The 56137-nt window shown below is 67.7% G+C and carries 52 protein-coding genes (1 of these 52 cut by a window edge); 22 read left to right on the forward strand and 30 right to left on the reverse strand.

Translation table 11 applies throughout. The features are described 5' to 3' along the window. Positions 1-132 precede the first annotated feature (132 nt). The gene (locus tag FBT96_RS00910; protein ID WP_136904525.1) at positions 133-570 is read left to right on the forward strand and encodes a DUF1178 family protein; all 438 of its coding nucleotides are present in this window, start codon (positions 133-135) and stop codon (positions 568-570) included. A gap of 56 nt (positions 571-626) precedes the next feature. Beyond that, positions 627-1271 carry an SDR family oxidoreductase gene (locus FBT96_RS00915; protein WP_136904526.1) on the forward strand — a complete coding sequence of 215 codons (645 nt, stop codon included), beginning with the start codon at positions 627-629 and terminating at the stop codon, positions 1269-1271. An 11-nt stretch (positions 1272-1282) separates the two neighbouring features. On the opposite strand, the gene FBT96_RS00920 is transcribed toward FBT96_RS00915, so the two are convergent. Further along, on the reverse strand, positions 1283-2173 hold the full coding sequence (locus tag FBT96_RS00920) for a LysR family transcriptional regulator (protein ID WP_136904527.1): 891 nt from the start codon (positions 2171-2173) through the stop codon (positions 1283-1285). Between the two features lie 157 nt (positions 2174-2330). On the opposite strand from FBT96_RS00920, the gene FBT96_RS00925 reads away from it, so the two are divergent. Then, on the forward strand, positions 2331-3215 hold the full coding sequence (locus FBT96_RS00925) for a DMT family transporter (protein ID WP_136904528.1): 885 nt from the start codon (positions 2331-2333) through the stop codon (positions 3213-3215). An 18-nt stretch (positions 3216-3233) separates the two neighbouring features. Here the strand turns inward: FBT96_RS00925 and FBT96_RS00930 are convergent, their stop codons facing one another. Beyond that, positions 3234-3854 (reverse strand): TetR/AcrR family transcriptional regulator, encoded by a 621-nt coding sequence (locus FBT96_RS00930; RefSeq protein ID WP_136904529.1) that lies wholly within the window; start codon positions 3852-3854, stop codon positions 3234-3236. 115 nt (positions 3855-3969) lie between these two features. Between FBT96_RS00930 and FBT96_RS00935 the strand changes: the two genes are divergently transcribed. Further along, entirely contained in the window at positions 3970-6006 is a 2037-nt protein-coding gene (locus tag FBT96_RS00935) for an NADH:flavin oxidoreductase (protein ID WP_136904530.1), read from the forward strand. A gap of 233 nt (positions 6007-6239) precedes the next feature. Here FBT96_RS00935 and FBT96_RS00940 read toward each other — a convergent pair whose 3' ends face one another. Continuing rightward, positions 6240-7748 carry a pyruvate kinase gene (locus tag FBT96_RS00940; protein WP_136904531.1) on the reverse strand — a complete coding sequence of 503 codons (1509 nt, stop codon included), beginning with the start codon at positions 7746-7748 and terminating at the stop codon, positions 6240-6242. Between the two features lie 177 nt (positions 7749-7925). On the opposite strand from FBT96_RS00940, the gene FBT96_RS00945 reads away from it, so the two are divergent. Together FBT96_RS00945 and ptsP are read left to right on the forward strand one after the other, a co-directional pair. Next, complete coding sequence (locus FBT96_RS00945) at positions 7926-9185, forward strand: aspartate kinase (RefSeq protein ID WP_136904532.1); 1260 nt, start codon at positions 7926-7928, stop codon at positions 9183-9185. A gap of 39 nt (positions 9186-9224) precedes the next feature. After that, positions 9225-11471 (forward strand): phosphoenolpyruvate--protein phosphotransferase, encoded by a 2247-nt coding sequence (gene ptsP / locus FBT96_RS00950; RefSeq protein WP_136904533.1) that lies wholly within the window; start codon positions 9225-9227, stop codon positions 11469-11471. Positions 11472-11489: 18 nt separating this feature from the next. On the opposite strand, the gene FBT96_RS00955 is transcribed toward ptsP, so the two are convergent. The 3 genes from FBT96_RS00955 to FBT96_RS00965 all read right to left on the reverse strand — a co-directional run bounded on the left by FBT96_RS00955 (position 11490) and on the right by FBT96_RS00965 (position 12964). Beyond that, positions 11490-11750, reverse strand: a complete 261-nt coding sequence (locus FBT96_RS00955) for a DUF6455 family protein (RefSeq protein WP_136904534.1) — start codon at positions 11748-11750, stop codon at positions 11490-11492. Beyond that, on the reverse strand, positions 11750-12067 hold the full coding sequence (locus FBT96_RS00960) for a DUF6455 family protein (RefSeq protein WP_136904535.1): 318 nt from the start codon (positions 12065-12067) through the stop codon (positions 11750-11752). Before FBT96_RS00960 ends, FBT96_RS00955 begins: the two co-directional genes overlap by 1 nt. Positions 12068-12211: 144 nt before the next feature. Beyond that, positions 12212-12964 (reverse strand): M48 family metallopeptidase, encoded by a 753-nt coding sequence (locus FBT96_RS00965; RefSeq protein ID WP_136904536.1) that lies wholly within the window; start codon positions 12962-12964, stop codon positions 12212-12214. Between the two features lie 127 nt (positions 12965-13091). Here FBT96_RS00965 and FBT96_RS00970 point away from each other — a divergent pair, with 127 nt between their 5' ends. After that, the gene (locus FBT96_RS00970) at positions 13092-13343 is read left to right on the forward strand and encodes a hypothetical protein (protein WP_055211773.1); all 252 of its coding nucleotides are present in this window, start codon (positions 13092-13094) and stop codon (positions 13341-13343) included. A 106-nt stretch (positions 13344-13449) separates the two neighbouring features. On the opposite strand, the gene panC is transcribed toward FBT96_RS00970, so the two are convergent. The 6 genes from panC to FBT96_RS01000 form a co-directional block, all read right to left on the reverse strand. Continuing rightward, positions 13450-14289, reverse strand: coding sequence for a pantoate--beta-alanine ligase (gene panC / locus FBT96_RS00975; protein WP_136904537.1), 840 nt, complete (start codon positions 14287-14289; stop codon positions 13450-13452). Continuing rightward, entirely contained in the window at positions 14286-15110 is an 825-nt protein-coding gene (panB, locus tag FBT96_RS00980; protein ID WP_136904538.1) for a 3-methyl-2-oxobutanoate hydroxymethyltransferase, read from the reverse strand. Before panB ends, panC begins: the two co-directional genes overlap by 4 nt. 210 nt (positions 15111-15320) lie before the next feature. Next, a complete protein-coding gene (locus FBT96_RS00985; RefSeq protein WP_136904539.1) occupies positions 15321-16169 on the reverse strand; it encodes a L,D-transpeptidase in 849 nt (282 codons plus the stop codon). 172 nt (positions 16170-16341) lie between these two features. Next, positions 16342-17547 (reverse strand): aminopeptidase P family protein, encoded by a 1206-nt coding sequence (locus FBT96_RS00990; protein WP_136904540.1) that lies wholly within the window; start codon positions 17545-17547, stop codon positions 16342-16344. Between the two features lie 342 nt (positions 17548-17889). Beyond that, positions 17890-20961 carry an efflux RND transporter permease subunit gene (locus tag FBT96_RS00995; RefSeq protein ID WP_136904541.1) on the reverse strand — a complete coding sequence of 1024 codons (3072 nt, stop codon included), beginning with the start codon at positions 20959-20961 and terminating at the stop codon, positions 17890-17892. Positions 20962-20971: 10 nt separating this feature from the next. Further along, positions 20972-22084, reverse strand: coding sequence for an efflux RND transporter periplasmic adaptor subunit (locus FBT96_RS01000; RefSeq protein ID WP_136904542.1), 1113 nt, complete (start codon positions 22082-22084; stop codon positions 20972-20974). 298 nt (positions 22085-22382) lie between these two features. Here FBT96_RS01000 and FBT96_RS01005 point away from each other — a divergent pair, with 298 nt between their 5' ends. The 3 genes from FBT96_RS01005 to FBT96_RS01015 all read left to right on the forward strand — a co-directional run bounded on the left by FBT96_RS01005 (position 22383) and on the right by FBT96_RS01015 (position 23732). Then, positions 22383-22787 (forward strand): hypothetical protein, encoded by a 405-nt coding sequence (locus FBT96_RS01005; protein ID WP_249306191.1) that lies wholly within the window; start codon positions 22383-22385, stop codon positions 22785-22787. A gap of 135 nt (positions 22788-22922) precedes the next feature. Further along, positions 22923-23105 (forward strand): CTP synthetase, encoded by a 183-nt coding sequence (locus FBT96_RS01010; protein ID WP_136904543.1) that lies wholly within the window; start codon positions 22923-22925, stop codon positions 23103-23105. A gap of 138 nt (positions 23106-23243) precedes the next feature. Next, positions 23244-23732: a cytochrome b gene (locus tag FBT96_RS01015; protein WP_136904544.1), complete on the forward strand. Its 489-nt coding sequence runs from the start codon at positions 23244-23246 to the stop codon at positions 23730-23732. Between the two features lie 6 nt (positions 23733-23738). On the opposite strand, the gene FBT96_RS01020 is transcribed toward FBT96_RS01015, so the two are convergent. Continuing rightward, positions 23739-24521, reverse strand: coding sequence for an alpha/beta fold hydrolase (locus FBT96_RS01020; RefSeq protein ID WP_136904545.1), 783 nt, complete (start codon positions 24519-24521; stop codon positions 23739-23741). A gap of 82 nt (positions 24522-24603) precedes the next feature. Continuing rightward, the gene (glyA, locus tag FBT96_RS01025) at positions 24604-25896 is read right to left on the reverse strand and encodes a serine hydroxymethyltransferase (RefSeq protein ID WP_136904546.1); all 1293 of its coding nucleotides are present in this window, start codon (positions 25894-25896) and stop codon (positions 24604-24606) included. Between the two features lie 196 nt (positions 25897-26092). On the opposite strand from glyA, the gene FBT96_RS01030 reads away from it, so the two are divergent. Next, positions 26093-26854, forward strand: coding sequence for an NAD kinase (locus FBT96_RS01030; protein WP_136904547.1), 762 nt, complete (start codon positions 26093-26095; stop codon positions 26852-26854). Here FBT96_RS01030 and FBT96_RS01035 read toward each other — a convergent pair. The 4 genes from FBT96_RS01035 to FBT96_RS01050 all read right to left on the reverse strand — a co-directional run bounded on the left by FBT96_RS01035 (position 26851) and on the right by FBT96_RS01050 (position 34268). Next, positions 26851-28227 (reverse strand): sigma-54-dependent transcriptional regulator, encoded by a 1377-nt coding sequence (locus tag FBT96_RS01035; RefSeq protein ID WP_136904548.1) that lies wholly within the window; start codon positions 28225-28227, stop codon positions 26851-26853. The genes FBT96_RS01030 and FBT96_RS01035 overlap by 4 nt on opposite strands. Next, on the reverse strand, positions 28224-29744 hold the full coding sequence (locus FBT96_RS01040) for an ATP-binding protein (protein ID WP_136904549.1): 1521 nt from the start codon (positions 29742-29744) through the stop codon (positions 28224-28226). The genes FBT96_RS01035 and FBT96_RS01040 overlap by 4 nt, the downstream gene beginning before the upstream one ends. A 146-nt stretch (positions 29745-29890) precedes the next feature. Then, positions 29891-31786 carry a propionyl-CoA synthetase gene (locus FBT96_RS01045; RefSeq protein ID WP_136904550.1) on the reverse strand — a complete coding sequence of 632 codons (1896 nt, stop codon included), beginning with the start codon at positions 31784-31786 and terminating at the stop codon, positions 29891-29893. Between the two features lie 202 nt (positions 31787-31988). Beyond that, positions 31989-34268: an NADP-dependent malic enzyme gene (locus FBT96_RS01050; RefSeq protein WP_136904551.1), complete on the reverse strand. Its 2280-nt coding sequence runs from the start codon at positions 34266-34268 to the stop codon at positions 31989-31991. Positions 34269-34406: 138 nt separating this feature from the next. Between FBT96_RS01050 and FBT96_RS01055 the strand changes: the two genes are divergently transcribed. The 5 genes from FBT96_RS01055 to FBT96_RS01075 all read left to right on the forward strand — a co-directional run bounded on the left by FBT96_RS01055 (position 34407) and on the right by FBT96_RS01075 (position 39582). Continuing rightward, entirely contained in the window at positions 34407-34799 is a 393-nt protein-coding gene (locus FBT96_RS01055) for a cytidine deaminase (protein ID WP_136904552.1), read from the forward strand. Beyond that, a complete protein-coding gene (locus FBT96_RS01060; protein WP_136904553.1) occupies positions 34799-36118 on the forward strand; it encodes a thymidine phosphorylase in 1320 nt (439 codons plus the stop codon). The genes FBT96_RS01055 and FBT96_RS01060 overlap by 1 nt, the downstream gene beginning before the upstream one ends. Then, positions 36118-37329, forward strand: a complete 1212-nt coding sequence (locus FBT96_RS01065) for a phosphopentomutase (RefSeq protein ID WP_136904554.1) — start codon at positions 36118-36120, stop codon at positions 37327-37329. The genes FBT96_RS01060 and FBT96_RS01065 overlap by 1 nt, the downstream gene beginning before the upstream one ends. 11 nt (positions 37330-37340) lie before the next feature. Then, on the forward strand, positions 37341-37973 hold the full coding sequence (upp, locus tag FBT96_RS01070; protein WP_136904555.1) for a uracil phosphoribosyltransferase: 633 nt from the start codon (positions 37341-37343) through the stop codon (positions 37971-37973). A 79-nt stretch (positions 37974-38052) separates the two neighbouring features. After that, complete coding sequence (locus FBT96_RS01075) at positions 38053-39582, forward strand: SPOR domain-containing protein (protein ID WP_136904556.1); 1530 nt, start codon at positions 38053-38055, stop codon at positions 39580-39582. Between the two features lie 70 nt (positions 39583-39652). Here the strand turns inward: FBT96_RS01075 and FBT96_RS01080 are convergent, their stop codons facing one another. Beyond that, the gene (locus FBT96_RS01080) at positions 39653-40678 is read right to left on the reverse strand and encodes a hypothetical protein (RefSeq protein ID WP_023910900.1); all 1026 of its coding nucleotides are present in this window, start codon (positions 40676-40678) and stop codon (positions 39653-39655) included. 206 nt (positions 40679-40884) lie between these two features. On the opposite strand from FBT96_RS01080, the gene FBT96_RS01085 reads away from it, so the two are divergent. Both FBT96_RS01085 and FBT96_RS01090 read left to right on the forward strand, forming a co-directional pair. Next, positions 40885-41796 (forward strand): DMT family transporter, encoded by a 912-nt coding sequence (locus FBT96_RS01085; protein WP_136904557.1) that lies wholly within the window; start codon positions 40885-40887, stop codon positions 41794-41796. A 9-nt stretch (positions 41797-41805) separates the two neighbouring features. After that, positions 41806-42453, forward strand: coding sequence for a sulfotransferase family 2 domain-containing protein (locus FBT96_RS01090; RefSeq protein ID WP_136904558.1), 648 nt, complete (start codon positions 41806-41808; stop codon positions 42451-42453). A gap of 11 nt (positions 42454-42464) precedes the next feature. On the opposite strand, the gene FBT96_RS01095 is transcribed toward FBT96_RS01090, so the two are convergent. The 7 genes from FBT96_RS01095 to FBT96_RS01125 all read right to left on the reverse strand — a co-directional run bounded on the left by FBT96_RS01095 (position 42465) and on the right by FBT96_RS01125 (position 48607). After that, positions 42465-43253: an amino acid ABC transporter permease gene (locus FBT96_RS01095; protein WP_136904559.1), complete on the reverse strand. Its 789-nt coding sequence runs from the start codon at positions 43251-43253 to the stop codon at positions 42465-42467. After that, positions 43250-44026 carry a transporter substrate-binding domain-containing protein gene (locus FBT96_RS01100; RefSeq protein WP_136904560.1) on the reverse strand — a complete coding sequence of 259 codons (777 nt, stop codon included), beginning with the start codon at positions 44024-44026 and terminating at the stop codon, positions 43250-43252. Before FBT96_RS01100 ends, FBT96_RS01095 begins: the two co-directional genes overlap by 4 nt. 60 nt (positions 44027-44086) lie before the next feature. Then, positions 44087-45115 carry a HesA/MoeB/ThiF family protein gene (locus FBT96_RS01105; RefSeq protein ID WP_136904561.1) on the reverse strand — a complete coding sequence of 343 codons (1029 nt, stop codon included), beginning with the start codon at positions 45113-45115 and terminating at the stop codon, positions 44087-44089. 3 nt (positions 45116-45118) lie between these two features. Beyond that, positions 45119-45586, reverse strand: coding sequence for a dUTP diphosphatase (gene dut / locus FBT96_RS01110; RefSeq protein WP_136904562.1), 468 nt, complete (start codon positions 45584-45586; stop codon positions 45119-45121). Between the two features lie 88 nt (positions 45587-45674). Beyond that, positions 45675-46871: a bifunctional phosphopantothenoylcysteine decarboxylase/phosphopantothenate--cysteine ligase CoaBC gene (coaBC, locus tag FBT96_RS01115; protein WP_136904563.1), complete on the reverse strand. Its 1197-nt coding sequence runs from the start codon at positions 46869-46871 to the stop codon at positions 45675-45677. Positions 46872-46922: 51 nt separating this feature from the next. Beyond that, the gene (locus tag FBT96_RS01120) at positions 46923-47732 is read right to left on the reverse strand and encodes a ChaN family lipoprotein (RefSeq protein ID WP_136904564.1); all 810 of its coding nucleotides are present in this window, start codon (positions 47730-47732) and stop codon (positions 46923-46925) included. Next, positions 47729-48607, reverse strand: a complete 879-nt coding sequence (locus tag FBT96_RS01125; RefSeq protein ID WP_136904565.1) for an RNA polymerase factor sigma-32 — start codon at positions 48605-48607, stop codon at positions 47729-47731. The genes FBT96_RS01120 and FBT96_RS01125 overlap by 4 nt, the downstream gene beginning before the upstream one ends. 178 nt (positions 48608-48785) lie before the next feature. On the opposite strand from FBT96_RS01125, the gene FBT96_RS01130 reads away from it, so the two are divergent. Together FBT96_RS01130 and FBT96_RS01135 are read left to right on the forward strand one after the other, a co-directional pair. Then, the gene (locus FBT96_RS01130) at positions 48786-49472 is read left to right on the forward strand and encodes a glutathione S-transferase (RefSeq protein ID WP_136904566.1); all 687 of its coding nucleotides are present in this window, start codon (positions 48786-48788) and stop codon (positions 49470-49472) included. A gap of 57 nt (positions 49473-49529) precedes the next feature. Continuing rightward, positions 49530-51044, forward strand: a complete 1515-nt coding sequence (locus FBT96_RS01135; RefSeq protein ID WP_136904567.1) for a YifB family Mg chelatase-like AAA ATPase — start codon at positions 49530-49532, stop codon at positions 51042-51044. Here FBT96_RS01135 and FBT96_RS01140 read toward each other — a convergent pair. The 4 genes from FBT96_RS01140 to rsmI are packed head-to-tail and all read right to left on the reverse strand — an operon-like array spanning position 51010 to position 54201. Next, the gene (locus FBT96_RS01140; protein WP_136904568.1) at positions 51010-51933 is read right to left on the reverse strand and encodes an alpha/beta hydrolase; all 924 of its coding nucleotides are present in this window, start codon (positions 51931-51933) and stop codon (positions 51010-51012) included. The two genes, FBT96_RS01135 and FBT96_RS01140, sit on opposite strands and share 35 nt — an antisense overlap. Next, positions 51933-52877, reverse strand: a complete 945-nt coding sequence (gene gshB / locus FBT96_RS01145; protein WP_136904569.1) for a glutathione synthase — start codon at positions 52875-52877, stop codon at positions 51933-51935. Before gshB ends, FBT96_RS01140 begins: the two co-directional genes overlap by 1 nt. A gap of 56 nt (positions 52878-52933) precedes the next feature. Further along, positions 52934-53293 (reverse strand): YraN family protein, encoded by a 360-nt coding sequence (locus tag FBT96_RS01150; RefSeq protein ID WP_136904570.1) that lies wholly within the window; start codon positions 53291-53293, stop codon positions 52934-52936. Then, a complete protein-coding gene (gene rsmI, locus FBT96_RS01155) occupies positions 53293-54201 on the reverse strand; it encodes a 16S rRNA (cytidine(1402)-2'-O)-methyltransferase (RefSeq protein ID WP_136904571.1) in 909 nt (302 codons plus the stop codon). Before rsmI ends, FBT96_RS01150 begins: the two co-directional genes overlap by 1 nt. A 93-nt stretch (positions 54202-54294) precedes the next feature. Here rsmI and FBT96_RS01160 point away from each other — a divergent pair, with 93 nt between their 5' ends. Then, a complete protein-coding gene (locus tag FBT96_RS01160) occupies positions 54295-55470 on the forward strand; it encodes a penicillin-binding protein activator (protein ID WP_136904572.1) in 1176 nt (391 codons plus the stop codon). 60 nt (positions 55471-55530) lie between these two features. After that, positions 55531-56137, forward strand: partial view of a [protein-PII] uridylyltransferase gene (locus FBT96_RS01165; RefSeq protein ID WP_136904573.1) — the start only. 2156 nt of this gene lie beyond the right edge of the window; 607 of the gene's 2763 nt are visible here — the first part of the coding sequence; its start codon is at positions 55531-55533; its stop codon lies beyond the right edge, outside the window.

The following is a 56137-nucleotide window of genomic DNA, read 5'->3' on the forward strand; positions in this document are numbered from 1 at the left end:
CCCCCCGGTAAATTTTGGCCAACTACACGGGGGGGGGGGGGGCGAGTTTGCGGGACTCCGGAACCGCTGCGACGGCGCTTGCAATTTCCGGGCCGAGCCTGTCAGATGTGAGCCTTCGAAACGGGCCCGACGATGATCCGCTACACCCTGAAATGCGACAAGGAGCACAGCTTCGACAGCTGGTTCGCCTCGGCTGCGGCCTATGAGGCCCTGCAGGCGCGCGGCATGGTCAGCTGCACCATCTGCGGCTCGACCACGGTCGACAAGGCGCTGATGGCGCCCGCCGTGCGCCCGGCGCGCAAGGCCGCCGCCGCGCCCGCGGCCGAGGCGCCGCTGAGCGCGCCGCAGACCGGCCTCGAGGAAGCCTTTGCCGCGATGCGTCAGGCGGTCGAGGCGAATTCAGACTATGTGGGCGTCAATTTCGTCGCGGAAGCCCGCGCGATGCACGAGGGCGCCATGCCTGAACGGGCGATCCATGGCGAGGCCCGGCTTGAGGAGGCCAAGGCGCTTCTGGATGATGGTATCCCCGTGATGCCGCTGCCCTTTTTGCCCAAAAGGTCGCGGAATTGATTCAGGTCCTTGCGCTTGCCTGAAGGCTGGCCATGATGGCCGGACAGGAGGCGACCATGACAGTTCTCATCACCGGGGCGAACCGCGGCATCGGCGCCGCGCTTCTGGCCCATTACCGCCACACCGACACCGCGGCCTTCGGCACCGCGCGCAATCCCGAGGGCGATCTGCTGCCGCTCGACGTCACCCAGCCCGAGAGCGTCAAGGAATTGGCGCGGCGGCTGAACGGTCTGCCGATCGGGCTTCTGGTCTGCAATGCCGGGGTCTATGCCGATCTGGGGCAATCGCTGGAAAGCGGCTATGCGCCGATGCTTTGGGCGCGCAGTTTCTCGACCAACGTGATGGGCGTGTTCCTGACGATCCAGGCGCTGTTGCCGAACCTGCGCGCGGCGCATGGCAAGGTGGCGATCCTGTCTTCGGCGATGGGCTCGGATGCCCGCGCGCCGGGGGGCAGCTACATTTACCGGGCGTCCAAGGCGGCGGTGCTGAACCTGGGCCGCAATCTGGCCACCGATCTGCGCCCCGAGGGGATTGCGGTCGGCATCTATCACCCCGGCTGGGTCAAGACCGACATGGGCGGGCCGCAGGCCGAGATCACCGTGGCGCAATCGGTGGCCGGGCTGACGACGCGGTTCGACGCGCTCAACCTGACCAATTCGGGCTGTTTCGAAAGCTATGACGGGGCGGTGATTCCGTTCTGATCCGGCGGGGATCACCCCGCCAGCACCAGACGTCCGACCCGGCTGATCTCGGCCGCGATCTCGGCCACCAGCGTATCCAGCGCCGCGTTCCGCACCTTGCGGGCGCGGCGCACGACATAGCTCAGCCCGGGCGGCGGCGGCAGCGGCGGGCCGAGGATCTCCATTTCGGGGCGCAGATGCCGCGTCGACAGCAGCGCGACGCCCAGCCCCGCCGAGACCGCCGCGACGATCCCGGCGGCACTGGCGCATTCGAAGACGGTTTCCAGCGACACCCCGCCATCCTGCCCGATATCCTGCGCCCAGTGCCGGTAAAAGCAGTCGTCGTGAAAGGACAGGAACGGGATCGGCCCCGCCTCGGGCAGGGGCAGATCGCGGTGGCGGACCCACTGCAGATCCTCGCGCAGCAGCACCACATCGGTCGGCCGGACCTCGTGGTCGAAGACCTGCAGGATCGCCGCGTCGATCTCGCCCCGGTCCAGCAGCGCCCGCAGCGTCAGGCTCATCCGCACCTGGGCGCGCACGCTGACCTGCGGATGCAGGCGGCGGAACCGGCCGAGGATGCGGGCGAGATCGGTGCAGGTCGTGTCCTCGGTCAGGCCCAGCAGGATGCGGCCCGCAAGCGGCGTTTTCGACAGGCTCAGCAAAGCCTCGTCATGCAGGCCGAGGATGCGGGCGGCGTAATCGAGCAGCTCCGTGCCCGCGGCGGTGAACAGCGGCCCGCCGGGGCGGCGGGACAGCAGCGCGCTGCCCAGACTGGTTTCCAGCCGCCGGATCTTGTGGCTGACGGCCGATTGCGTCAGGCCGAGCGCCGCGGCGGCGCGGGTGACGGTGCCGTGATGGGCGATGGCGCGCAGCGCCCGCAGCGCGTCGATGTCAAGGCGGCGGGTGGAAAGGTCGGTCATGGCGGGCCTCATGGATCTGCGCCGATCCTGCCCCGGATGGCGGCGGCTGGCAAAGTCTTCTTTACAAACCGGCATGGAAATCATGTCGCCATCGAAATTTGTCATGTGCGTTTTGCCTGCGCTTCGCCGAGGAAGGGGAACCCGACACGAGGATACGATGACCGCAGCCGCGCTTTCCCTGCCCCGCCCCCTGCTTTGGCCGCTGATGGCGGCGGCGTTGGTGCTGAGCTGGAGTTCCGGGTTCATCGGCATCCGTTACGCCAGCGAAAGCGCCGGGGTGGGGCTGGTGCTGTTCTGGCGCACGCTGATGGCGGGGCTGATCCTGCTCCCCTTCGCGCTGACGCTGGGGCCGCGGATGAGCTGGCGCGGCATCGTTGCGCAATGCCTGTTCGGGGTGATGTCGGTGTTTCTGTATCTGGGCGGGTTCGCGCTGGCGATCGGCGCGCGGGTGCCGACGGGGACGGTGGCGCTGATTTCGGATCTGCTGCCGCTGGCCATCGCGGCGCTGTCGCAGCCGGTGCTGGGGGAACGCCTGTCGGCGCGGCAATGGCTGGGGACGGCGGTGGCGGTTCTGGGCGTGCTGATCGTCTCGGGCGACAGCCTGTCGGTGGGGACGGCGCCGCTCTGGGCCTATGGGCTCACGGTGGCCTCGATGCTGGTCTTTGCGCTGGCCTCGGTGGTGCTGAAGGCGCGCCCGGGGCTGCGGATGCCGCTGCACCAGAGCCTGTGTCTGCATTCGCTGACCGGGGCGGTGCTGTTCGGGCTTTGCACCGGCTGGCAGGGGTCGTTGAAACCGCCGCTGACGGTGCCTTTCGCGCTGGGCATCGGCTGGCTTGTCGTCTTCGGCACCTTTGCGGCTTACGGCATCTATTACACGATGTTGCGGCTTTACCCGGTCGCGCGGGTCTCGGCGGTGATCTATCTCAGCCCGCCGGTGACGATGCTCTGGGGCTGGGCGTTGTTCGGCGAGCCGCTGACGGCGACGATGGTCGCCGGGCTGGCGGTGACGCTCGCCGGGGTGATGCTGACGGTGCGGGGGTAGGGGCGCTGCGAGGCGGTCTTACCCGCCCGCCCGCAGCCCGGCTTCGAACCGCGCCAGTTCCGCCGCGCTTGGCCGCTTGCCGGTATAGACCTCGACATAATGCGCGATCCGCGCCAGCCGCGTGTCGAGCGTCTCATGCGTCTGCATCGAGATATAGCCGATCTGCACCAGATAGATCGTGCGCGCCCGGACGTCGGCATCCTCCGGCGCATGGCCCCAGCGCATCAGCAGCGCGGCCAAAGCCGCCAGCCGCTCGGCATCGGCCGCATGCAGATCCGCCGCCACCGCAGGATCGGCAAAGCCCCAGCTGCGCAGCGCGAATTCGAAACGCGCATCGAACCGGTCCGAGACGAACGCGGCCAGCAGGTTCAGCATCGCCTCGGTCTCGGTCTCGGCATAAGCCTTTGTCGCGGCAAGCAGAACCTCGGTCGTCACCGCCCGCCAACGGGCCCGCAGCGCGGCCAGCAGATCCTCGCGGTCGGGGAAGAACCAGTAAAACGAGGTCCGCGACAGGCCCAGTTTCTTCGCCAGGGCCAAGATCTTCACCGCCTCGACGCCGCCCGCGATCAGGGCGTCGCAGGCGGCCTCAAGCCACCCCTCGCGCGAGCCGCGCCAACCGCTGTCTTTTCCTTCCGTCATGCCGCAACCCTAGCCCGGGCCGCGACCGGGCTCAAGAAAATGTTCAGGGGTGATCCCAAACTTGACATGTGTGAACATTTCGCAAATCCTGCGCCCAGGAACCCCGGAGGCCTTGATGTCGAACGACCCGCTCTTGCAGCCCTTCACGCTGCGCCACCTGACTTTGCGCAACCGCATCCTGATCACCGCGCATGAGCCCGCCTATGCCGAGGACGGCATGCCGAAGGAACGCTACCGCGCCTATCATGTCGAACGGGCGCGGGCCGGGGTGGCGCTGACGATGACGGCGGGCTCGGCCTCGATTTCCCGCGACAGCCCGCCGGTCTTCAACAATATCCTGGCCTGGAAGGACGAGGTGGTGGGCTGGATGCGCCAGCTGGTTGACGAATGCCACGATCACGGCGCGGCGGTGATGATTCAACTCAGCCACCTTGGCCGTCGCACCCGCTGGGACAAGGCCGACTGGTTGCCGGTGGTGGCGCCCAGCCATGAGCGCGAGGCGGCGCATCGGGCCTTTCCGAAGCGGGCCGAGGACTGGGATCTCGACCGGATCAAGGGCGATTTCGCCGATGCGGCCGAGCGGATGAAGGCCGCGGGCGTCGACGGGATCGAGCTGGAGGCCTATGGCCATCTGCTCGAACAATTCTGGTCGCCGCTGACGAATGATCTGGAGGCCCCCTATGGCGGGTCACTGGAAAACCGGCTGCGCTTCACGATGGAGGTTCTGGGCGCGATCCGAGGCTGCTGCGGGCCGGATTTCATCGTCGGGCTGCGCTACACCGGCGATCAGGGCCTGCCCGGCGGCATGGACAAGGCCGAGGGGATGGTGCTGTCGAAACAGCTGCGCGATTCGGGGCTGGTGGATTTCCTCAACGTCGTGCGCGGCCATATCGACACCGACCCGGGGCTGACCGATCTGATCCCGATCCAGGGCATGCGCAACGCGCCGCATCTGGATTTCGCGGGCGAGATCCGGGCCGCGACCGGCTTTCCGACCTTTCATGCCGCGAAGATCCCCGATATCGCGACGGCGCGGCATGCGATCGCGTCGGGCAAGCTTGACATGGTGGGCATGACCCGGGCGCATCTGGCCGATCCGCATCTGGTTGCGAAGCTGATCGCGGGGCGCGAGGACGATATCCGCCCCTGTGTCGGCGCGAATTACTGCCTTGACCGGATCTATCAGGGCGGCATGGCGCTTTGCCTGCACAACCCGGCCACCGGGCGCGAATTGACCGAGCCGCAGGTGATCCTGCCTGCTTTGACGAAAAGGCGCGTCACCATTGTCGGCGCCGGGCCGGGGGGGCTGGAAGCCGCCCGCGTCGCAGCCGAGCGCGGCCATGCCGTCACCGTCTTCGAGGCCGCCGATCAGCCCGGCGGGCAGGTGCGGCTGACCGCGCTCGACCCGCGGCGGCGCGAGATGGCGGCGATCACCGACTGGCGCTATCAGCAATGCCTCAAGCGCGGGGTGACGTTTCATTTCAACAGCTTCGCCGAGGCTGAGGACGTGCTGGCCACCGATCCCGAGGAGGTGGTGATCGCCACCGGCGGCCTGCCGCATACCGAGGTTCTCAGCGCGGGCAATGATCTGGTGGTGTCGACCTGGGACATTCTCTCGGGCGCGGTGAAGCCCGGGCGCGAGGTGCTGGTCTTTGACGATGCGGGCGATCACGCCGGGCTGATGGCGGCCGATCTGCTCTCGGCCAGCGGTGCGAAGGTGGAGATCGTCACCCCCGACCGCGCCTTTGCGCCCGAGGTGATGGCGATGAACCTTGTGCCCTACATGCGGGCGCTGCAGGGGCGGGACACGACCTTCACCGTGACCTGGCGGCTGATCTCGGTCAGCCGCGCGGGCTACCGGCTGCAGGCGGTTCTGGGCAGCGATTACGGCCCGGTGACGCGGGGGCGCGAGGTCGATCAGGTGGTGGTGAACCACGGTACAAGGCCGCTCGACGCGCTGTATTTCGCGCTGAAGCCCTTGTCGTCGAACCTGGGCATCGTCGATTACGAGGCCTTGGCGACGGGCCGGCCGCAGACCGTGGCGGCGAACCCCGAGGGGCGGTTCCGGCTGCTGCGGATCGGCGATGCGGTGGCCGCGCGCAACACCCATGCGGCGATCTACGATGCGCTGCGGCTGATGAAGGACGTGTGAGCCGGTGGGGGCGGGCGGAGAAGGAAAGGCACTGCCTTTCCCCGCCCGCTTGCGGCCGCGCCGTGACGCGGGACCGGTGCGTCCTGCGCGACAGAGGCCAGCGTCCCGCCCCGGCGGGCGAGAAGCGCCCGCCGATGGCGGGGCGGGCGCTGGCCGAGGGCCTTTGGGCCCTCGGCGGTCAGGGGGCAAATGTCCCGCAGGGCCTCGGCGATGGCCTCGGCCAGATCAGGGGGTCACAGGTCGTGCCAAAGCCCCAGCGCCCCCAGCCGCGGCGATTTCTTCGACGTGTGCCGGTCCATCCGCATCAACACGTCGCGCAGGAACGTCACCGCCTGCACCAGATGCGGCCCCTTGTTCAGCATCACGCATTCGGCGCGCTGGCTCATCGCGGCATCGGTCATCTCGGCCCGGCTGGCCTGACCTTCCTTGACCATGCCCTCCAGCACCTGCGTTGCCCAGACGACGGGAACCTCGGCGGCCTCGCACAGCCACAGCACCTCTTCCTGAATCTCGCTCAGCCGCTCGAAGCCGATCTCCACCGCCAGATCGCCGCGCGCGATCATCGCGCCCACCGGCACCCGCCCGCCCGCTTCGACGATCAGCGCGGGCAGATTGCGCAGCGCGAGCGGCGTCTCGATCTTCAGCATCAGCGCCGGCCAGTCGCGCGCGGTGCCGCCGTCCGACCGCGCATCCAGTTCCGCAAACAGCGCCCGCAGATCGGTGCCGGTCTGCACGAAGGAAAAGCCCAGAATGTCGGCATGGCACAAAACGAAATCGAGATGCCCCAGATCCGCCTCGGTCAGCGCGGGCACGCGCAGATCGACGCCGGGCAGGTTCACGCCCTTTTCGATCTTGATCTTCGCGCCCTTCGACGGCGTCGAGGTCACCTCGGCCAGCACCTTGCCGGGCCGCACCTTGAGGATCTTTGCCCGCAGCTTGCCATCGTTGATCCAGATCGCGCCGCCCTCGGCCATCGCCTCCATCAGCGCCGGATGCGAAAGCCGCACCTGCGGCAGATCGGCGTCATGGCCGAGCGTCTCGACCACTTCGAAGCGATCGCCCTCGAACAGCCGCCCGGTCTCCTCGACGTTTTCCGAAAGCGCCTCGACCCGCAGCTTCGGGCCTTCGATATCCATCTGCACCGGCACCCGCCGCCCGGCCTTCATCGCGGCATGGCGGACCTGACCGATCATCGCCGCCCAGACATCGGGGTTGTCATGCGCGCAGTTGATCCGCACGCAATCCGCCCCGGCCGCGATCAGCGCGCCGACCAGATCGGGGTTCACCGCCGCCTCGGTCGGCAGCGTCACCATCACCCGCGAGCGCGGCGCCTCGCGCCGGGCGCCAAACAGCGCATCGCGCCGCGCGGCCAGACGCGCCGGGCCCGCGGCAAAGGTTTCCACCGTCGGATAGCTTGCGATCCCCTCCCCGCCGATCATCGCCAGGGACGCCAGAACCGCATCGATCGAGGGGCGCACATGCGCCTCGGCCCGACCCAGGGACGACAGGCCAAGCGAGGCCAAGGGCGCCTGAAACGGCACCAGATCGCCGCGCCGCAGCGCCAGATAATCGGCCAGATTGCGCGCCGAGGGCAGGAATTCCGGCCGCCGCACCAGACCCTCCCAGCCCTCCATCGTCGCATCCGACCGCCGCACCAGATCGTCGCGCAAAGCCTCCAGCGCCCGTTGCAGCCCACGCGCCTGCGCCCGCCTTTCGCGGTATTCGACCTCATCGAGACTCATCACATCCTCCTGCCCTGATCGGGGCAAGCTTGCCCGGCCTGCATGACAGGGAAATGACGGGGCCATGACAGCCCCCGCAGGCGTTTCGCCGCAGGCAAACCCTTGCAAGCTTCGCCCCCTTCCGATAGCAGAAGCGCGACGCCGGACACAGGGTCCGGACCAGAATTGGGGGGGAAGATGCCGCTTCTCGTGATGAAATTCGGCGGCACCTCGGTGGCGGACCTCGACCGCATCGCGAATGCGGCGGCCAAGGTGAAGCGCGAGGTCGACCGTGGCTACGATGTCATCGTGATCGTCTCGGCGATGTCGGGCAAGACGAACGAGCTTGTCGGCTGGGTCGAGGGCACATCGCCCCTTTATGATGCCCGCGAATATGACGCCGTCGTCGCCAGTGGTGAAAACGTCACCGCCGGTCTGATGGCGCTGCGGCTGCAGGAAATGGGCATCCCGGCGCGCAGCTGGCAGGGTTGGCAGGTGCCGATCAACACCACCTCGGCGCATGGGTCGGCCCGGTTCAAATCGATCCCGCGCGAGAATATCGACGCGAAATTCGCCGAAGGCATGAAGGTCGCGGTCGTTGCCGGTTTCCAGGGCCTCTCGGCGGAAAACCGCATCACCACGCTGGGTCGCGGCGGGTCCGACACGACCGCGGTGGCCTTTGCCGCCGCTTTCGCCGCCGAGCGCTGCGACATCTACACCGATGTCGATGGCGTCTACACGACCGATCCGCGGATCAGCTCGAAGGCGCGCAAGCTTGACAAGATCGCCTTCGAGGAAATGCTCGAACTGGCCAGCCTTGGCGCCAAGGTGCTGCAAACGCGGTCGGTGGAACTGGCGATGCGCTTTGGCGTGCGGCTGCGGGTGCTGTCTTCGTTCGAGGACACCGACGAAACTTCAGGAACCCTTGTCTGCGGGGAGGATGAAATCATGGAATCGAAAGTCGTCTCGGGGGTCGCCTATTCGCGCGACGAGGCCAAGATCACCCTCTTCACCATCGAAGACCGTCCGGGCGTCGCGCAGGCGATCTTCGGGCCGCTGGCCGAGGCCGGCGTGAACGTCGACATGATCGTGCAGAATATCTCGGAAAAGGACTATGACGACAACCACCCGGGCGCCGTCACCGACATGACCTTTTCCTGCCCGATCAATCAGGTCGCGCGCGCGCAAAAGGCGCTCGAAGATGCCAAGACCGCGGGCAAGATCAAATATGACGAGCTGATCATCGACACCGATGTCGCCAAGGTCTCGGTCGTCGGCATCGGCATGCGCTCGCAGGTCGGCGTCGCCGCGCGCACCTTTGAAGCGCTTGCCGCCGAAAACATCAACATCAAGGTGATCTCGACTTCCGAGATCAAGATTTCCGTGCTGATCGATCGGAAATATATGGAACTGGCCGTGCAGGCCCTCCATGATGCATTCGAGTTGGAGAAGGCCTGACACTCGGTTCAGGCCTCTAGAAACGGGGGCGGCAAGGCCATGGTGGATCGCAGCGAAAGTGACAGCCGCACGCTGTTGCGCCGGTTGCGTGACACGCTGGCCACCCCCGGCGGCGGTCAGGACCGGCTGGACCGGATCACCCATCTGATCGCCCATTCGATGCGGACGCAGGTCTGCTCGATCTATCTGTTCCGCGACCCGGAAACGCTGGAGCTTTGCGCCACCGAGGGTCTGAACCCCGAGGCGGTGCACAAGACCCGGATGCGGCTGGGCGAGGGGCTGGTGGGCCGCGTCGCCCGCACCGGCCAGCCCGCCAATACCGCCAATGCCCCCGCCGAGCCCGGTTTCCGCTACATGCCGGAAACCGGCGAGGAAATCTATTCCAGCTTCCTTGGCGTGCCGATCCAGCGCGTCGGCGAAAAGCTGGGCGTGCTGGTCGTGCAATCGCGCGAGGCGCGGCTGTTCTCGGATGACGAGGTTTACGGGCTCGAAGTCGTCGCGATGGTGCTGGCCGAAATGACCGAACTGGGCGCCTTTACCGGCGATCAGGGCGGCATCGGCGCGGCGCATCGCTTCCCCGTCATGTTCCGCGGCTCGACGGGCCAGGAAGGCGCGGCCGAGGGCCGGGTCTGGCTGCACGAGCCGCGCGTTGTCGTGACCAACCCGGTCGGCGATGATCCCGATGCGGAAAAGGCGCGGCTCGACGAGGCGGTCTCGACGCTGCAGGCGCAGATTGACGACATGCTGATCGGCTCGGCCAGCATGGACAAGGAACAGCGGCAGGTTCTGGAAGCCTACAAGATGCTGGCCCATTCGCGCGGCTGGGTGCGCCGGATGAGCGAGGACATCGACCTTGGCCTGTCCGCCGAAGCCGCGGTGGAAAAGGAACAATCGACGGCGCGGGCGCGGCTGGAACAATCCACCGATGCCTATCTGCGCGAACGGCTGCACGACCTTGATGACCTGTCGAACCGGCTGCTGCGGCTGCTGACCGGGCAGGGCAAGGACACCGGGGCGGAACTGCCGGAAAACCCGGTGCTGGTGGCGCGCAACATCGGCCCGGCCGAATTGCTGGATTACGGCCGCAAGCTCAAGGGGGTGGTGCTGGAAGAGGGCTCGGTCGGCAGCCATGCCGCGATCGTCGCCCGGGCGCTGGCGATTCCGCTGGTGATCCATGCGGCGCGGCTCACCAACGAGGCGCTGAACGGCGATCCGATTCTGGTCGACGGCGATCAGGGCATCGTGCACCTGCGCCCCGAGGAAACCGTGGCCGCCGCCTTCCGCGACAAGATCGCGATGCAGGCCGAGGCGCAGAAACGCTATGCCGATCTGCGCAACCAGCCCGCGGTGGACCGGGCGGGCAACCGGGTCAGCCTGATGATGAATGCCGGGCTGATGGCGGATCTGCCCTCGCTCAAGGGCTCGGGCGCCGATGGCGTCGGGCTGTTTCGCACCGAGTTGCAGTTCCTGATCCGCTCGCGCGTGCCGCGGCGGGGCGAATTGGCGGCGCTTTACAAGCGGGTGATCGATGCGGCGCAGGGCGCCAAGGTGCAGTTCCGCACCCTCGACATCGGCTCGGACAAGGTGCTGCCCTACATGAAGCCGCAGGAGGAGCCGAACCCGGCGATGGGCTGGCGGGCGATCCGGCTTGGCCTCGACAAGCCCGGCGTGCTGCGGATGCAGCTGCAGGCGCTGATCCGCGCCTCCGAGGGGCGGCCGCTCTCGGTGATGTTCCCCTTTGTCGCCACGCCCGACGAATTCAACGCGGCGAAAGCCACGCTTCTGCGCGAAATCGACCGCGAGGCCACTTTGGGCCGTCCGGTGCCCTCGGATCTGCGGGTGGGGGCGATGCTGGAAACGCCGTCGCTTGCCTTTGCGCCCGACAGTTTCTTTGCCGGCTGCGATTTCATCTCGATCGGCGGCAATGACCTGAAGCAGTTCTTCTTTGCCGCCGACCGCGAAAACGAACGCGTGCGGCGGCGCTACGACACGCTGGATGTCAGCTTCCTGGGCTTCATCGAGCAGATCATCGGCCGCTGCACCGCCAGCGACACCGCGCTCAGTTTCTGCGGCGAGGATGCGGGCCGCCCGATCGAGGCGCTGACCTTCGCGGCGCTGGGCATCCGCAAGCTGTCGATGCGCCCGGCCTCGATCGGGCCGGTCAAGCATCTGTTGCGCCGGGCCGATCTGACCGAGCTGAAAGCGGTGATCGACGCCGCGCGGGCGAGCGGCGTGCAGACCGTCCGCCCGGCGGTCACCGCCTATCTCGCCGGGCTGCAGGGCTGAGACCCCGCGGCGCGCGGCTCAGCCCATCGCGCGGATTTCGCGCAGCAGGTTGCCGTTGCCGCACCAGTCCGGGGCCGAGCCGCGTTCCTCGGAATGTTCCGACAGATAGGCCAGGCAGCCCTCCGACCCGGCGCAGCAGCGGCAGCGGTTGATCATCTGCGCGAAATCCGCCTGTGTCAGCAGCCCCTCGTGCATCGCCTCGGTGATGTTCACCCCCATCCGGCGGCCCATGCCGCGGGCGATCCAGAAATACAGATCGATATTGCCCTGAATGCCCATCATTTCTCTCCTTCGGCGTCGGCGGGAACCTGATCCGTGGTCAGCGCCGCCCGCAGGCGGGCCATCATCTCGCGATTGGTGCAATAGTCCGGCGCCTCGGCCGCGGGCGTCGCGCGTCCGGTGTCGTCGTCATGCTCCGACAGCCAGTGCAGGCAGTCGGTCGGCTCCGGGCAATCGGAACAGCGCACCACCGCCTCGCGCCAGTCTTCGCCGCCCAGCTTTCCCTGCAGCATCATCTCGGTCAGATTGACGCCAAGCGCCTGCGCCATGCGGTTCATCAGGGCGGCATGCCGATTGAGGGTCTTCCGTCCGTGCATAAGCAATTCCTTGTTCCGGGCAGGGTCGCACAAATCATCTGCCACGGGTGTCGAATTGCCATGATTCAGATCAATCTTTGCGCGAGGCGCCGGGTGTTGCCGCTCGCGCAATCGGATATGCCGGGGAAACGGGCAGCCTGCGGATCAAAAGCCGCGGAAGGTGCCCCTGCGCAGCGCGGTGGCAACCCGGTGCACGATGGCGATCCGCTCGCCATTGGCCGGATGGGTGCCCAGAAAACTGTGCCCGGGATCGGGCAGGCGGGTGAAGAACAGCGCCCCGCGTTCCGGGTCGTAGCCCGCGTTCCAGGCGATCACCGTGCCCAGCGCATCGGCCTGCAATTCGTAATCCTTGGAATAGGCCCGCGCGCCCATTTCCGCGCCGAAATCGCGCGCCTGCGCGACGCCGTCGGCATCCGCCCCCGAGGCCGCCGCCAAGGCCCCCAGAATCAGCGCGCCCTTGGACGCATCCGAGCTTTTCTGCTCCAGATGCCCCAGGATGTAATGCGCCGCCTCATGGCCCATGACGAAGGCCAGCTCGTCGCGGTTGCGAGCCTCGGCGATCAGCGCGAGGTTGAAGGCGACGATCGGACGGCCGCGGTCGTCCAGCGTCTGAAAGGCATTCGGCTGCGGCTCGGGGCGTTCGTCGACCATCACCTGATAGTCGCAATTGCGCCGCCCGTGCGAGCGCGCCAGACATTCGCTTTCGATCCGCGGTTCCATGTCCTGCGCCACGGCGAGGAAATTCGCCGCTGCCGTCCGCGCATCGGGGCCGGTTTCCACCGTCACCACCGGCGGCTTCGGCCGCGGCAGCGATGCGCCATCCACCCCGGAATGCGGGGTGTCACAGGCGGCCAGCGCCAGCGGCAGGGCAAGAACGGCAAGGAAGCGGCGCGGCATGGATCGCAGGCCCGGAACAAACTGTGACGCGATAGTAACGGGGCTGACCGCGGGTGCAATCACCTTCGGCCAGATCACCGAAATGTTTGCCCTTTTCGTGCTTCGCCCGCCGCGCTAGCATGCCGCCATGTTCACCATCGAGCACGAATTCGACGCCACCGTGATCACCCTCGTCGACGAGGGGGACGATCCCCGCGACTATCTGCAGGAAGACATCACCATCCAGTCCTTCGAGGATTGCGTGGTGGTCGAGCAACTCGACGAGACCACCGATACGGTGGTGCGCGTGGTGTTCTCGCATGCGCAGCTGCGCGAACTAGCCGCCGCCCTTGACCTGCCCGAAGGGGTCTATCGGTTGCAGTCAAAGCCCCAGGCCTGAGCCCGGCCCCGCCCGCGCAAGGGCGTATTTTTGCCAAGAAGAAACGATGCGGTTTCTTCTTGGTGCAAATACGCCGGGGGTCCGGGGGCAGCGCCCCCGGCCTTTGTCACACCGCGATATTGTCGATCAGCCGCACATCGCCCAGGTAAACCGCGGCCAGCATCCGCGCCGGTTCCGACAGCTCGGTCATCGGCCGCAGCCCCTCGGCGCTGCGCAGGTCAAGATAATCCCAGGTGCCGAAGCCCGCCGCGCTGATCGCGGTCTTCGTGGCCTGCAGCGTCGCGGCCACCGGGGCCCCGGCGCGGATCGCCGCCGCCGCTGCCTGCATTTCCGCATGCAGCCGCGGCGCCACGGCGCGCTGCTCCGGGCTCAGCCGCACATTGCGCGAGGACATCGCCAGACCGTCGTCCTCGCGGATGGTGGGGCAGGGGATGATGCGGATCGGCACGTTCAGATCCTCGACCATACGCTTGACCACCTGCACCTGCTGCCAGTCCTTCTCGCCAAAGAAGGCGCGGCCCGCCTGGGTCATGCCGAAAAGCTTCGTCACCACCGTCGCCACGCCTTCGAAATGGCCGGGGCGGAAGGCGCCTTCCAGCGGCTCGGACACGCCCGAGACGGCGACCACGGTGGCGAAACCGTCCGGATAGACCTCGTGCACGCCCGGCGCAAAAAGCACATCCGCCCCCTCGGCCTCGAGCAGCGCCAGATCGTGATCCTCGTCGCGCGGATATTTCTCCAGATCGTCCTTGTTGTTGAACTGCATCGGGTTGACGAAGACCGTCACGATCACCCGGTCGGAGTGCTTGCGGGCCTCGCGCACCAGGCTCATGTGGCCGTCATGCAGCGCCCCCATCGTCGGCACGACGCCGACCAGCATCCCCGAGCGCTTCCAGGTCGCCACCTTCTCGCGCAGTTCGGCCGAGGTGCGGATCACTTGCGTCATTTCTTCACCTCGTCGAAGAAGGAATATTCCGGGGCGGGGAAGGCCCGGCTGCGGACCTCGGCGGCATAGGCGGCCACGGCCTCGGCGGCGGTACGGCCCAGCTCTGCGTAGCGCTTGACGAATTTCGGCCGGAAATCGGTGAACAGGCCCAGCATGTCGTCGATCACCAGCACCTGACCGTCGCAATCGACCCCGGCGCCGATGCCGATCGTCGGAATCGCGATCATCGCCGAAATCTCGCCCGCCAGTTCCGCAGGCACCTTTTCCAGCACCACCGAGAAGGCCCCGGCCTCGCTCACCGCCAGCGCATCGGCCTTCAGCCGGTCGGCATCGGCGCCGCGGCCCTGCACCTTGTAACCGCCCAGAGTGTTCACCGATTGCGGCGTCAGCCCGATATGCGCCATCACCGGGATGCCGCGCGCCACCAGAAAGGCGATCGTCTCGGCCATGTGCACGCCGCCTTCCAGCTTCACCGCGCCCGCCCCGGTTTCCGCCATGAGCCGGGCCGCGTTGCGGAAGGCCTGCTCCGGCCCTTCCTCGTAGCTGCCAAAGGGCATGTCGATCGCGACCAGCGCCCGATCCGCGCCGCGCATCACCGCGCGGCCGTGCAGGATCATCATCTCCATCGTCACGCCCAGCGTCGAGGGCAGGCCATGCAGCACCATGCCGACCGAATCGCCCACCAGCAGCACGTCGCAGGCCGGATCGGCCAGCCGCGCGACGGGCGTCGTATAGGCGGTCAGCACCACCACCGGCGCCTTGCCCTTCAGCGCCAGAATATCCGAAGGCATCAGCCGTTTCAGGCTTGCGGTCGCACTCATGCTTACCTCCCTCTCTCTCGCGCGCTTCCTACCCGTTCCATTCGGTAAATGCAAAGTGACAACGCCGCGATGCAGCATCCGCCGCAGCCGCAAGCCGGGCCGTCGCGCCTGTTTCACCTTGGGGGAAATATCCGGGGGTCCGGGGCAGAGCCCCGGCCGCCCGAGGCCGGCGTGACCGGCCCGCCAGGGGCCGGGTTTCGGCCCGTCCGGTCAGTTTCCGGCCCCGGCCTTCCGCGCGGCCGCGACCGCGGCGGCGTGCTGCTGCGCTTCCAGCACCGCCGGATCGGTGATCTGACCGGCGGCCCAGGCGGCGTCATCGGCGGCGATCAGCGCCACCTCGGCCTCGGGCACGACATAGCCGGTGTGCAGCTCATGCATCGGCCCTTCCAGCTCCAGGCTTTCGGCGAGGCTGCGGACCTTGACCCGCGTTCCCAGCGGCGCCTCGTCGAACATGTCGATGATGTCCTGGTTGAACAGCCGGATGCAGCCCGCCGAGGTGGCCTTGCCGATGGAACTCGGGTCCATCGTGCCATGGATGCGGTAATAGGTGTCGCCGCCGTTGCGATAGAGATACAGCGCCCGCGCGCCGAGCGGGTTGTCGAGCCCGCCCGCAAGCCCGCCCGCCAGCGGCCCGTAAAGCGCCGGATCGGCGCGGACCATCCGCGCGGTGGGTTGCCAGGACGGGTATTCTTCCTTCCGCCCGACCACCGCCGCGCCGGAAAAGCCCCGGCCCGCCTTGCCGACGGCAATGCCGAAGCGCATCGCCTTGCCCGGTTCGACGACGTGGTAAAGCACCCGCGCATAGGGGTCGATGACGATCGTGTCCTTGCCCTCGGAACCGGCATAGTCGACCCAGCGGCGGCGGTTGCGTTCCGTCAGATAGACCGGGTTCACCGCGGGCACGACGCGGTCGCCGTCGGGGCGGGCCTGATATTCGGGCGGCACCCCCCGCAGCGACGGGGCGCCTGCCGCCTTGGGATCGGCGGCGCAGCCCGCCAGCAGCGCAAGGGTCAAAACGCCCGCAAGCGGGGCACGGAAGGCAAGCGGAAGACGGGACACGGGGCAGCACCTGTCGTGAAATGAGCGAATCCCCGCGTCAGCGGAGCGTATGAGCGTCGATCAGGGGGTGGTGCCGCCCCAAGGTCAAGCCCTCGCGTGGTTGTGATCGCGAAAACCGTGAAATTTCCGCTCTCTGTGGCGAAAGGGGCGGCGCCTGCCGCCCCCGCCGATCTTATCCGACCAGGTTGAAACCGGGGCCATAGGGGTATTTCGTGATGTCCTCGGCGCCGTCTTCGCCGATCACCAGAATGTCGTGTTCCCGGTAGCCGCCCGCGCCGGGCATGCCTGCGGGCAGGGTCAGCATCGGCTCCATCGAAATCACCATGCCGGGTTCCAGCACGGTGTCGATGTCTTCGCGCAGTTCCAGCCCCGCCTCGCGGCCGTAGTAATGCGACAGCACGCCGAAGGAATGGCCATAGCCGAAGGTGCGATACTGCAGCAGGTCGCGGTCCGCGAAGAAGGCGTTGATCTTCTGCGTCACCTCGGAACAGACGGCGCCCGGCACCAGCAGCGACATGCCGTATTCATGCGCGGCGAGGTTCGCCTCCCAGATCTTCAGGCTGGCCGGATCGACCTCGCCCAGGAACATCGTGCGTTCGAGCGCGGTGTAATAGCCCGAGATCATCGGGAAGCAGTTGAGGCTGAGAATGTCGCCGCGTTTCAGCACCCGCCCCGTCACCGGGTTGTGCGCGCCGTCGGTGTTCAGCCCGGACTGGAACCAGACCCAGGTGTCGCGGTATTCGGCCTCGGGGAAGCGTTTGGCGATCTCGGCCTCCATCGCGTCGCGGCCCGCCATGGCGACGTCGATTTCCCGGATGCCTTCCCGGATCGTGTCGCGGATCGCATAGCCGCCGACATCGGCCACCGCGGCGCCGTGGGTGATCAGCGCGATCTCGGCCTCGGATTTCACCAGCCGTTGCGTCATCGTCGCGGGCGCGATGTCCAATCCGCGTTTCGGCTTCAGGAAGTGGCTGAACTTTTCCGCGTTCAGCATGGTCAGGTGGTCGGCCTCGCAGCCCACGGCCTTGCCCGTGCCGATCACATGGACGACGGCGCGCCAGTAATTGTCGCGCGCCCAGTCGGTATAGGTCAGGCTTTCGCCATGGCAGCGCCGCCACGGCTGCCCGGCGTCGATCCCGGCCGAGATCACCACGGACCGGTCGCGCGTCACCACCAGCCCGTAGGGGCGGCCGAAGCTGCAGTAAAGGAAGCCCGAGTAATAGGCGATGTTGTGCATCGAGGTCAGCAGCACGGCATCAAGGCCGTGCAGCTCCATGATGTCGCGCAGGCCCGCCAGACGGGCCTCGTATTCGGCGGCCGCGAAGGGCAGCACCGCCTTGGGGCCGTTTTCGCAGGTGTAGAATTCGGGTCTTTGCATGATCTGTCCTTTGGGCCCGTGGGACCCCGAAAGATCCCGGCGTTCAGGACGTAGGCGGGAGATCCCCGCAAGCATCGGGCAGATGGCCCGGTGGCGACGCCATCGCCACGGCTCGGGGCAAGCATGCCAAAGGGCAGGGCGGCTGGCAAGGGGCTTGGGGAGGGGGGCGTGCCGCGTGTCATGGCCGAGGCCATCGCCGAGGCCACGCGCAGCATTTGCCCCGCGACCGCCGGGGGCCCGAAGGCCCTCGGCCAGCGCCCGCCCCGCTCATGGCGGGCGCTGGCCTCTGTTGTGCCTTGCACAAGCGGTCTTGCGACCGTCGTTGCGTCTCGGGCGGCAGGCTCAGCCCGCCGCCAGCCGTTTTTCCTCGGCGGCCTTCATCGCCGCATCCGAGGGCGCGATGAAGGTGTAGAACATCGGCACGACGAAGAGCGTGAACATCGTCCCGATCAGCAGGCCCGAGAACATCACGATCCCCATCGCCTCGCGCGCCGCCGCCCCCGCGCCATCGGCGATCACCAGCGGCACGACGGCCAGCGCCATCGCGGCGGTGGTCATCAGGATCGGCCGCAACCGGGTCTTCGCTGCGAGAACGATGGCGTCCTGCCGGTTCAGCCCGTGGTGCTCGCGCTGCTGGTTGGCGAATTCCACCATCAGGATGCCGTGCTTGGTGATCAGCCCGATCAGCGTGATCATCCCCACCTGGGAATAGATGTTCAGCGTGCCAAGCCCGAGGTTGAGTGGCAGCACCGCGCCGAAGATCGTCAGCGGCACCGACATCAGGATGATGAAGGGGTCGCGGAAGCTCTCGAATTGCGCGGCCAGCACCAGATAGATCACCAGAACCGCGGCGGCAAAGGCGATCATCAGCGTGTTGCCCTGGGTCTGTTCCAGCCGCGACTGGCCGGAATAATCCAGGAAGAAGCCCTCGGGCATCACCTCGTTCGCGATCTGGATGATCGCCGCCAGCCCGTCACCCGAGGATTGCCCGGGGATCGGCAGCGCCGAAATCGTCGCCGAATTCAGCTGGTTGAACTGCTCCACCTTCGAGGCCATCGAGCCGGTGTCGATCTTCACCACGGACGACAGCGGCACCATCTCGCCGCTGGCGGCGCGGACGAAATAGCGGCCCAGATCCTCGGGGTTGCCGCGGTAGTCCTTGGGCACCTGCAAGATGATGTCATAGCTGTTGGAATCGCGGTCGAACTGCGCCACCGCGCCGCCGCCGACCAGCAGGCCCAGCGTCGCCCCGATGTCCGAGATCGGCACGTTCAGCGCCGCCGCCCGGTCGCGGTCGATCGTCACCCGGACCTCGGGCGCATCGAAGCTCAGCGAGTTCTGCACGAAGATGAACTTGTGCGTCGCCTGCGCCCTTTGCCGGATTTCCTCGGCCACTTCGGCGACCCGGTCCGCCCCGTAGATCGACTGCACCACCACGGAAATCGGCAGCCCGCCGCCCGCGCCCGGCAGGGTGGGGGGGGCAAAGGCGAAGCCCTCCATGCCGGTCGAGGCGTCGATCGCGGCCTGAATGTCCTTTTGCACCTGTTCCTGCGAGCGGTCGCGGTCCGCCCATTTGTCGAGCGCCCAGATATAGATCCCCATGCTGTCCGAGCCGCCGAAACCGGCGATCGAAAAGGCGGTGCGGACCTCGGAGATGTCCTTGGTCGCCTGTCCCAGCCGGTCGATGTAATGCGCGGTATAATCGGCGGTGGCATAGCGCGGCGCCTGCACCATGGCGATCACCGCGCCCTGATCCTCGTCGGGGGCCAGTTCGGTCGCGGTGCGCTGGAACATGAAGCCCATCGTGCCGACCAGAACCGCGACCACCAGCAGCGTCACCGGCCGGTATTTCAGCGACCCGGCAACGCGGCGTTCGTAGAAATTCGCAAACCGCTCGAAGGTGCGGTCGACGAAGGCGGCAAAGCCGGTGGCATGGCCCTCTTTCAGGATGCGACCCGCCATCATCGGCGTGATCGTCAGTGCGATCACCCCCGACAGGATCACCGACCCCGCAAGAGTGAAGGCGAATTCGCGAAACAGCGCCCCCGTCACGCCCCCGGTAAAGGCCAAGGGCGAGAGCACGGCGGCCAGCGTGATCGTCATCGCGACGACGGCGCCGGTGATCTCCTTCATCCCCTGCACGGCGGCGGGGATCGGTTTCATCCCGTCTTCTTCCATGTGGCGGTGGATGTTTTCCACCACGACGATCGCGTCATCGACGACCAGCCCGATCGCCAGCACCATGGCGAGCAGCGTCAAAAGGTTGATCGAATACCCAAGCGCCAGCAGCACCGCCATCACGCCCACCAGCGAGAGCGGGATGGTGACGATCGGCATCGCCACCGAGCGGATCGAGCCAAGGAACAGCAAGATCACCACGACGACGATGGCGACGGCCTCGGCGATGGTCTTGAACACCTCGGTGATCGAGGCGGAGATCTGTTCGGTCGTGTCATAGACCAGCTCGATCGTCATGCCCTCGGGCAGGGTGTCGGCGATCTTCGGCAGCTCCGCGCGCACCGCGGCGGCGGTATCGAGCGGGTTGGCCGAGGGCGTCTGCGACAGGCCGATGAAGGTCCCCCGCGCGCCGTTGAAGGTGACGATCTCGCCGCTGTCATCCGAGGCAAGTTCCACCCGCGCCACATCGCGCAGCCGCACCACCGCATCGCCCTCGGCGCGGATCGGCAGGGCACCGAAGGCCTCGGGGGTTTGCAGCGTCGATTTCAGCGTGATCGACTTGGTGACGAATTCGTTCTCGGTCTTGCCGGGCGCGGCCAGATAGTTGGAGGCCTTGATCGCCGCCAGAACTTCCGAAGCAGTCACGCCCCGCGCCGCCAGCTTCATCGGGTCAAGCCAGACCCGCATCGCGTAATTCGCCGCGCCGATCACCTCGATTTCCGCAACGCCCGGAATCGTCGACATGCGCGGCCGGACCACCCGTTCCAGATATTCGGTCAGCTGTTCCGTCGTCATGTTCGGGTTCAGCGCCGCCAGATACATCAGCGCAAAGGTCTGGCCGGTGCCCTTGACGATCACCGGATCCTCGGCCTCCGAAGGCAGCTGCCCGCGCACCTGCTGCACCTTCGACAGAACCTCGGTCAGGGCGGTGTCGGGATCTGCGCCCAGCTTCATGTTGACCGAGACCTGCGACACCGAGGGCATCGAGGTCGAGGTCACGTAGTCGATGTTTTCCGTCGTGGCGACGGCGGCCGAAATCGGCGCGGTGATGAAGCCCTGGATCAGCTCGGGGGCGGCGCCGGGATAGGTGGTGGTGATGGTGACGACGGTCTCGTCCACCTTCGGATATTGCCGCACCGGCAGGCTCATGAAGGCCTGAAAGCCCAGCAGCAGCATGAAGGCGCCCAGCACCATCGACAGGACGGGGCGGCGGATGAAGAGTTCGGAAAAATGCATCCCGCGGCCCTCAGTTTCCGCCCACGCCGGGCAGGGATTGCGAATTGTCGATCGTGACCGTCGCGCCCGAGGACAGCTTGTTCTGCCCCGCGTTCACCACCAGATCGCCCGATTGCAGCCCGGTGCGGATCTCGACCTTGTCGTCGAAATGCCGGCCCACCTTGATGAAGACCTGCCGCGCATGCAGCCCGGCCGTGTCCGATCCTTCGGCCTTTTCCTCGCGCACGACAAAGACGCTGTCGCCGTAAAGGCTGGAGGACACCACCGTCTGCGGCAGCGCGATCACGTCCTTTTCGACCGGCAGCGCCACGCGCACCCGCAGGAACTGGCCGGGCGTCAGCTTCTCGCCCTCGTTCGGCACATCTGCGCGCAAGGTCACCAGCCGCGAATTCGGGTCGATCTTCGGCTCGATGCCGGTGATCTTGCCCTCGACAGAGACATCGCCCACTTCCGAGGTCACGGTGACCGCCATCCCGGGCGTGACCAGCGCGACATCGCTTTCGGTCAGGGTGAAATCGACCCGCATCCGCGAGCGGTCCTGCAGCGTCGCAAAGACGGTGCCCGGCGTCACATAGGACCCGATCTCGATCTTCGGAATCCCGATCGTGCCCGCAAAGGGCGCGGTCAGCTGCTTCGTCGAAAGCGTCGCTTCCAGTTTCGCCACGGTGGCGCGGGCCTCGATCGCCGCCGCCTCCGCCTCATCCAGCGCCGAGGTCGCCGAAACGCCCTTTTGCCGCAGTTCCTTGGCCCGGGCCAGCGCGGTTTCGGCCAGCGTCAGCGCGGCCCGCGCCGAATCCAGATCGGCGCGTTCCTGCCGGTCGTCGATCTGCACCAGCGCCTGACCCTTTTCGATGCGGTCATTCGCGGCAAAGCGGATCTCGCGCACGATGCCCGCGGCTTCGGTGGCCAGATCGGTGCCCTTCACGGCGGCGGCGGTGCCGATCGCCGCGAGGCCGGGTTGCCAGTCGGCCGCAACCACCTTGGTCACCGAGACGGCGACGGGCGGGGCCTTCATGTTGGCGAAGATGCCGGCGATCATCTTGCCGACAAACAGGTTGTAGCCGATGATCCCCCCCGCCACGATGACAAGGGCGACAATGGCGATGAGCAGACGTTTGATCATGGGCGGCTCCGCAGTCGGGACGTGAACAGGCGCGACACAAAGCCACGCATCCCCGCTCGGACAGGCTCGGAGCGGGAGGTTTCTCGGCTCAACATGTGGTGCGAAAAGCCGAAAGACAAGCCACCGGATTCCTGCAATTCCGCACAGTTGCCCCGCCGCCCCGCTTTGGCCCGAAACCGGCGCGGATCGCCCCGCCGCGGGGGCGAAACTCTGCCCCAACGGGTCACTTTAACGCTTGATTAACCAGAATGCGTCAAGCTGGGCCCGTGCCGTCCGCCCGCCCCGCCCGGAGGTTGCGATGCTGTCCGACCCGATTGTCCCCTGCCTGCCTGTCGATTCCGCCTCTGGTCCCGTCGCGACGCCGCGGCGGCTTCCGGCATCGCGGCTGTGCGGGACGCTGCTTTGGGCGCTGCTGCTTTCGGGCTGCGGCGCCTCGCCCGCGCCGCCGTTCTTTGGCGCCACCCGGCACGATGTCACGCTGCAGGGCATTCGTTTTGCGGTTCTGGTGAAGGGCGAAAACGCCGAGGTGATCCGGCTGGGCTATCTGTCGCGCGCCGCGCGCGGGGCGGTGCCGGGGCTGATGACCGTCGCGGCCGAGCAGGCCTCGGGCTGCAAGGTCACCGGACCTGCCGCGGGGATCTACCGCTCGCCCTCGCTGCCCGGCGACACCGGAGAGGCGCGGTTCCAGCTGGATTGCCCCTGACGGAGACCACGCGGCTGCGGCGTTCCGTCGCGGCCTGACGGCGGGGCTGTCGCGGCCTGGCATGACCCAGATCAAGGCCGGGTCACGTGCAAACATAGCATCTTTTGCATGAAACGCGCTGCACCGGAGGAACCCATGACCCGCCTTTTTGGCATCATCTACGCCCTTGTCGGCCCGACCGTGGCCGGCGTTCTCATCGTCGTGGCGCTGACGATGAACATGTATGACATGAAAACGATGATCTATGCCGCCGTCATCGGCTTTGTCGCGGCCCTGCCCGTCGCCTGGATCGTGGCGGGCAAGATCAACGAGGCCTGATCCCGGATCGATCGGCCGCGGGCCGTGGCGCCGGGACGGGGGCCGCGCCTGCGCTGATCTATCCGCTTGCGGGGCGAGAGGGGCTGTGCAAGCCTTTCCTGCCCCGTTTCATTTCCGGAAACCCGCCAGGAGGTCCCCATGCCCGTTTCCCAAGGATACAGCCGCACCCAGATCCTGCTGCACTGGGCGGTTGCCGTGCTGATCATTCCGCAATTCCTGCTGGGCGAGAACATCGCCGAGGCCTTCGGCAAATGGATGTCGAACGAGCCCACCCCCTTCAACCCGGCCGTGGTCTTCCATGTGATGACCGGCCTGACGATCTGTGCGCTGGTGATCTGGCGTCTGGTGCTGCGCCTGCGCCACGGCGCCCCCGCGCCGCTCGATTCGGGCAGCCCGGTGATGAACAAGGTCGCTTCGGGCGTGCAGCACACGATGTATCTTGTGCTGGCGCTGATGGTGGTCAGCGGCGCCACCGCCTGGTTCGGTCTGGTCGGCCCGGCCGCCGGTGTGCACAACGTGCTGAAACTGGTGCTGCTGCTGTTGATCCTGATCCATGTCGCCGGTGCGGTGAAGGGTCAGTTCGTGCTGAAGAACCACATCATCCGCCGGATGATGAAGGCCGAATAAGCGGTCCTATCGGCCAAGGAAGCTTTCCACGGCCGTTTCCACCTCGCGCGGGCGTTCGGCATGCAGCCAGTGGCCCGCGCCTGCGACGGATTGGAAATCCGCGTGCGGGAAAAGCGCGCGGATTTTTTCATGGCTTTCGGGGCGGACATAATCCGAAGCCGCGCCATAAAGGAACAGCGTCGGCCCGTCGAAGGGTTTGGCGCCTGTGGGCAGGGGCGCGGGCCAATCCAGGATCGCGGAGAGGTTCGCCGCCAGCGCCGTCAGGTTGAACTTCCAGCGCACCGGCCCCTCGCGCAGCTCCAGCGATTGCAGCAAAAAGGCCCGGGTGCCGGGGTCTTGCACCGTCTCGGCCAGACGGCGGTCGGCTTCGCTGCGCGTCGTCAGATCATCGAGCTTCATCGCCTGCATCGCCGCGATCAACCCGGCATGGCTGGCGCCGTGGGAATAGGGCACCGGGGCCATGTCGGCCACCACCAGCCGCGCGACGAGAGCCGGCCGGGTCAGCGCAAGCCACATCGCCGCCTTGCCGCCCATCGAATGCCCCATCACGTCGCAGGCGCGGCCCTCGGCCTCGATCACCGCGGCCAGATCGGCGGCCAGATCGGGATAGGTGTGGCTGTCATTCCAGAAACTGTCGCCGTGATTGCGCAGATCCAGCGCCAGCACCTTGCGCCCGGCGGAAAGCCGTTTTGCAATGACGCCCCAATTCCGGCCCGAGCCGAAAAGACCCGGGGCAATCAAGAGCGGCGGCAGGGCGGTGTCGGGGCCATGGGCGGTAAAACTCAGCATGGCCCGGGTCTAGCGCGCAGGCGGCGGCCGGACAATGAAAAAGGCCCCCGAAACCGGGGGCCTTTCCGATCTGCTGACGCGATCAGAGCGCCGGATAGAGCGGGAACTTGGCGCAAAGCGCCGAGACTTCCGCGCGCACTTCGGCTTCGATGGCGTCGTTGCCCTCTTCGCCATTCGCGGCCAGCCCGTCGACGACCTTGATGATCATCCGGGCGATCTGGCGGAATTCCTCTTCCTTGAAGCCGCGGGTGGTGCCCGCGGGCGTGCCCAGACGAATGCCCGAGGTCACGGTCGGTTTTTCCGGGTCAAACGGGATGCCGTTCTTGTTGCAGGTGATATGCGCGCGGCCCAGGGCCTTGTCGGTGGCGTTGCCCTTCACCCCTTTCGGGCGCAGGTCAACCAGCATCACATGGGTGTCGGTGCCGCCGGTGACGATATCAAGACCGCCCTTCATCAGCTCATCGGCCAGCGCCTGCGCGTTGGAGATGACCTGCTGCGCATAGACCTTGAACTCGGGGCGCAGCGCTTCTCCGAAGGCGACGGCCTTGGCGGCGATCACATGCATCAGCGGCCCGCCCTGAATCCCCGGGAAGATCGCCGAATTGATCTTTTTCGCGATCTCTTCGTTGTTGGTCAGGATCATGCCGCCACGCGGACCGCGCAGGGTCTTGTGCGTGGTGGTGGTGGCGATATCGGCATGCGGGAAGGGCGAGGGATGCGCGCCCCCGGCCACGAGGCCCGCAAAGTGCGCCATGTCCACCATCAGATAGGCGCCGACGCTGTCGGCGATCTCGCGGAATTTCGCGAAATCGATCTGCCGCGGAATCGCCGAGCCGCCCGCGATGATCAGCTTCGGAGTGTGCTCTTTCGCCAGACGGGCGACTTCGTCATAGTCGATCCGGCAGTCCTGCTGACGCACGCCATATTGCACGGCGTTGAACCATTTGCCCGACTGGTTCGGCGCCGCGCCATGGGTCAGGTGCCCGCCCGAGGCGAGGTTCATGCCCAGGATGGTGTCACCCGGCTTCAGAAGCGCGGTGAACACGCCCTGGTTCGCCTGGCTGCCCGAATTCGGTTGCACGTTGGCGAACGAACAGCCGAACAGCTCGCAGGCCCGCGCGATCGCCAGCTCTTCGGCGACATCGACGAACTGGCAGCCGCCATAGTAGCGCTTGCCCGGATAGCCCTCGGCATATTTGTTCGTCATCACCGAGCCCTGCGCTTCCATCACCGCGGCAGAGACGATGTTTTCCGAAGCGATCAGTTCGATCTCGTCGCGCTGGCGGCCAAGTTCGCCACGGATGGCGGCGAAAAGCGCGGGGTCACGGCTGGAAAGGGTCTCGGTAAAGAACCCGGCGTCGCGTTGATCGGTCATGGGCAACTCCAAAGGCAAAGGTCGTGGTCCGTTTATCGCAGAATTCCCCGCCCCGAAAGCGCCCAAAGCGACAAACGGGCATTTTGGCGCGTCACGGGCGCGCGACATCTGCGCCGCAGGAAACGGGTCCCGGCGCCGAACGGGCTTGTCATTCGTTCCCCGGCTTGTCACACCAAGCAAAGACCGGAGGCAGGCCGTGGACCGACCCAGCAAGATCCATTTCGCGGCCTCGCAGGCCGACAGCGCCCAGGAGGCGCTCGAAGATCTTGCCGCCCGCTACGGTCAGGCGTCGCTGGTCGAGGCCGATGTGATCGTGGCGCTGGGCGGCGACGGCATGATGCTGCACTGCCTGCATGCCGGATCGGGGCTGCCGGTCTACGGGATGAACCGCGGCTCGGTCGGCTTCATGATGAACGATTACCGCGTCTTCGATCTGCCCGACCGGCTGGCCGCGGCGGAAGAGGCGCTGATCAACCCGCTGGCGATGCGGGCGAAGACCGCCGACGGGGTGATCCGCGAGGAACTGGCGATCAACGAGGTCTCGCTCTTGCGCGCCGGTCCGCAGGCGGCGAAGTTGCGGATTTCGGTCAACGACCGGGTGCGGATGGAGGAGCTGATCTCGGACGGCGCCATCGTCTCGACGCCCGCCGGATCGACCGCCTACAACTATTCCGCGCATGGGCCGATCCTGCCCATCGGGTCCGACGTGCTGGCGCTGACGGCGATCGCGCCGTTCCGGCCGCGGCGCTGGCAGGGGGCGATCCTGCCCAGTTCCGCCACCGTGCGCTTTGACGTGCTTGAACCCGACAAGCGCCCGGTGATGGCCGATGCCGACAGCCGGTCTGTCAAGCCGGTGCTGTGGGTCGAGATCCGGTCCGAGCCGACGATCACCCACCGCATCCTCTTCGATCCCGGTCACGGGCTGGAAGAACGGCTGATGCGCGAGCAATTCGCCTAATCGGTGCGCCAGCTTTCCAGCTTGCGGTAAAGCGTCGAGGGCGCGACGCCCAGATCGGCGGCGGCCCTTTGCACGGCGCCGTCATTGCGCGCCAGCGCCGCCTCGATCGCCGCGCGTTCGACCTCGGCCAGCGTCAGGCCGGAGAGGTCGGGGACAGTCGTTCGGCCCGCACCCGACGCGGCCGGGGCCGGGCGGGCGAGTTCGGCGGGCAGCATCGCGGCGGTCAGCTCCTCGCCCTCGTGCAGCACCGTCACCGCGCGCAGCACGTTTGACAATTCCCGCACGTTGCCGGGCCAGGGATAGGCCCGCAACAGCGTCATCGCCTCGGGCGAGATCCGGGTGAAGCGCCGCCCCTCGATCGCGGCGAACCGCGCCAGGAAGCTTTCGGCCAAGGGCACGATATCGTCGCCGCGGCGGCGCAGCGGCGGCATCTGCAGCCCGACCACCTGCAGCCGGTAGAACAGATCCTCGCGCAGCTGCCCCGTCGTCACCGCCTCGGCCAGCGGCAGGGTCGAGGCGGAAACGATGCGCAGATTGACCCGCCGCGCGGCTTCGGCGCCAAGGGGATGCACCAGCCCGCTTTGCAGGAAGCGCAGCAGACGCGGTTGCAGCGTCGGGTGCAGCTCGCCCACCTCGTCCAGAAACAGCGTCCCGCCATCGGCCAGTTCCGCCGCGCCCGGCCGGTCCGACAAGGCGCCCACAAAGGCGCCGCGGCGATGGCCGAACAGTTCGGATTCAAGCCGGTCGGGCGGGATCGCGCCGCAATCGAGGGTGATGAACGGCCCCTGCGCCCGCTCTGAAAGCCGGTGGATCGCCAGCGCCGCCAGCTCCTTGCCGGTGCCGCTTTCGCCGCAGATGCAGACCGGTGCCATCGAGCGGGCGGCGGCGCGGATGCGGTCATAGACCTCGTGCATCGGCGCGGACTGGCCGATGAAATCGGGCAGCGGCGCGCGGGCGGCGGCGGAATGCGGCGGATGCGCCAGGTTTGCCGCCCGCCGTGCCGCCTCGACCGCCTCCATCAGCCGCGATTCCGTCACCGGCTTGACCAGATAATCCAGCGCGCCGCGCCGGATCGCCGTCACCGTCCGGTCGATCGAGCGCTCGGCCGCGACCACCACGACCGAGGTCTCGGGGCGCATCTGCAGCAGATCAAGGAGCAGGTCGAGCCCGTCGCGGTCGGGCAGCATCAGATCGAGCAGCACCACCGAAATCGGATGCACCCGGAACATCTCCAGCCCCTCGGCGGCAGTGCCCGCCGAGACCGTGCGATAGCCCGCCCGCCGCAGGTGCGATTCATAGATCGTCCGCATCGAGGCGGTGTCTTCGACCAGAAGGATGTCGGGCCCGTCAGGCAGCTGAAGCGGCAGGTTCATGCCTCGACCCTTTCGAACTGACGCTGACGACGTCCGGCATAGGCGATCAGCCGGTCGATCTGCGTCAGCACCGAGCGGCCGATCAGCTGCATCGCGATCGTATCCTCGCGCCGGGCGGCGGCGCAAAGCTCTTCGGCCAGCTCCTGCAGCCGCACCGCGCCCACCGCGCCCGCCACCGACAGGAGCACATGGCTGTCGGCCCGCACGATGGCCAGATTGGGCGCCGAGAGCCCCGCCACCAGACCGCGTTCGACCCGGCTCAGATCGGCGATCAGCCGGGTCAGCAATTCCTGCGCCGCGTCCGGACCGGCGATGCCCAGAAGCGCTTCGAACACCGCCTCGTCGACGATCGGCGGGCAGGGCCGGTGGCCGTCGCCATCATGCCGTTCCAGCGCCTGGGTGATCGCCTCGGCCAGCGGTTCGATCGCCGTCATCGGCTTCGAGACGATCGCATCCGCCCCGGCGGCGACGATCGCCTCGCGGTTGGCGCGCAGCACATAGGCGGTGCAGACCACGACCGGAATCGCGCTGTGCCGCCCGCCGCTGGCGCGCAGGGTGCGGATCAGATCAAGCCCGGACAGCCGCGGCATCTCGGCGTCGATCACCGCCAGATCGTAGCTGCCGTTGTCGAGCATCTCGAGCGCCTCGACCCCGTCGGCGGCACTGTCGCAATGCGCCCCCATCGCCGAGAGCATATGCCCCAGAACCGCCTGATTGAGCGCGCTGTCCTCGGCCACCAGAACCCGCATCCGGCTCAGATCGGGCAGGGGGGTGTCGATCGCCATCTCGGGCGGCATCAGCCCCGCAAGCGGCAAGGACAGCGCCACGCAGGCGCCGCCCTCGGCCCGGTTCGAGACCTCGATCCGGCCTTCGAGCCGTCGCGCCATGTCGCGCGAGATGAACAGGCCAAGCCCGTTGCCCGCCTTGCCCGGAACCTCGCCCCGCGCCCCTTGCCGGAACAGCCGCCCGCGCAGATCCGGATCGAAGCCCGGCCCGTCATCGAGCACGGAAAACAGAAGCCGGGTCTCGCCCTCGACCGTCAGCGCCAGCCGCACCGCGCCCTGATCGGTGTATTTCACCGCATTCGACAGCATGTTCGACAAAACGCGTTCCAGCGCGATCCGGTCGAGCCGCACCAGCACCGGCACGTCGGGGGCCATGGCGACGTGAAAGCCGAGGCCCTTTTCCTGCGCCCGCCCGGTCCAGCGCATTTCCAGATCATACAGCAGCCGCGCCAGCTGCACGGTCTGGCGCAGCGGCCCCACGGCCTGATCGGTGACGATCTCGAAGCCTTCCTCGATCAGCCGGGCCATGTCCTCGCCCGCGGCCCGCATCCGTTCGAATTGCAGCCGCATGCCGGGGCTCAGATCCTCGTCGGCCAGAAGATGCAGCCCGCCCAGAATGTCGGAGACAGCGGCGCGCAGATCATGCCCAAGCAGCATGATGCGCGCAATCTGAGCCTTGTTTTCCGAGGCGTCGCGGCGGGCGCCATCGGAGGGCAGACCAATTTCATTCATGACGATACCCCGACCGGCCCATCTTCCCGCCCGGCGTTCGCAAATCAAGTCCCGAGACTGCGGGGCACGCTAAAGAAGCTGAGATACACACGTTTTACAAGAATTTTAACGGGGCCCCGCATCCCTGGGGCCCCGCCGGTCCGATGTCAGGCCGCCTTTTCGGGATAGCCGATCGCTTGCAGCGCCGCGGTGATCTCGTCGAGAATCGCCGGGTCGTCGATCGTGGCGGGCATCTTGTACTCGAGCCCGTCGGCGATCTTCGCCATCGTGCCGCGCAGGATCTTGCCCGAGCGCGTCTTCGGCAGGCGATCGACGACAACCGCCAGCTTGAACGCCGCCACCGGGCCGATCTGGTCGCGCACCAGCCGCACGCATTCCTTGATCACCTCGGCATGCGGGCGGGTGCAGCCCTTGGTCAGGCACAGGAAGCCCATCGGCAGCTGGCCCTTGAGTTCGTCGGCCACACCGATCACGGCGCATTCGGCCACGTCCTTGTGCGAGGCCAGAACCTCTTCCATCGCCCCGGTCGAGAGCCGGTGGCCCGCGACGTTGATCACGTCATCGGTCCGCGCCATGATGTAGACATAGCCGTCTTCGTCGATATAGCCCGCGTCGCCGGTTTCATAGTACCCCGGGAAATGCGACAGGTAGCTTTTCTTGAAGCGGTCATCGGCATTCCACAGCGTCGGCAGCGTGCCGGGCGGCAGCGGCAGCTTGATCGCGATGGCGCCCAGCGTGCCCGGGGCCACCGGATGGCCGCCCTCGTCCAGCACCTGCACGTCATAGCCCGGCATCGGCTTCGTCGGCGAGCCGACCTTGACCGGCAAAAGCTCGATGCCAAGCGGGTTGCCCGCAATCGCCCAGCCGGTTTCGGTCTGCCACCAGTGGTCGATCACCGGCACGCCCAGATGTTCCTGCGCCCATTTCACCGTCTCCGGATCGGCGCGTTCGCCCGCAAGGAACAGCGCCTGCATCTCGTGCAGCTTGTAGCGCTTGATGTATTCGCCGTTCGGATCCTCGCGGCGGATCGCCCGCAGCGCGGTCGGCGCGGTGAAGAAGCTCTTGATGCGGTGGTTCTGGATGATCCGCCAGAACACGCCCGGATGCGGCGTGCCCACGGGCTTGCCTTCGAAGACGACGGTGGTGGCGCCAGCCAGCAGCGGCGCGTAGCAGATATAGCTGTGGCCGACGACCCAACCCACGTCCGAGGCGGCCCAGAACCGGTCCCCGGCCTCGATGTTGTAGATCGCCTTCATCGACCAGTTCAGCGCCACAAGATGGCCCGCGGTCGGCCGCACGACGCCCTTCGGCGCCCCGGTGGTGCCCGAGGTATACAGGATATAGGCCGGGTGGCTGCCCTCGACCGGCACGCATTCGGCCGGTTTCACGCCATATTGAAAGCCGTGCCAGCTGAAGTCGCGGCCCTCGACCAGCTTCGCAACCTCTTGTTCGCGCTGGAAGACGACGCAGAATTCGGGCTTGTGGGTGGCCTGTTCGATGGCGGCATCCAGAAGCGGCTTGTAATGCACGACGCGGCCGGGTTCGAGACCGCAGGAGGCCGCGATGATCGCTTTCGGCGTGCAGTCGTCGATCCGCACCGCAAGTTCATGCGCCGCGAACCCGCCGAAGACGACCGAGTGGATCGCGCCCAGACGGGCACAGGCCAGCATCGCCTCCAGCGCCTCGGGGATCATCGGCATGTAAATGATGACGCGGTCGCCCTTTTCGACGCCGCGCATGCGCAGCGCGCCTGCCAGGCTGGACACGCGGGCCTGCAATTCCTTGTAGGTGATGCCCTTGGTCGAATGGGTGATCGGGCTTTCGTGCATGATCGCGATCTGATCGCCGCGACCGGCCAGAACGTGACGGTCCACCGCGTTGAAGCAGGTGTTCACCATCGCATCGGCGAACCATTCCCCGGCCGGACCCTGCTCGAAATAGGCCTTGGAGGGGCTTTGCACCCAGTCGATGCCCTTGGCCGCATCCATCCAGAACCCTTCCGGGTCCGCCTGCCACGCGGAATAGACTTCCTTGTATCCCATGGTATCCCTCCTCCAAACTTGCAAGCTTGTTACGCAGGCGGAAAGGTTTGTGCAAGAATGTTACCGCTGCAGCTGCACGGTTGGCCCGAAAATTTGCAGAATGCGGCGGGAATTCCGCCGCAAACTTTTGCAAATGGCGTGTGTTTTTGAAGGGTGGTGCGAAAGCGAAGCGCGTTTTGCAAATTTGCTTCACTTTGCAGGTTCAGCCGTAGGCGGCCACCGGGGTTCCGGCCAGCACGGCCACGTTCAGAAGCCCGCGCGTGGTGATCGAGGGGGTCACGATATGCGCCCGGTTCCCCATCCCCATCAGAATCGGCCCGACCTCCAGACCGTTCGCCTTTGCCTTCAGAATGTTGCGCACCCCCGAGGCGGCGTCGGTATTGGCAAAGACGAGCACATTCGCCGCGCCCTCCATCCGCGATTCGGGCAGCAGCCGGGCGCGAATCTGCGGCTCGAGCGCGGCGTCGATATGCATCTCGCCCTCGTAGACGAAATCCGGTTCGCGGGCGTCAAGCCGCTCCAGCGCCGCGCGCATCCGCCGGCCCGAGTCGGTGTCAAGGTTGCCGAACTGGCTGTGCGAACACAAAGCCACCTTCGGCGCCAGACCGAACCGGCGCACGTGCCGCGCCGCCGCCATCACCGTCGTGGTGATCTCCTCGGGCGTCGGTTCGTGATGCACATGGGTATCGGCGATGAACAGCGGCCCGTCTTCCAGGATCATCAGGCTGAGCGCACCGACCGGATGCAGCCCGCCCCGCGCCAGCACCTGCCGGACATAGTTCAGGTGCCACAGATATTGCCCGAACGTGCCACAGATCAGGCTGTCGGCATCGCCCTGATGCACCATGATCGCGCCGATGGCGGTGGTGTTGGTGCGCAAGATCGCCCGCGCCAGATCGGGCGTCACGCCGCGCCGCGCCATCAGGCCGAAATAGGTCTCCCAATAGCTGCGATAGCGGGCGTCGTGTTCGGGGTTCACCACCTCGAAATCGCGGCCGGGCACCAGCGAGAGCCCCGCCCGTTCCGCCCGCCGTTCGATCACCTCGGGGCGGCCGATCAGGATCGGCTTCACCGTGGTCTCCTCGATCATCGCCTGCGCCGCGCGCAACACCCGCTCATCCTCGCCCTCGGCAAAGACGACGCGGCGGGCGGCGGTGGCGGCGGCCTCGAAGACCGGCCGCATGAGCAGCGACGAGCGCACGACCGAGCCTTCCAGCTTGCGCCGATAGGCGTCCAGATCGGCAAGCGGCCGGGTGGCGACGCCGGTCTCCATCGCGGCCTTGGCGACGGCGGTCGAGACGGTGGCGATCAGGCGCGGGTCGAAGGGTTTCGGGATCAGGTAATCGGGGCCGAAAGTCAGCTTCTCGCCCCGATAGGCGGCCGCGGCCTCGGCGGCGGTGGTGGCGCGGGCAAGCGCCGCGATCCCCTCGATGCAGGCGATCTGCATCTCGTCGTTGATCGTTGTCGCCCCCACGTCAAGCGCGCCGCGGAAGATGAAGGGGAAGCACAGGACGTTGTTGACCTGATTGGGAAAATCGCTGCGGCCGGTGGCGATGATCGCCTCGGGCGCGACCGATCGCACGGCATCGGGCAGGATTTCCGGCGTCGGGTTCGCCAGCGCGAAGACGATCGGCCCGGGTGCCATCCGCGCCACGTGATCGGGCGTCAGCACGCCCGGACCGGAGAGGCCCAGGAACATGTCCGCCCCCTCGATCACGTCATCGAGCGTCCGCTTCGTCGTCGGCTGCGCGTAAGCGGCCTTGAGCGGGTTCATGTCCACTTCGCGGCCCTGATAGACCAGCCCGTGAATGTCGCACAGCCAGACGTTTTCGCGCCGCACGCCCAGTTTCACCAGCATGTTCAGACAGGCGATCCCCGCCGCGCCGCCGCCGGTCGAGACGATCTTGATGTCTTCAAACCGCTTGCCCGCGATGCGCAGCGCATTCGTTGCTGCCGCGCCAACGACAATCGCCGTGCCGTGCTGATCGTCATGAAAGACCGGGATCTTCATCCGTTCGCGGCAGAGCCGCTCGACGATGAAACAATCGGGGGCCTTGATGTCCTCAAGATTGATCGCGCCGAAACTCGGCTCCAGCGCGCAGACCAGATCGGCCAGCTTTTCCGGGTCGGGCTGGTTCACCTCGATGTCGAAGGCGTCGATATTGGCGAATTTCTTGAACAGGACCGCCTTGCCCTCCATCACCGGCTTGGCGGCGAGCGGCCCGATATTGCCCAGCCCCAGAACGGCGGTGCCGTTCGTCACCACGGCGACCAGATTGCCCCGGGCGGTATAGCGCGCCGCGGTGCTGGCGTCGGCCTTGATTTCCAGACAGGCTTCGGCCACGCCCGGCGAATAGGCCCGGCTCAGGTCAAGCCCGTTCGCCAAGGGCTTCGTGGCGCGGATTTCCAGCTTCCCGGGCTTCGGATATTCGTGGTAATCCAGCGCCGGATGGCGCGCGGGCGGGTGACGTTCGTCGGTCATGAGCCTCTCCCTGAAGATGGTTCAGCCTTAAACCAATTCCAGATCGCCGGAAAGCGTTGATAGCGCAAGCAGGTCCCCCCCTTGCGCTGCCGCCCGGCGCGGCGCAGGATCGGGCCGAAACCCATGCCGGAGGCGGACATGTCCCTGCTCGATGCCGCGCGCGACGTGCGCGAGAATGCCTATGCGCCCTATTCGAAATTCAAGGTGGGGGCGGCGGTGCGCGGGGCCTCGGGCACGATCTACCGCGGCGTGAACGTGGAAAACGTCGCTTACCCCGAGGGCACCTGCGCCGAGGCGGGCGCCATTGCCGCGATGGTGGCGGCGGGCGAGACCGAGCTGATCGAGGTCGCGGTGATCGCCGACAGCCCGGCGCCGGTGCCGCCCTGCGGCGGCTGTCGGCAGAAACTGGCCGAGTTCGGGCGCGGTCATGTGCCGGTGACGCTGGGCACCACGGCGGGGGCGCGGCTTGACACCACGATCGGCGATCTGCTGCCGGGCCGGTTCGACGCCAGCCACATGGACAATGTCTGATGGATGCCCGTTCGATCATCATGGCGGTGCGCGACGGTGCCGGGCTTTCGCCCGAGGCGGCCGCGTGGTTTGCGCGCGGCCTGGCCGATGGCACGGTGTCCGACGCGCAGGCCGGGGCTTTCGCGATGGCGGTCCTGTGCCGCGGCATCGGGCCCGGCGGTCGGGTGGCGCTGACGCAGGCGATGCGGGATTCGGGGCAGGTGGTGCGCTGGGATCTGCCCGGCCCGGTGGTCGACAAGCATTCGACCGGCGGCATCGGCGATTCCGTGTCCTTGCTGCTGGCCCCGGCCTTGGCGGCCTGTGGCGTCTATGTGCCGATGATTTCCGGGCGCGGGCTGGGCCATACCGGCGGCACGCTGGACAAGATGGAGGCGATCCCCGGCTACAAATCGCTGCCCGGCATCGCGGTGTTGCGCAAGGTCGTGGCCGAGGTCGGCTGCGCCATCGTCGGCGCCACGGAGGAGATCGCCCCGGCCGACAAGCGGCTTTACGGCATCCGCGACATCTCGGGCACGGTCGAAAGCATCGATCTGATCACCGCCTCGATCCTGTCGAAGAAACTGGCCGTCGGGCTTGATGCGCTGGTGCTCGATGTCAAGGTCGGCTCGGGCGCCTTCATGGCGACACCCGAAGACGCCCGGGCCTTGGCCGAAAGTCTGGTGAAGACGGCGAATGACGCGGGGGTCCGGACCTCGGCCCTGATGACCGACATGAACCAGAGCCTGGGGCAATCGGCGGGCAATGCGCTGGAAGTGCTCGAGGTGATGGAGACCTTGACCGGCTCTGCGGTGAACGAGGCGCTTTGGGATGTGACGGCGGCGCTGGGCGGCGAGGTGCTGATGCTGGCGGGCAGGGCAGAAAGCCTGGACGATGGCGCGGCGCTGATCGATGCGGCGATCGAAAGCGGCCGGGCGGCCGAGATCTTCGGGCGGATGGTGGCGGCTTTGGGCGGGCCTTTGGATTTCGTCGAACGCTACCCCGACCGGCTTCCGGCGGCGCCGCTGATCGTGCCGGTGCCCGCGCCGCGGGCGGGCTTTGTCGCGCGGGTGAACGGGCGGGCTTTGGGCGAGGCGGTGGTGCGGCTGGGCGGCGGGCGGCTGGTCGGCACGGACCGGATCAACCCCTCGGTCGGGCTGACCGGGCAGGCGATGATCGGCGAGGAAATGGCCCGCGGCGAGGCTTTGGCGCTGGTCCATGCCCCCGATCAGGCCCGCGCCGATCGCGCGGTGGCGGCGGTTCTGGCGGCCTATCAGCTCTCCGAAGACCCGCCCGAGGAACCGCCGCTGATCCATTGCCGGATCGGACCGGAGGAGCTGTGATGGCGCGTGCCTTTCTGATCGTGATGGATTCCGTCGGCATCGGCGGCGCCCCGGATGCGGGATCGTTTTTCAACGAGGGCCGTCCGGACACCGGGGCGAACACGCTGGGCCATATCGCGGAGGCCTGCGCCGCGGGCCGGGCCGAGGAAGGGCGCTCCGGGCCCTTGACCCTGCCGCATCTCGACGCGCTTGGCCTTTCGGCGGCGGTGGAGCTGGCCAGCGGCACGCGCCCGGCCGGGCTGGGCGCCGCGCCGCAGGGGCTTTGGGGCGCGGCGACGGAAGTGTCGCGCGGCAAGGACACGCCCTCGGGCCATTGGGAACTGGCAGGCGTGCCGGTGCCCTGGGACTGGCATTATTTCCTTGAAACAAGGGACAGTTTTCCGCCCGATCTGGTGGATTTCGTGGCCAAGGCCGCGGGCACCGCGGGGATCCTTGGCAATTGCCACGCCCCCGGCACGGCGATCATCGAGGCCTTGGGCGAAGACCATCTGCGCACGGGCTGGCCGATCTGCTACACCTCGGCCGACTCTGTCTTCCAGATCGCCGCACATGAAGAAAGCTTCGGGCTTGAGCGGCTCTTGCAGCTGTGCCGCGATGTCGCGCCAAGGCTGCATGCGATGAAGGTGGGCCGCGTCATCGCGCGGCCCTTCACCGGCCCGCCCGGCGCCTTTGCCCGCACCCCGAACCGGCGCGATTTCGCCATTGCGCCGCCTGCGCCGACCCTGCTCGATTGGGTTCAGGGCGCAGGCCGTGTCACCCATGCCATCGGCAAGATCGGCGACATCTTCTCCCATCGCGGCATCGCCCATCTGCACAAGGGCAAGAATGACGCCGAGCTGATGGAGCATCTGATCCGGCTGGGGTCCGAGGCCGAAGAGGGCAGCCTGACCTTCGCCAATTTCGTCGAATTCGACAGTCTCTGGGGGCATCGGCGCGATGTTGCGGGCTATGCCCGCGCGCTCGAATGGTTCGACGCCTGTCTGGGCCGCTTCCTGCCGACGCTCGGCCCGGGCGATCTGGCGCTTTTCACCGCCGATCACGGCAATGACCCCACGTGGTCGGGCACCGATCACACCCGCGAACGCGTGCCGGTGCTGGGGCACGGGCTTGGCTTGCGCCCGGTGGGGCAGGTCGCCTATGCCGACATCGGCGCGTCGGTCGCGGCGCATCTGGGCGTGGCCGCCGAAGGGCCCGGCCGCAGTTTTCTTTGAAAGGACAGACCATGGATCAACAGGTCACCGTCGTCGATCACCCGCTGGTGCAGCACAAGCTGACGCTGATGCGGGAAAAGGACACCTCCACCGCCTCCTTCCGCCAGCTTTTGCGCGAAATCAGCCTGCTTCTGGCTTATGAGGTGACGCGCGGGCTGGACCTGACGACGAAGCGGATCGACACGCCGCTGTGCCAGATGGACGCGCCGATCCTTGAGGGCAAGAAACTGGCGCTGATCTCGATCCTGCGGGCGGGGAACGGGCTTCTGGATGGCATCCTGGAGCTGATACCGGCGGCGCGGGTCGGTTTCGTCGGGCTTTACCGCGACCCGGACACGCTGCAGCCGGTGCAATATTACTGCAAGGTGCCCGCGGAACTGGAAGACCGGATGGTGATCGTCGTCGATCCGATGCTGGCGACGGGGAACAGCTCGGCCGCGGCGGTGCAGCTGATGAAGGACAAGGGCGCGAAAAACATCCGCTTCCTGTGCCTGCTTGCTGCGCCCGAGGGGGTCGCGCGGATGCGGGCCGCGCATCCGGATGTGCCGATCGTCACGGCCTCGATCGACAGCCATCTGAACGATCACGGGTATATCGTGCCGGGTCTAGGGGATGCGGGCGACCGGATGTTCGGCACCAAATAGCGGAAGCGGCTGCGGCCGATTTTCCTTTACTCTGCAACAATTGTGCTGCAGTTTTTCCGAAAGATCATCGGGGGATGACATGCGGCGGTATGGTTGGTGGGTGGCGGCGACGGCGGTCGCGGCCACGTTGGGCGGTTCGGCTGCCCTGGCAGAGATGGAAATCAACGGTCCGGCCGACGTGCCGCCCCCGTCCTACAAGGGGCGGCAATATGTCGACAGCGCGGGCTGTGTCTTCGTGCGGGCGGGCTATGGCGGCACGGTGACCTGGGTGCCGCGGGTCGATCGGACGAAGAAGCAGCTTTGCGGCTACCAGCCCAGCCTGCCGCAGGGCGCGCCGGTGGCCGAGGTCGCGACGGCCCCGGCCAAATCCGCGCCGCCGGTGGCCGTTGCCGCCGCGCCTGCTCCGGCCCCCGCACATGCCGCCCGGCCCGCCCGATCGCCCTTTGCGCCGACGCCCTTCGTCGGCAAGCCGATGGAGACCATCGCCACCACCGAGACCCCACCGCGCATCGGTCTTGGTGCTGCCGCCGCGAAACCCCTGCCCGCCGCGCCGGTCCGGGTGGCCGCCGCGCCGCAAAGCCCGGTCACGCCGCCCGTCGCGATCGCAGCGCCCGCGCGCGCGGGTTATGTCTCGCCCTATGCGCTGAACGGCGGCTTCGAGGCTCCGGTGGCCGCGGTGGCCGCCGCGACCCCGGGCCGGGGCAGCGTGCGCTATCACAACACCCTTCCCGTGCCGGTCCGGATCACCGGCACCGAGACGGTGGCGGCCTCTGCAACCGCCTGCCCCGCGGGGATGGCCACGGCGCAGCGCTACCTGCTGTCGGACGGCCGGTCCGTGGTGCGCTGCGGCGGCGCGGCCGAAAATCCGGTCGCGTTCATCAATGCCGCGGCGGTGCCCGGTCTGGTCGTGACCTCGGCGGCGATGCCCGGTGGCGCCGGCGCCGCGGGGGCGCAGGCGACCCCGCAACAGGCCTATGCCGCGGCCAGCCCCTATGCGCTGGGCGGCGGCGTCGCGCCGATGACCGCGCGGCTGGGCTCGAGCGGGACATCCGTCGGGCCGGTGGTGGTGCGCGCGCCTTCGGGGCACAGCACGCTGGCGCCGATCGCGGTGGAAACGACGGTCGGGCCGACCGGTTATGCCCCGGCCTTCGAGGACGGGCGGCTCAATCCGTTCCGCGGTCCGCGCACCGCGATGGGCGATGCCGAACAGGGCGTGCTCTGGACGAACGAGGTTCCCTCGCGCCGGATCACCGACCGCACCCCCGCCCGCAAGCGCATCGTTCCGGCCGAGCCGGTCTTCGTCCCCGCCCCGGCCTATGCCGCGCCCTATGTCCTGCCCGATGCGGCCGCCCCGATGCGGGTGTCGTCGAAATCGGCGCCGCCCGCCGCCGCCGCGCCCGCCGCGCCGCGCTACGTGCAGGTGGGCAGCTTTGCCGTGGCCGAAAATGCCGCCGCCGCCAAGGCGCGTCTGGCCGCGGCCGGTCTGCCGGTGTCCTCGGCGCAGACCCGGCGCGGTCTGACGGTGGTTCTGGCCGGTCCCTTCGCCGATGCGCGGCAGGCGCTGGCCACGGTCCGCACTGCGGGCTTTGCCGAGGTGATCCTGCGCTGACCCGATCCCGCACCGGGATCAGGGGCGGTCCTCGGGCCGCCCTTTTGCGTCTCGGGAACCGATCCTGCGTTCAGGAACAGATGTCCTTCAGCGCCAGCCATTGATCGTCGGCCAGCACCGGCTCGGGCGCGGGGGCGCCGCGGAACGGATCGGCCTCGATCAGACCCAGCGCCGCCTCGCCGGTCGGGTCGATCGCATAGGCATAGGGCGTCGAGGACACGCCCGTCGCGCGGAAGGCTTCGAGCAGGGTTTCCGTCTGCGCCTCGCCATGGGCGATTGCGGGCGGATGCGACAGCACCACCTCGCCATAGCCGCGCAGCCGGTCTGCGGGCAGATCCCCGGTCGTCAGCAGCGTCAGCGCCGCGCCGCTGCCCGCCCAGGCCAGCGCCGCATGCAGCGGGTTTTCCGCCGCCTGCGCCTGCTGCGCCGAGAGGATCGCCCCCGCCGCCACCTCGGGCGTGTCGGGGCCGGTCAGCGTGTCGGTGCCCAGCGCCACCACCCCGCCGGGCAGGATCCGCGCCCCGGTCAGCCCGCGCGGCAGCACCGCGATTTCGGAAATGCCCTGCAACCGCGCCGCCAGCGCCTCCAGCGCGGCATCGCCCTCGGTCGAATGGCAGGCGACGCCGGTCGAGCGTTCCAGATCCCGCAGCACGATCCGGCCGATGTCGGTGCGCTTGGCGGTCGGAACGACCCGGGCCGCCTGATCGACCAGCGCCCCGGGCAGCCAGAGCAGCGCCCCAAGCGCCAGCCCGACCAGAGACAGGCTCCAGCCGATCCGCCGCAGCCGCCCCGGATGCGGGCGCCGGGCTTCGATCACCGCCTGCACCTTCTCGATCGCCTCGACCATCAGCTCGTCGCCGATTTCAAGCTCTTCGCCCGGTTCCTCCGAGGCGCCGTAAACCGCGGGCTTCGCCCCCGGATTGCGCCGGATCAGCGCCGCCAGCGACCAATGCGCCACCGCCCGGTCGGAAAGGTTGTCGCGGATCACCAGTGTCGCATCGCCCAGCGACAGCAGCACCAGCCGCCGCTGTGCCTGCGGCGTGTCCCGCCACAGGCCCTGCGCGGTCAGCATTTCATATTGCGGCAGCGCGGTCATCTTCGCTTCGACTATGGCTGGGGGCCCTCGGACCCGGTCCCGCAAAGAATAGCGAAAGGGGCCCCGGGGTCAATTGCGTGATTCGTCATCCCGGCCGGGCCGCAACCTGTCGTTTTCGGGCCGAATGTCGCTCTCGGTGTCGGGATTGGACGCGCCAGGCCGCCCCGGGCCGGTCACAGCTTGGGCAGGGACAGGGAGCAGCCGCAATGACGGACAAGAACCACACCGCGCAGGCCGCGGCGGCGATATCGGCCTATGCGCTGATCATCGGCTTCACCGACAATTACGTGCGCGTCATCGCCTCGGAAATCGGGCTGTGGCAGTTCCATCTGACGCGCTCGCTGATGGTGGCGGGGCTGCTTGTGCTGGCGGTGCCGCTGTTCCGGCTGGATCTGCGGCCGCGCAACTTTCGCGCCGTCGCCGCGCGCTCGGTCGTGCATGGGGTGGCGATGCTGTGCTACTTCGGCAGCCTTGGTTTTCTGCCGGTGCCGCAGGTGGCGGCGGGGCTTTTCACCGCGCCGATCTTCGTTTTGCTGATCACCCGCTTCGTCTATGGCGAGCGCATCGGTCTGGTCCGCATCCTGGCCGTGGCGGTGGGCTTTGCGGGCATCCTGCTGGTCCTTGGCCCCGAGGCGGCGCGGATCGGCCCCGCCGCCGCTATCCCGGTGCTGGGCGGCGCGCTTTACGCGCTGGGCAATATCGCCACGCAGCGCTGGTGCCCGGGCGAGGGGGCGGTGACGCTGACGGCCGGGTTCTTTGCCATGCTGGGGGTGCTGGGCGCCTGCGGGCTGGGGGTGCTGACGCTGTTCCCGGGCCTCGGCGCGGCGGTGGGCGAGGGGCCCTTGACCTTCATCCTGCGCGGGCCGGCTCTGCCCTCGGGCACGGTGCTGTTCTGGGTCTTCGCGCAGGCTTTGGGCTCGCTCGTTGCGGTCAGCCTGATGGTCCGGGGCTATCAGCTGACCGATGCCACCCGCGCCGCCGTCTTCGAATATGTCGTGCTGCCCGCCGCGGCGCTTTGGGGCTTTCTGCTCTGGGACGAGGTGCCCGGTCTGCGCGAATGGGCCGGGATGGGGCTGATCTGGCTGGCGGGGCTCGCGATTGTGGCGCGCGGGCGCTAATCTGCCCGCATGATCGTATCCCCGGGCCGTCGCTTCATCTTTGTCCATATCCCGAAGACCGGGGGCACGGCGCTGGCGCTGGCGCTCGAGGCGCGGGCGATGGCCGATGACATTCTGGTGGGCGACACGCCGAAGGCGCGGCGGCGCAAGGCCCGGCTGGCGGGGGTGACGACGGCGGGGCGGCTGTGGAAACATGCGACGCTGGCCGACGGGATCGGGCTTTATACCGAGGCGCAGGCGCGGGACTGGTTCACCTTTGCCCTGGTGCGCAACCCCTGGGACCGCATGGTCAGCTATTACCACTGGCTGCGGGGGCAACGCTTTGCCCATCCGGCGGTGACCTTGGCGCAAGGGCTGGATTTCGCGGGCTTCGTCACCCATCCGCAGACCGCCGCCTCGATCGCGGCAACGCCCTATGGCAGCTACCTGCGGCTGGCGGACGGGACCGAGGCCGCCCGTGCCTATTTGCGGCTGGAACATCTGGAGGAAGACGGCGCGGTGCTTGAAGCGCATCTTGGCTTCAAGCTCTTCCCGCTGGCCCGCGCCAATGCCTCGGACCGGCGGGCGGATTGGCGCTTTTATTACGACGACCGAACCGCCGAGGCGGTGGCCCGCATCGCCGCCGCCGATATCGCCCGCTTCGGCTATGCGTTCTGATCGCGTTCGGCTCAGTCCCGCTCGGGGGCGCCGCGCTGCCGCAGATGCGCCTCGAGCTTGCGCAGCAGCAGCGACAGGGTGACGGTCATCGCCAGATAGATCAGCGCGACGACGTTGTAGGTCTCGAGATAGCGGAAATTCCCCGCCGCGGTGACCTTGCCCAGTTGCGTGATATCGGCCACGCCCAGCACCGAGACGAGCGAGCTGTCCTTCACCATCGCCACGAAATCATTGCCCAAAGGCGGCAGCACGGTGCGGAAGGCCTGCGGAAAGACGATCAGCCGGAACCGCAGCCAGCCGCCCAGACCCAGCGCCTTGGCCGCCTCGATCTGGCCCCGCTCGACCGAGATCAGCCCGGCGCGGAACACCTCGGCCAGAAAGGCGGCATAGGCGAGGATCAGCGCCAGCACCGCCCGGGCCAAAAGCGGAAAATCCCGCGCCGAGACCTCGGGCAGCCCCAGCGCATTCCAGCCCGCCACCAGCGCGGGCACCAGCGCGAAGGCGACGTAAAGCAGCAAAACGATGATCGGCACGCCGCGGATCACCTCGGTGTAAAACCGCGCCAGCTGCCGCCAGATCAGATGCTGCGACAGCGAGGCGATGGCAAGCACAAGCCCCAGCACCAGCGCGCCCACAAAGGACACAAGCGTCACGAAAACCGTGATGCCGATGCCCTTCGACAGGGTGGCGAAGATCTTTGCATGCAGCGGATCGGCGGCGACCGCACCGCCCAGCCCAAGGGCGGCGACGCCGAGCGCCACCAGCCACCAGGGGAAATCGCGGTCGGGATGAGACCTCATTCCCCCATCTTGTAATCAAGGAACCATTTCTTGTTCAGCGCCGCGATCGTGCCATCGGCCTTCATCTCGGCGATGGCCGCATTGACCGGCGCCACCAGGTCGGAGCCCTTCGGGAAGATGAAGCCGAAATCCTCGGCGCCCAGTTTCTCGCCGACGATCTTCAAGGCGCCGTCCGAGGCCTTGGCATAGCCCTCGCCCGCGGTGGAATCGGTCAGCACAAGATCGACATCGCCGCCGCGCAGCGCCTCGACCCCCGCGCCGAACGTCTCGAACATCTTGATGCGGGGATTGGCCTCGTTGCCATCCAGCAGCTCATAGACGCCGACGTAAAACGGCGTCGTCCCCGGTTGCGCCGCCATCAGCAGATCGGGATTGGCGGCAAAACTCTTGCCATCGCTGAAGCGGGTCTCGTCGCCGCGCACCAGCATGATCATTTCGGATCGCATGTAGGGATCCGAGAAATCGACCGCGGTCTTGCGGTCGTCGCGGATGGTGATGCCGGTCATGCCGATGTCATATTGCCCGGCGGATACCCCCGGGATCATCGCATCCCAGCTCGAATGTTCATAGGCGACGGTCATGTGCAGCCGCTTCGCCATCTCGGCCATGGCGTCATATTCCCAGCCGACATGGGCGCCCGCGGCATCGACGAATTGCAACGGCGGATAGGCGTCCTCGGTCACCACGGTGACGGTGCGCCCCGCCAGATCGGGCAGGTCGGCCAAGGCGGGGGCGGCGGCCAGCAGGGCGGCGGCAAGCAGGGGCAGTTTCATCGGAACGCTCCGGTTGAGGGGTCGGTTCACGCTATTCCCGGGGGCGGGGGCTGTCCAGTCTCAGCCGCCGCAGACCGGGCAGGCGGGATCGCGCTTGACCTCGATGGTGCGGTTTTCGCCGTGAAGCGCGTCGATCAGCTGCAATTTGCCGCGCAGGGGGGTGCCCGCCCCGGTGATCTCCTTGATCGCCTCGGCCGCCATCATCGTGCCCAGAATGCCGGGCAGGGCTGCCATCACGCCGCCCTCGGCGCAAGTGGGGGCAAGGCCGGGGGCGGGGGCTTTCGGGAACAGGCAGGCCAGACAGGGGCCGCCGCTGGCGGGGTGATAGAGGCTGATCTGCCCCTCCCATTGCGAGATCGCGGCGGAAATCAGCGGCTTGGCAACCGTGACACAGGCGCGGTTAACCAGCTGCCGGGTCTCGAAATCGTCGCAGCCATCGAGCACCAGATCATAATCCGCGATCAGCTCCGCGGCGATGTCTTCGGTCAGGCGGCGGTGATAGGGTTTGACGGTGATGAAGGGGTTCAGCGCTTTCAGCGCCGCCTCGGCCGCGAAGACCTTCGGCTTGCCGATGTCATCGTCGCGAAACAGCACCTGCCGCTGCAGGTTCGAATTGGAGACCGTGTCGTGGTCGATCACGCCCAGCGTGCCGACGCCCGCGGCACTCAGGTAAAGCAGCGCGGGCGATCCAAGCCCGCCCGCCCCCACCACCAGCACCCGCGCCGATTTCAGCCGCCGCTGCCCGGTGCCGCCGATCTCGCGCAACAGCATGTGGCGGGAATAGCGCCCCAGTTCGGCCCTGGAAAACGGGCCTTCGGCGGGGGCATCGGGCGTCACCGCGCGGGCGCGCAGCCGCGCCAGCCCCCAGCGATAGGCCTGCACCAGCGCGGCCACGACCCCAAGGCCGATCCAGCCGGGCAGAGAGCCGCCGATCAGCGCCGGAAGCGGATGGCCGGGGCCGGGAAAGAGCAGATGCACCAGCACGAAGGCGCCCCAGAGGATTGCGAGCGTGCCCCAGACCAGCCCGGCAGGGGCGCGCAGTTTCCAGCCAAGGGCGGCGATCACCGCCAGAAGGATCAGCCCGGTCATCGCTCAACCCTTGCCGGTGGAACCAAAGCCGCCTGCACCGCGCGCGGTCTCGCCCAGATCCGCGGCGGGCTCGTAGCGGGCCTGCACGACGGGGGCGATGATCGCCTGCGCCACCCGCTCGCCGTGGCGGATCGTATAGGCCTCGGCGCCGAAATTGATCATCAAGACGCCCAGCGGGCCGCGGTAATCGCTGTCGATGGTGCCCGGCGCGTTCGGCATCCCCAGCCCGTGCTTGAAGGCCAGCCCGGACCGCGGCCGGATCTGCATTTCGAACCCGTCAGGGATGGCAACGCGTAGCCCGGTCGGCACGATCGCCCGCCCCATCGGCGCCAGCACCAGCCCGGCCGCGCGGATTTCGGGGGGCAGATTGGCGCGAATGTCCGCCCCGGCGGCGCCATGGGTTTCATAAGCGGGCAGCGCCACCTCGGGATCGGCCCAGTCCTCGCGCAGCACCTTGATGATCGGCGTCATGCCTGTCCCTTCCGTTTTCTTTCGCGTATTTGGACCAAGAAGAAACGGCATGGGTTTCTTCTTGGCGCAAATACGCCCTTTCGCCCTGTCAGCTTGCGCCAAGCGCGGTGGCAATGCGCAAGGCCAGCCTGCGGGCGACCGCGTCCTTGCCCATCCGCGCCCAAGTCTCGGCGCCGCTCTCGTCGAGGATCGTCACCGCGTTTTCGCTGCCGCCCATGATGCCGGTGGCCGGGCTGACGTCATTCGCCACGATCCAGTCGCAGCCCTTGCGGGCGCGTTTCGCCGCCGCATGGGCCGTCACATTCTCGGTTTCGGCGGCAAAGCCCACGACCAGCCGCGGCCGCCCCGCCCCCATCTGCGCGACGCTCGCCAGAATATCCGGGTTCTCGGCAAAACTCAGCGCCGGGGCCTGACCCGAGCCGTCCTTCTTCATCTTCTGCAGGCTCGCATTCGCCACCCGCCAATCGGCGACGGCGGCGGCAAAGATCGCCGCCTCGGCGGGCAGGGCGGTCTGCACGGCCAAAAGCATCTCGCGCGCGGTTTCGACCTTGACCACCTTCACGCCGTCGGGCGGCGGCACGATGGCCGGGCCGGTGACGAAGGTGACATCGGCGCCCAGATCGCGCAGCGCCGCGGCCAGGGCCGTGCCCTGCGCGCCCGAGGAGCGGTTGGCGATGTAGCGCACCGGGTCGATCGGCTCATGCGTCGGGCCCGAGGTCACCAGCACATGCCGCCCCTTGAGGGGGCCATCCGTCAACGCGGAGTGAATCGCGGCCAGGATTTCCGCGGGTTCGGCCATCCGGCCCAGCCCGTATTCGCCGCAGGCCATGTCGCCTTCGTTCGGGCCGACAGTCAGAACGCCATCGGCCTGCAATTGCTTCAAATTGCGCTGCGTCGCCGGGTGCTGCCACATCCGCACATTCATCGAGGGCGCGATCAGCACCCGCTTGTCGGTGGCCAGAAGCAGCGTCGAGGCCAGATCGCCCGCCAGCCCCGCCGCCATCTTCGCCATCAGATCGGCGGTCGCAGGCGCCACCACCACCAGATCGGCCGCGCGGCTGAGCTGGATATGGCCGATCTCGGCCTCGTGGGTCAGATCGAAGAGCGCCATATGCGCGGCTTCCCCGGCCAGCGAGGAGACCGACAGCGGCGTGACGAATTCCGCCCCGGCTGTCGTCAGAACCGGGGTCACGGCAAAGCCCGCGCCGCGCAGAAGCCGGATCAGTTCCGGCGTCTTCACCGCCGCAATGCCGCCGCCGATGATCAGCAGAATCCGTTTCGCCATGCGCCCCTCCGGTTTTGCCAAGCTGTAGGGCGGGCGGGCGAAGCGCGCAAGTTACCGGAACGCCTTGCAGGGGTCTTCGCGCGGGGCGGGCTCGGTGACGATCCACAGATCGAAGGGCTGATCGCCCGCGGCCGGGCGTTCCAGCTGGCCAAGCGAGAGCAGTTTCACCCCCGGATCGGCATGGGCAATGAGCGCGGGAACGGCGCGGTCCTTGCGGGCGTGCCCCGAGCCGGTGATCACCGCCACCGGGCCGCCGGTCTCGGAGAGCGCTTGCAGGGTCGTCTGCGCGAAGGCCGCATCGCGCAGGCGTTGTGCCGCCACCATCCCGGGCAGCAGCTCGGGCGGCAGCGCGTTGCAGTGATCCGCCTGCGTCTGGGCTTCGAGCTGCGCCTGCAGATCGGCAGGGTAGGGGGCGTCGAGGCCGAACCGCGCCGCCTCGGGGAAGACCTGCGCCAGAGGCGCTTTCATCGCGCGCCGCACGGTGTCGCGGGGCGGCGCCGCGCCATGGATCCGCGCCGTGGGGGCGGCGGCAAAGATCGGCGCATAGATCGCAAAATCGGGCCAGCCCGCGGCCTCCCAGCCCAGCACCTCGGCCAGCCTGTCGGGCGTGGCGATCAGATCGGGCGTCACCTTCGCCGCCTGCGCCGGATCGAGCATCTCGAAGACCAGCGCCTTCGGCTTCAGCGCCGCCACCGCCGCCGCCTGTGCCAAGTGATGCGCGGCATTGTCATGCACCTCGCCCAGCACCGCCACCTGCGGCGCGGCAGCGATGATCCGCCCGGGCAGATCGGCGGCCGAAATCTCCTCGGCCGCGACCGGAGCCGCCAGCAGCAGCGCAACAAGACCCGCAAAACCCCTCATGCGAAGAAGCCGATCACCTCTTCCGAGCGGCTTTCCAGCGACTTGCGCATCTTGGTGAAAGCCTGCGCCTCGAGCTGTCGGATCCGCTCTTTCGAGAGCCCCAATTCCTCGCCGAGGGATTCCAGCGTCCGCGGCTCGTCGATCAGGCGGCGTTGCGACACGATATAGCGTTCGCGCGCCGACAGCTGCCCCATCGCCTGCCCAAGCCAGTCGCGCATCTTCGCGCCGTCATGCGCCTCGGTCACGCGCGCCTCGGGGCTGCCGCCCTCGTCCTCCAGCGTATCGACCCATTCGCGCCCGTCCTCGTCGGAAGATTGCGGCGCATTCAGCGACAGATCGGAGCCCGAAAGCCGCCCCTCCATCATCTCGACATCGGCCATCGAAACGCCGATCGAGATCGCCACCTTTTGGCGCAGCTGCGCGCTGTCCAGAACCACCCCCTCGGCCTCGGCCTCGCGCTGGATCTGCGCCTGCACCCGCTTGAGATTGAAGAACAGCGCCTTTTGCGACGAGGTCGATCCGGTGCGTACCATCGACCAGTTGCGCATCACGAATTCCTGGATCGAGGCCTTGATCCACCAGACCGCATAGGTCGAAAACCGCACGCCGCGATCGGGGTCGAACTTGTCGGCGGCTTTCATCAGGCCGAGCGACGCCTCCTGGATCAGGTCGTTCATCGGCGCCCCGTAGCGGCGGAATTTCGAGGCCATCGAAATCGCCAGCCGCATGTAGGCGCTGACAAGGCGGTGCAGGGCCGCCTCGTCGCGGTGGTCGCGCCAGGCACGGGCCAGAGCGGCCTCGGTCTCGGCGTCCAGATATTCCGCGCGCATCGCCTGCCGCGGAAGCGTGTCGTCGGTCATTCCATCGAGTGCCATGTCAGTCTCCCCGGGTCTCCCAACCCGCTGTTAGGCGTGCTCACTGCACCTACACTGACAGAAACGATCTGGAATGTCTCCAAGTTGCACGGTGCATCACAAAAAAATCACTGTGCAGGATTAACCATTGCACAAGAGCCGCCGCGGACTAGCATTCCGGCGCAAAAGGGAGGTCAGGATGGGCTACGAACTTGCGATCGGGGATCGGTCCTATTCCAGCTGGTCGCTGCGCGGCTGGCTGGTGTTTGCGAAAGCAGGCGTGCCGGTGAAGACCGTCTCGGGGCGGCTTTACAGCGATGATTTCAAACGGCTTTTGTCGGAATTCGCGCCTGCGGTTCTGGCGCCTGCGCTGCGGCTGCCCTCGGGTCTGGTGATCGGCGAGACGCTGGCGATTGCCGAAACCATCGCCGAGCGTCACCCCGAGGCCGGGCTTTGGCCCGAGGATGCGGAGGCCCGCGCGATGGCCCGCTGGCTGGCCTCGGAAATGCATGCGGGCTTCGGCGCGTTGCGCAGCCATTGCCCGATGAACCTGCGGGTGAGCTATGAGACCTGCGAGCCCCCCGCGGCGGTTCTGGCCGATCTGGCGCGGATCGAGTCGCTCTGGTCGCTGGCGCGGGGCCGGTTTGGCGCCGGGGGGCCGTGGCTCTTTGGCCGCTGGTCGCTGGCCGATGCCTTCTTCGCCCCGGTGGCGGCGCGGATTGCGGGCTACAACCTGCCCGTGGGGGCGCAGGCCGCGGAATATGTGGCAACCTGGCTCGCCGATGCCGATTTCCGCGCCTGGCGGGCCGAGGGCCTGGCCGAAGGCCCGGACCAACACTTTTACAAACGCGACTGGCCGACCCGGCCCTGGCCCGGGGCGCAGTGATCCGTTAACCCATCCCGCCCGGATTCAGGCTACTGTGCAACCGGGCGGAGAATGGGCATGGTGGCACGAACCTATACGGTGGCTTTCGAGGGCGTCGAGGCGCGGATCGTCGAGGTGCAATGCGCCCTTGCCGCCGGGATGCCGTCGTTTTCCATCGTGGGTCTGCCCGACAAGGCGGTGTCCGAAGCCCGCGACCGGGTGCGGGCGGCGCTTGCGGCGCTGTCGATCGCGCTGCCGATGCGGCGGATCACGGTCAATCTGTCGCCCGCCGATCTGCCCAAGGAGGGCTCGCATTTCGACCTGCCGATCGCGATTGCGCTTTTGGCCGCGATCGAGATCGTGCCGAAAGAAGAGGTGGAAACCCTCGTCTCGATCGGGGAACTGGCGCTGGATGGACGGATCGTGTCGGTGGTCGGCGCGCTGCCCGCGGCGATGGCGGCGGCGGCCGAGGATTGCGCGCTGATGTGCCCGAAACCCTGCGGCGCCGAGGCCGCCTGGGTAGGCGCGACGCAGGTCTTTGCCCCCGCGACCCTGACCGAGGCTTTGCGGCATCTGACCGGGCAGCAGCCGCTGGCCCCCGCGCGCCCGGGCGAGGTGGAAACGCCGCCCGCCGCCCGCGATCTGCGCGACGTCAAGGGGCAGGAGCGGGCGAAACGGGCGCTGGAGATCGCCGCCGCCGGGCGGCATCATCTGTTCATGGCGGGGCCTCCGGGGTCGGGCAAATCGATGCTGGCGGCGCGGCTGCCGGGCATCCTGCCGCCCTTGTCGGCGCTCGAAGCGCTTGAAACCTCGATGGTGCATTCGCTCTCGGGGCTTCTCTCCGAAGGCGGGATTTCCCGCGCGCGGCCGTTTCGCGAACCGCATCACACGGCCTCGATGGCGGCGATGATCGGCGGCGGGCGGGGGGCAAGGCCGGGCGAAGTGAGCCTCGCCCATAACGGCGTGCTGTTTCTGGACGAATTTCCGGAATTCCCCCGCCCGGTGCTGGAGACCCTGCGCCAGCCGATCGAAACCGGCGAGGTGGTGGTGGCCCGGGCCAATGCCCATGTGCGCTACCCCTGCCGGTTCCTGCTGGTGGCGGCGGCGAACCCCTGTCGCTGCGGTTATCTGGGCGATCCGGCGCGGGCCTGTGCCCGGGTGCCGCAATGTGGCGCCGACTATCTGGGCCGGATCTCCGGGCCGCTGATGGATCGGTTCGACCTGCGCATCGAGGTGCCCGCGGTCGACTGGCGCGAGCTGGATCTGCCCGCGGCGGGCGACAGTTCCGCCACGGTGGCGGCGCGGGTGGCGGCGGCGCGCGAGATTCAAGGCCGTCGTTTCGCCGATCATCCGCAGATCCGGGTCAATGCCGAGGCCGAGGGCGTGGTGCTCGATGAGATCGCCGCCCCCGATGCCGAGGGGCGGGAGTTGCTTGGCAAGGTCGCGGCGCGTTTCGGGCTGACCGCGCGCGGCTATCACCGGGTGCTGCGCACGGCGCGGACGATTGCCGATCTGGACGGCTCGGATCAGGTCCGCGCGCCGCATCTGGCCGAGGCGGTCAGCTACCGTCTGACCTTTGCGGCGGCACGGTAAGGACGCGGGTGACGAAACGGGCCGTGTCGCGCAGGGCCTCGCGCGATTCGGGGATCAGCCCGTCCATCATCTGCCAGGCATGCGGCACGCCGGGCCAGAGCTGCAGCAATACCTCGGTCCCCGCCTGGCGCAGTTTCTCCTCCATCCGCAGTGCGTCATCGGTCAGGATCTCGGTTTCCGAGGTCTGCAGCAGCACCGGCGGACAGCCGGGGAAGTCGGCAAAGATCGGCGAGGCCTCGGGGTCGTCGGCCGGATGGCCCTGCAGGTAGAATTGCGCGGCGTCGGGCAGACGGTGCCCCGCCAGCATCGGGTCGGCGGCGGCGTTGTCCCGCACCGAGGGCGAGGCCCCCGTCAGATCGAACCAGGGCGAAAAAGCAAAGGCCCCGGCGGGCGGGGTGCCCCTGGCACAGAGTTTCGCAAGCAGCGCAAAGGCCAGCGCCGCCCCGGCGCTGTCGCCAGAAAGCACAAGGTTTTCAGGCCTGTAACCCTGCGAGATCAGCGCGTCCCAGATCGCTTGCGCATCGCGCAGGGCGGCGGGGAAGGGATGCTCGGGCGCCAGGCTGTAGCTGGGGGCGATCACCGTGACCCCGGCCAGTTTCGCCAGCCGCGACAGCATCGGCAGATGCGTCTGCGGGCTGCCCGCAAGGAAGACGCCGCCATGGAAATGCACCACGGCCAGGCCTTCGCGGGGGCTGCCCGCCCGGATCGACAGCGCCGGCCGCCCGGCCAGATCAAGCGGCATCGCCACGCTGCCCGGCGCGGGGCGCAGCGCGATCCGGGTGAAGCGCTCCATCGCCGCGCGCAGCTCGGCCGGATCGGTCATCTTCGCCAGCCGCGGCTTGGTGAACAGCCGCAGGCCAAGGGTCAGCATCCGCGCGCGCAGGCTCATCACAGACCCCGCTTCGCCTCGATCACCTGCCAGATCTTCTCGGCGACATTGGTGCCGTCGAAGCGCTCCAGCTCTTGAATCCCGGTGGGCGAGGTCACGTTGATCTCGGTCAGCCAGTCGCCGATCACGTCGATGCCGACGAAGATCTGCCCCTTTTCGCGCAGGGTCGGGCCGATGGCGGCGCAGATTTCGCGTTCGCGGTCCGTCAGCTGCGTCGGCTCGGGGCGGCCGCCCACATGCATGTTCGAGCGCGTCTCGCCCGCCGCAGGCACGCGGTTGATCGCGCCCACGGGCTCGCCATCGACCAGAATGATGCGCTTGTCGCCCTTGATCACGGCCGGAACATATTTCTGCACGATCATCGGCTCGCGGTTGATCGAGGTGAAGAGTTCGTGCAGCGAGGCCAGGTTGCGGTCGTTCGGGTCAAGCCGGAACACCCCCGCGCCGCCATTGCCGTAAAGCGGTTTCAGGATCACGTCGCCATGCTCGGCCTTGAAATCGCGAATCACCGTCAGATCGCGGGCGATCAGCGTCGGCGGCGTCAGGTCGGGGAAATCGAGCACGAGCAGCTTCTCGGGGTAATTGCGCACCCAGAACGGATCGTTGACGACCAGCGTCTTCGGATGGATGCGGTCGAGCAGATGAGTCGTGGTGATATAGCCCATGTCGAAGGGCGGATCCTGCCGCAGCCAGACGACATCCATCTCGGCCAGATCGATTTCGGCCTCGGCGCCCAAGGTGAAATGGTTGCCTTGCTCTCGCCGCACGCTGAGCGGCCAGCCCCGCGCCAGCACCCGCCCCTGCCGATAGATCAGCCGGTCGGGCGTGTAATAGAACAACGCATGACCGCGCTCCTGCGCTTCAAGCGCGATGCGGAACGTGCTGTCCCCGTTGATGTTGACGGCCGCAATCGGGTCCATCTGGAATGCAACTTTCAAGGCCATGACGCCCCCTTTCGTTGCCTCCTTGATGCCTTGCGGACCGCCGCGATGCAATGTCGCTAGTCGAACTGATAGGCGTTTTGCAAGATCTCGATCCGCCCCGTCGCGTCCACGAGGGCGACGTCGAAGCGCATGTCGAGATTGGCGCAATCGGGTGTGCCCGACACGAATTCCTCGGCAGAGAGACAGATTCGCTCCAGCTGTCTGCGGCTGATCCGTTCGACCGCCCGGGCATGGGTGTCGGCTTTCTTCACCTCGATGAAGATGACCTTGTCCCCCTCGCGGGCGATCAGGTCGATTTCGCCACCGTAACGGCCGCGCCAGCGTTGTGCGGCGATCCGGCCGCCGCCGCGCTGATAGACGGCAGCCACCTGATGCTCTGCGGCAAGTCCCGCGTGATATGCCAGTGCCCCGCCCATCACACTCTCTCCATTGCCAGCGCGCGCTGATAGACCTCGCGCCGGGGCAAACCCAGCATCTCGGCCACTTCCGCTGCCGCGTCCTTCACGCTCAGGCGCTGCAGACGATCCCGCAGCGCGGCTTCGACATCTTCGGGGCCAAAGCGCGGCGCCCGGGAGCGATCAACCAGAACGACGATCTCGCCCTTGATCGGCGTATCGGCGCAGCTTGCCACCAGATCCGACAGGGTTCCGCGCCGGACCTCCTCGAATCGCTTGGTCAGTTCGCGGCACAGCACCGCTTCCCGATCCGCGCCCAATTCTGAGGCCAGATCGGTTAACATTTCCTTAACACGCTTGGGCGATTCATAGAAAACAAGCGTCGCCGGAACCTGCGCGAATTCGGCAATCCATTTGCGCCGCGCCTGGGCGGTATTGGGCGGAAACCCCGCGAACAGGAACCGATCCGAAGGCAGACCCGAAACGGTCAGTGCAGCCAGCACGGCAGAAGGTCCCGGGGCGGCAAAGACGCGATGCCCCGCTGCGATCGCCGCACGGCCGAGCTGAAAGCCCGGATCCGCCACCAGCGGCGTGCCGGCTTCAGAGGCGTAAGCCACCGCCTTGCCCTCGGCCAGCGCGGCCAGCAGACGGGGCCGCACCGCCTCGCCGTTGTGGTCGTGATAGGCGACAAGCGGCCGCCCCCCCAGCGGGATGCCGTGAATGTCCATCAGATGGCGCAGGGTCCTTGTGTCCTCGGCCGCCAGCACGTCAGCCTCGCGCAGGATGTCGAGGCCGCGCAGCGTGATGTCGCGCGCCGCGCCGATCGGCGTCGAGACGAAATGCAGCCCCGGTGCGGGCTTGCGGCCCGCGGGCCCGTATTCCTCCAGGGCGGTGCGTTGCGGTTCGAGGTCGTCTTCTGGCTGCGTCATCGATCCGCCTGGCGTTTCCGAGTCAAGTTTACTTCACGCGGCGAAACGCTTACGGTTCGCCCAATTCCCCCCGCCGGAACGGAGGCCGCTCTCATGTTCGCTGCTTTGCGCACCCCCCGCAACCCCCTGCTGATCTGCGTCACCCTGGTCTCGGCCCTGCTTGTCGCGGCCTGCCAGCCGGTTCCCGGCACCGGCAGCGGGCCAAGCGTCGAGGCCGGTACCGCCGTTCCGGTGGCGTTGCTCGTCCCTGCGGGCTCGGGCAATACCGGCGACGAGACCCTTGCCGCCTCGCTCAAGCAGGCGGCGCAGCTGGCGATTTCCGACCTCAATGGCGTGAAGATCGACCTGCGCGTCTACAACACCGGCGCAGGCCCCGAACAGGCCGCGGCGATGGCCACGAAGGCCGTCGACGAGGGCGCGAAGATCATCCTTGGCCCGGTCTTTGCCGAATCCGCCAATGCCGCGGGCCTCGCCGTCGCCAGCCGCGGCGTCAGCGTGCTGTCGTTCTCGAACAACACCGACATCGCGGGCGGCAACGTCTTCGTGCTCGGGCCGACCTTCCCCAATACCGCGAACCGGCTCGCCCAGTTCGCCAGCGCGCAGGGCAAGCGCAGCATCCTGATCGTGCATGACCAGACCCCGGCGGGCACGATCGGCGCGGGCGCGGTGCAATCGGCTGTCGCCCGGTCCGGCGCGGCGGTGGCGGGCATCGCCTCCTATCCGTTCTCGCAGCAAGGCATCATCGAGGCGATGCCGACGATCTCGGGCCGGGTCAAGGCAGGCGGCGTCGATGCGATCTTCCTGACCGCCGATACCGCGGGGGCGCTGCCGCTGCTGGCGCAGATGCTGCCCGAAAACGGCGTCAACCCCGGTCAGGTCAAGTTCATCGGCCTGACGCGCTGGGACATTCCCTCGGCGACGCTGGCGCTGCCCGGGCTGCAGGGCGGCTGGTTCGCGATGCCCGATCCGAACCTGAACAGCCGCTTCAAGGAACGCTACGAGACCGCCTTCGGCGCCGCGCCGCATCCGATCGCCGGGCTCGCCTATGACGGCATCGCCGCGATCGGCGCGCTGGTGAAATCGGGCCGTCCCGATGCGCTTGGCCGGGCCGCGCTGACCCAGCCCTCGGGCTTCGTCGGCGTCAACGGCATCTTCCGGCTGCGCCCCGACGGCACCAACGAGCGCGGCCTTGCCGTCGCCGAAATCCGCAACGGTCAGGCCGTGGTGATCGACGCCGCCCCCCGTTCCTTCGGCATGGCCGGGTATTGATCCCGGCCTTCCCGCCGCCGAAATCCGCCGCCGAAAGGCCCCAAGCATCATGAGACGCACGTGAGCGACAGCGCCAGACCCGCCCCGGCCGACACCGGGGCGCACCTGCTTTTCGACCTGCCCGCCCTGACCGCCCGGCTGGATGCCAGCCTGCAGGACGCCGACGCCCGCAACATCCGCGCCGAGACGGTCCGCTTCCTTCTGGCCGAGCGCGAGGCCGCCCTGCCGCGCATCATCGCCGATTTCGGCACCCATCCGCGCCGGGCCGGAGAGACCGTCGCCGCCTATGCTGCGATGACCGACGGGCTTGTCCGCGCCGTCTTTCACGTCGCCACCACCCGGCTGCATCCGCTGCAGGCGCCGACCGCGGCCGAAGGCCTCTCGGTCCTCGCCGTCGGCGGCTATGGCCGCGCCGAGATGGCGCCCTTTTCCGATGTCGATCTGCTGTTCCTGACGCCCTGGAAGATCACCCCCTGGGCGGAAAGCGTGATCGAGAGCATGCTTTACATGCTGTGGGATCTGAAGCTGAAGGTCGGCCATTCCTCGCGCACGGTGGAAGACTGCATCCGGCTGGGCCGCGAAGACATCACCATCCGCACCGCGCTTTTGGAAAACCGCTATCTCGATGGCGATGCGGCGCTGGCCGAGCGGCTGAACCAGACCCTGC

This window comes from Rhodobacter capsulatus, from assembly GCF_005144475.1.
GTDB lineage: Bacteria > Pseudomonadota > Alphaproteobacteria > Rhodobacterales > Rhodobacteraceae > Rhodobacter > Rhodobacter capsulatus_C.

Bases quoted from the DNA above. Each gene is read 5' to 3' on its own strand.
- FBT96_RS01035 (WP_136904548.1), bottom strand. From the start codon at position 28,227: ATGAACCTGCCGCTTCAGCTGCCTGACGGGCCCGACATCCTTCTGGTC.
- FBT96_RS01160 (WP_136904572.1), top strand. From the start codon at position 54,295: ATGTTCGCTGCTTTGCGCACCCCCCGCAACCCCCTGCTGATCTGCGTC.
- FBT96_RS00965 (WP_136904536.1), bottom strand. From the start codon at position 12,964: ATGCCGCGCCGCTTCCTTGCCGTTCTTGCCCTGCCGCTGGCGCTGGCC.
- FBT96_RS01090 (WP_136904558.1), top strand. From the start codon at position 41,806: ATGATCGTATCCCCGGGCCGTCGCTTCATCTTTGTCCATATCCCGAAG.
- gshB (WP_136904569.1), bottom strand. From the start codon at position 52,877: ATGGCCTTGAAAGTTGCATTCCAGATGGACCCGATTGCGGCCGTCAAC.
- FBT96_RS00915 (WP_136904526.1), top strand. From the start codon at position 627: ATGACAGTTCTCATCACCGGGGCGAACCGCGGCATCGGCGCCGCGCTT.
- glyA (WP_136904546.1), bottom strand. From the start codon at position 25,896: ATGACCGATCAACGCGACGCCGGGTTCTTTACCGAGACCCTTTCCAGC.
- rsmI (WP_136904571.1), bottom strand. From the start codon at position 54,201: ATGACGCAGCCAGAAGACGACCTCGAACCGCAACGCACCGCCCTGGAG.
- FBT96_RS01105 (WP_136904561.1), bottom strand. From the start codon at position 45,115: ATGACCGGGCTGATCCTTCTGGCGGTGATCGCCGCCCTTGGCTGGAAA.
- FBT96_RS00930 (WP_136904529.1), bottom strand. From the start codon at position 3,854: ATGACGGAAGGAAAAGACAGCGGTTGGCGCGGCTCGCGCGAGGGGTGG.
- FBT96_RS00995 (WP_136904541.1), bottom strand. From the start codon at position 20,961: ATGCATTTTTCCGAACTCTTCATCCGCCGCCCCGTCCTGTCGATGGTG.
- FBT96_RS00945 (WP_136904532.1), top strand. From the start codon at position 7,926: ATGCCGCTTCTCGTGATGAAATTCGGCGGCACCTCGGTGGCGGACCTC.
- FBT96_RS01140 (WP_136904568.1), bottom strand. From the start codon at position 51,933: ATGAGCCTGCGCGCGCGGATGCTGACCCTTGGCCTGCGGCTGTTCACC.
- FBT96_RS01095 (WP_136904559.1), bottom strand. From the start codon at position 43,253: ATGAGGTCTCATCCCGACCGCGATTTCCCCTGGTGGCTGGTGGCGCTC.
- FBT96_RS01010 (WP_136904543.1), top strand. From the start codon at position 22,923: ATGACCCGCCTTTTTGGCATCATCTACGCCCTTGTCGGCCCGACCGTG.
- FBT96_RS01120 (WP_136904564.1), bottom strand. From the start codon at position 47,732: ATGAGGGGTTTTGCGGGTCTTGTTGCGCTGCTGCTGGCGGCTCCGGTC.
- FBT96_RS01020 (WP_136904545.1), bottom strand. From the start codon at position 24,521: ATGCTGAGTTTTACCGCCCATGGCCCCGACACCGCCCTGCCGCCGCTC.
- FBT96_RS00955 (WP_136904534.1), bottom strand. From the start codon at position 11,750: ATGGGCATTCAGGGCAATATCGATCTGTATTTCTGGATCGCCCGCGGC.
- FBT96_RS01130 (WP_136904566.1), top strand. From the start codon at position 48,786: ATGGGCTACGAACTTGCGATCGGGGATCGGTCCTATTCCAGCTGGTCG.
- FBT96_RS01050 (WP_136904551.1), bottom strand. From the start codon at position 34,268: ATGACCGACGAACGTCACCCGCCCGCGCGCCATCCGGCGCTGGATTAC.
- panB (WP_136904538.1), bottom strand. From the start codon at position 15,110: ATGAGTGCGACCGCAAGCCTGAAACGGCTGATGCCTTCGGATATTCTG.
- ptsP (WP_136904533.1), top strand. From the start codon at position 9,225: ATGGTGGATCGCAGCGAAAGTGACAGCCGCACGCTGTTGCGCCGGTTG.
- FBT96_RS01000 (WP_136904542.1), bottom strand. From the start codon at position 22,084: ATGATCAAACGTCTGCTCATCGCCATTGTCGCCCTTGTCATCGTGGCG.
- panC (WP_136904537.1), bottom strand. From the start codon at position 14,289: ATGACGCAAGTGATCCGCACCTCGGCCGAACTGCGCGAGAAGGTGGCG.
- FBT96_RS01080 (WP_023910900.1), bottom strand. From the start codon at position 40,678: ATGACCGCGCTGCCGCAATATGAAATGCTGACCGCGCAGGGCCTGTGG.
- dut (WP_136904562.1), bottom strand. From the start codon at position 45,586: ATGACGCCGATCATCAAGGTGCTGCGCGAGGACTGGGCCGATCCCGAG.
- FBT96_RS01005 (WP_249306191.1), top strand. From the start codon at position 22,383: ATGCTGTCCGACCCGATTGTCCCCTGCCTGCCTGTCGATTCCGCCTCT.
- FBT96_RS00920 (WP_136904527.1), bottom strand. From the start codon at position 2,173: ATGACCGACCTTTCCACCCGCCGCCTTGACATCGACGCGCTGCGGGCG.
- FBT96_RS00960 (WP_136904535.1), bottom strand. From the start codon at position 12,067: ATGCACGGACGGAAGACCCTCAATCGGCATGCCGCCCTGATGAACCGC.
- FBT96_RS01065 (WP_136904554.1), top strand. From the start codon at position 36,118: ATGGCGCGTGCCTTTCTGATCGTGATGGATTCCGTCGGCATCGGCGGC.
- FBT96_RS01135 (WP_136904567.1), top strand. From the start codon at position 49,530: ATGGTGGCACGAACCTATACGGTGGCTTTCGAGGGCGTCGAGGCGCGG.
- FBT96_RS01040 (WP_136904549.1), bottom strand. From the start codon at position 29,744: ATGAATGAAATTGGTCTGCCCTCCGATGGCGCCCGCCGCGACGCCTCG.
- coaBC (WP_136904563.1), bottom strand. From the start codon at position 46,871: ATGGCGAAACGGATTCTGCTGATCATCGGCGGCGGCATTGCGGCGGTG.
- upp (WP_136904555.1), top strand. From the start codon at position 37,341: ATGGATCAACAGGTCACCGTCGTCGATCACCCGCTGGTGCAGCACAAG.
- FBT96_RS01085 (WP_136904557.1), top strand. From the start codon at position 40,885: ATGACGGACAAGAACCACACCGCGCAGGCCGCGGCGGCGATATCGGCC.
- FBT96_RS00940 (WP_136904531.1), bottom strand. From the start codon at position 7,748: ATGAGTCTCGATGAGGTCGAATACCGCGAAAGGCGGGCGCAGGCGCGT.
- FBT96_RS01045 (WP_136904550.1), bottom strand. From the start codon at position 31,786: ATGGGATACAAGGAAGTCTATTCCGCGTGGCAGGCGGACCCGGAAGGG.
- FBT96_RS01015 (WP_136904544.1), top strand. From the start codon at position 23,244: ATGCCCGTTTCCCAAGGATACAGCCGCACCCAGATCCTGCTGCACTGG.
- FBT96_RS00910 (WP_136904525.1), top strand. From the start codon at position 133: ATGATCCGCTACACCCTGAAATGCGACAAGGAGCACAGCTTCGACAGC.
- FBT96_RS01100 (WP_136904560.1), bottom strand. From the start codon at position 44,026: ATGAAACTGCCCCTGCTTGCCGCCGCCCTGCTGGCCGCCGCCCCCGCC.
- FBT96_RS01060 (WP_136904553.1), top strand. From the start codon at position 34,799: ATGGATGCCCGTTCGATCATCATGGCGGTGCGCGACGGTGCCGGGCTT.
- FBT96_RS00935 (WP_136904530.1), top strand. From the start codon at position 3,970: ATGTCGAACGACCCGCTCTTGCAGCCCTTCACGCTGCGCCACCTGACT.
- FBT96_RS00925 (WP_136904528.1), top strand. From the start codon at position 2,331: ATGACCGCAGCCGCGCTTTCCCTGCCCCGCCCCCTGCTTTGGCCGCTG.
- FBT96_RS01150 (WP_136904570.1), bottom strand. From the start codon at position 53,293: ATGGGCGGGGCACTGGCATATCACGCGGGACTTGCCGCAGAGCATCAG.
- FBT96_RS00970 (WP_055211773.1), top strand. From the start codon at position 13,092: ATGTTCACCATCGAGCACGAATTCGACGCCACCGTGATCACCCTCGTC.
- FBT96_RS01125 (WP_136904565.1), bottom strand. From the start codon at position 48,607: ATGGCACTCGATGGAATGACCGACGACACGCTTCCGCGGCAGGCGATG.
- FBT96_RS00990 (WP_136904540.1), bottom strand. From the start codon at position 17,547: ATGCAAAGACCCGAATTCTACACCTGCGAAAACGGCCCCAAGGCGGTG.
- FBT96_RS01055 (WP_136904552.1), top strand. From the start codon at position 34,407: ATGTCCCTGCTCGATGCCGCGCGCGACGTGCGCGAGAATGCCTATGCG.
- FBT96_RS01075 (WP_136904556.1), top strand. From the start codon at position 38,053: ATGCGGCGGTATGGTTGGTGGGTGGCGGCGACGGCGGTCGCGGCCACG.